Genomic DNA, 57,671 nt, shown 5'->3' on the forward strand with positions numbered 1-57,671 from the left:
ACAAACAAATTACTTTGGATGCATTAGAAAAGTGGTTTAGAACCAGCTCCTATAAGCAGATTCTGGTGGGTCGGATCCACCATCTTATAAATAGTTACGTGAAGCTTTTGCTTCACTCACAGCACACATCGAGTAGAACACGGTGGAAATATTGATGGCTTCTCAACAAGTGTCGCCTTTTTTCCAAGTGATCAATTAGGAATTGTAGTGTTGGCAAATCAAAATGGCTCTTCAGTACCAAGCTTAGTGAGAAACACGATAGCAGATCGACTATTGGGTGGAAAGACCACAGATTGGACCAAACGATTTGTAGAAGATCAAGAAAAAGCAAAAAAAATGGAAGCAGAGCTGAAACTTGAAGACAGCGAAACAACACAAGTCAAAAACACAAAACCTTCTCACGTCATGCAAGATATTACCGGAAAATATGAAAATGCGGGTTACGGCAGTTTTAATATTACCGTTGAAAACGACTCTCTATTTGCAAACCTTAAACGTAAAAAACTGTATTTAAAACATTATCATTATGATGTGTTTGAACCCTTTGAAGTGACCAAAACTGGCATCGATACTACCGATTCAGGGACCATGCGATTCAACTTTGCAACTGGCGATGGTGGTGAGATTATAAATGTAACTATGAAAGCAGAAGCAGCCCTCGAACCTATCGCCTTTAAACGTACGCCAAACACCATTGAAGTAAGTAGTGCAGATTTGGAAATGTATGTAGGTGATTACAATATGATGGGCACCACCTTAAAAATCTATATTAAAAACCAGACGGTACTTTATCTCTTTGTACCTGGCCAACCAGAATATGAACTGATACCTACCGAAAAACATAAGTTTTCACTTAAAGTAGCCGATGGGTATAAAATTGAGTTTTTGGAGACTGACAACGTCATTACAGATATGAACCTTATTCAACCGAACGGAACCTTTAAGGCGAAGAAGAAATAAAAGGATTACACATTGTGAAAATCAAAATGAACAATTTTATTCTATACAATGTCGGTAAAAAACAACGAAAGCAGCAAAATTGTCAAGAAATAAAAATCCTATGAAAAAAATAATAACTTTCAGCTTCATCCTTATCACTCTATTCATTTCATCCTGTTCTTCTACAAAAGATCTAACAGTTTCTGAACGTGACGGGAGCTCTTATGAAAAAGCAGTAATCGTTAAAAGTGTTGCTGAAGAATACGAATATGCAAAAAAAGCTTGTCAAGGATGTCAACTATTAGGGCAGTCTTTATCTCAATATAAAAACAAACCTTATGATATATTAAGATTTAAAAACTCAGATGGAGACGAGGTGATTTACTATTTCGATATCTCCAAATTCTATGGAAAAGGATTTTAGATCTATAGGAAAATGTATCTTTTTACTTGTGCCTTTCAGCCTTTTTAGATGCTATAATCAAATCGAACAGACAGAAAACACTCCATACATTAATGGTTTTTTCCACCACAACTTAGAATGCTGACAATTACCTTAACTTCATAAAAATAAAGACGAACACTTTCTTATTTTAAAAAACCATTAGGAACAAGTATTTGATTAGTCTACTACGATTTATTGAAATACTCATTTAACTTCTCCATTGGGCTCGTGGCTCTATTGATAAACCCGTGCGTCAAACTGCTTAGAATCAACACGAGGGCCGCACCGCCAGCCACATAAGAAATGATGACTTCATAATTATAATTGGCAACCGCAATGGCAATGAGTGCCCATGCACCAACCAACGCGAATTCGCGCATGTTGCGCGTCCAAGTAACAATTAAATTAATGATTAAGGCTATAATGATCATAAATATTGTCCATGCCTCATCAGACATGCCAAAACCGCTCCACTCTATTTTTTTTAAATAGGAAGATACATTGGCAATACTTGCTACCGTTACCCAACCGCTATAAAATACAAAAGGCCACCATAAAAACACGATTACTGAAATTGGGGCATCCCACAATTCCATCGCATTGTTCATCACAATTTTCAGTAAAGAGAACAATAACAAAAAGATGAAGACACAGGACAAACCAGTATAGCCATAAAGCCAGAAAAACACCCAAGAAGCAACAAGTATATAAATCCCCAAATGGCAAAAGCGTATCCCGCCGGTGTAAAAAGTGAGTTTAAATTACGTGAAACCTCACCAATGGTTGTATTATTGATAGTACCCGTATTGGAAAGATAATTGATGATAATGGTGATAACGAACACAATACCATTGCTAATTTGTAATATTCTTTTCATAGGAATGCTCTGAGATGTTGCGAATGGTTAAATTGATATCAATTCTTGAGGAAAGATTCAATTTACAAAACAACACGCATTTTATTAACACAATTAAGAATGGTGTTGACTCAAATAAACTCGCGATACTGAAGCACTCTGAAGTCGAAGGTATTAAAATCAGGGTTTTTCGCTTTTAAATGTTGGTATAACGGCATCCTGCTGATAGAAATATTCGCCGCCCCTGATCCTGAAGTAAGGGAGACTGTTTTGATCGTACGGAGTTGTGTTGGATTTTTTGGAGATGAGATACCTGGCTCTTCAACTGTAGTCAGTTTGGCCGGAAGTTCAAATTCGTGGATGCGCGGTACCACATCAGACACCACTTTCAATTTCAATCCGTAAGTTTTCAAATGTCTTCTGAAAAAATATTCAGGGCCGTTTTTGCTATTGCCACCTGTAAACAACAAGGTGTCGATATTGGGATAATCTTGTAGATACCCAATTAAATTTCGCAAATGAATGTTTGTCAAGCCCAAATCTGAGGCGTCCATCTTTTCACGTTCAGCACTCTCAACAATATCGCAGATTCCAATTTTATGTGCAATCAGAAAATCTTTACGCTGTACCACAGCCTCTTCCGAATTATCATATCTTAAATTAAGATCATAAATTTTATCTATAAACAGCCAAAGTGAATTGAAATAACTGCCATAACAAAAATCGACATCCTTTTCAAGCAGTTCACCAACTGAAAAACGCGGTGGTGGCAAAGTTCCAACAATCAGTTTTGTGGTATCTTCTTTTATAAAAGGTGGGTATGGATGCTGATGAAAAAACATTTACAGGCCACTATTCAATTTTTCAACTTCTAGTATGGTGTCCCTGTAAATACTTTGGTTCATTTTTGTCATGTTTTGCATTTCTTCTTGGAGGTCCTTCAGCAGCGCTTTGGCATCATTCAACTTATTGCTTTTTAATAACAATTTTGAAAACGCTACACGCTCATTGTAGTTGGAATAAGGCCTATCAATGAGTTTTAGGAGTTTTTCTGCTTCCTCTGTCCTCCCCTTTTCGGCTAATGCCATTCCGTACAGAAATGGAACTTCCGATTTTTCAAACTCTCTATGATTTTCCAATCCTTCACTAAGAGAAATGACCTGGTCATAATCTTTGATATGGTAATAGGATTTGACCAAATGCTCTATAACAAAGAAGTCGTTTTGGGTCTTGTCGGCCAAGGCCACATTATAATGCTCAATAGCCTTATTATAATCGTTTGATTCGAAGTAGGCATCAGCAAGATTGACCCTATTGAGATAGGTGTCAGCAAAGTCGAGTTTTTCTTCCAAAGCCTTTATTTTATTGGAAGGATTGATTCTTTTCTTTATATTGTCCTGTATTTTATCGGGATTGCCTTTTGTGGAAACCTGGGTAACCAAATACGCCAGACAACCTACCAAAGGCAAGAAAATAATTGCCAAGATCCAATAGAATGATTTTCTATTTTTGAAGAGATGATAAATACAAAAGGCTTGAAAAGCAATAATAAAATAAAAATACATCTGTTAAATTATGTTTAAAGTCTGAAGGTATCGGTTTGTAGATATAAAAATTGAGTACCTTCAGGATTACTTCATTTTAACTACAATAAATTCTTACAACAATGGGAAAAGGCGATAAAAAAACGAGACGAGGAAAAATTCAACGTGGCTCTTACGGCGTGAAACGTCTTAGGATAAAGAAAAGACCAACCACACTTGAAAAAATCAATTTAGAGAAAAAATCTAAACCTTAAGTAGGGGTTGAATTTTATTCTATCACACGTTGGTCATCTTGTAAAAACCAATTTATTTTCTACAGATAATTTTTCATGAAATCTGTAGTTTTCCCTGTCAAAGCCCTTGACATCATCAAGAGTCTCTGCATTATTATCTATAATATAGCGGGTCATTAGGCCGCGTGCTAATTTAGCATAAATCCCAATAGTTTTATATTCTCCATTTTTCAATTCTTTGAAATCTACATCCACGACTGGAACTTTTAAGGTTTTCTTGTCTATGGCTTTAAAATATTCAACACTTGCTAAGTTAAGGAATATCTCATCATCTTTCAACTCGGCATTTAAAGCTTTTGTAATGTTTTCTTTCCAAAATTCGTATAAATTCTTATTTTTTCCGATGCTTAATTTGGTGCCCATTTCCAAACGGTAAGGCTGTATCAAATCCAATGGTTTCAAAATGCCATACAAACCAGAAAGGATGCGGACGGTATCCTGGACCTTATCTATTTTATTTTTAGGAATGGTGTAGGCTTCCAAACCTCTGTAAACATCACCGCTAAAGGCATAAATAGCAGGTCTTGCGTTAGCTGCTGTAAATGGAGTTTGCCAGTCTTGATTACGCTCAAAATTAAGCTGGCTCAGGTCTTTAGAAATTCCCATGAGCTCTGCTAAAGCCTTGACTGATTTTTTTTTGAGGACTTTATTAAGACGCTCTGATTGCTTTAAAAATTCAGGATGCGTGGCTTTATCTGTAGGTAATTCTGTTTCAAAGTCTAGGCTTTTTGCGGGCGATAATACAAGTTTCATAGTTGCTCCAACCAAATGGATGTTGTTTTTAGAATTAATAAGCTCTTAATCTGCAAAGTTACGAATCAAATCGCAATTAATTAAGCGATAGAGATCGACAACAATAATTCCTTCACAAAAACAGTATTTAAAAACTTATTAAGCAAATGACACCTATAAACTTTTTATATTTTTAATGTGGAGTCCAATAAAACAATCATCCTTACAGCCGTTAATGACATAACCACAAGTAGAAATCAATCCGTTATTTCCAGTTTCGAAGTAGGTCTTGGCATTTTTTCTTTTTATCAACCAATCATTTTTAGCTTTAGCATAGATTTCATCCATAGTTAAAGGCTCTGCAGCTTGATTTTGGTGACTTCCAACTTCTTGTCCACTCTCAATCCACTCTATCTCCTCCTCAGGAATTTCGCCTAAATCATCAGGAGCAACATACTTAAAATGTCTCTCAACAACTTCTCCATTAGATATCGTTATCTTGATTTCCCATGAAAAACCTATCCAAGAACTACCAAGAACCGTGTATTGATAAGAGTCTGCAGAAAGATCCTTAAAATGCAGCCAAGCTCTATAGCTTTTTTCGAAGTCATACTGATAATTAAAATCATCATCAGATGAGCAAGAAATCACTAAACTTCCAATCAGCAAGAATACAGTGAGGTAAATTTTACTTTTCATAACTTTTGATACCATAATCTATTCGTTAGATGTAAACTTACTGAATTGGTTGCGTCAAATATCTGTAAGATCCCAATCTACAAAGATACAAAATAAAATAGCAACTACCTGATTCACTGCGCAAAAGGAGTGTTGAACCATTGGTATTATGAAATTACGATCTCGGAAGAGTTTTGTAATTGAAAGGATCTGATTGATTTCCCCATCTGGATCGTTTTGGGAGAAAACGAATGGTGAAAACCCGAGCTTTTCAAATTCATTGGAATGTCATTCGCTGATAAGATAAATCAGTAAAGAATTTGATTATTCTATGTCCATATCCTTATGCTTCGCGTAATGCTGCCATTTGGCAATGCAGTCTTGCATGTCCTGTGGGATATCTGAGTCGAAACTCATAAACTTACCTGTGGTAGGATGTTCAAAGCCCAAAGTTTTGGCGTGAAGTGCCTGGCGCGGTAATATTTTAAAGCAATTGTCAACAAACTGTTTGTACTTTGAAAAGGTCGTCCCTTTTAAGATTTTATCGCCACCATAACGCGCATCATTAAAAAGTGTATGCCCAATATGTTTCATGTGCACACGGATTTGGTGCGTACGGCCAGTTTCCAACTTACAGGACACTAATGTGACGTAGCCCAAACGTTCAATCACCTTATAATGAGTAACAGCAGGTTTGCCCTTGCCTTCATCATCATTTAAATAAACGGTGTTTTGCAACCTGTTTTTAGGATGCCTGCCAATATTGCCTTCAATAGTCCCCTCATCTTGCTCCACATTGCCCCATACCAGAGCAATATATTCGCGCTCACTGGTTTTATTGAAGAATTGTTTTGACAAATTGGCCATGGCCGCTTCGGTCTTGGCAATGACCAACAGTCCACTGGTATCCTTGTCAATACGATGCACCAAACCAGGCCTGTTACTGGAATTGTTGGGCAGATTATCAAAATGAAAAGTCAGGGCGTTGATCAACGTACCCGAATAATTCCCATGGCCAGGATGCACGACCATACCTGCTTCCTTATTGATCACAAGGAGATCATCATCTTCAAATACAATATTCAGTGGGATGTCCTCTGGAGTGAGCAAATATTCATAAGGTGGATGCTCAAAAAGCACACGTATCTTATCAAAAGGCTTGACCTTATAATTGGATTTTACAGGAACGTCATTAACATAAATACTACCGTTTTTTGCAGCTGCCTGAATTTTATTACGGGTGGCGTTCTCGATGAAATTCATCAGGTATTTATCAATACGAAGTGGGGTCTGCCCCTTTTCTGCCGTAAAAGCGTAATGCTCATAAAGCTCATCATCATTTTGATCGTCTAAATCTGGGGTGTTTTCTATCATTCTTCGTCTATACCTCTATTACCATTCCCCAAAACAACATCTATCTTTGAGGTCATCGGCAGTAAATCACCCGCATTGACCGGTTTGCCTTCAAAGGAGATGGATTGTACTTCATCTTTACCAATATCGTCAATGTACGATATTTTGCCCACTTCAAAACCAATGGCCTCTAATGTTGGTTTGGCCTGACGGAAAGTACGTCCAACCACAATAGGCACTTCCACTTTACGGTAGCCTGACGGATTTAGAATCAAATAAATTTTTCGGTCTTCTTTGACCTGACTGCCAGCTTTTGGATACTGTTCAATTACTGAATATTTAGGATAATTAGGATTGTAGTTGGCAGAGTCTTGAATTTCCATTGTCAACTGATTATCTTTCAATAAAATGCCTGCAGTTTCAATAGATTTTCCCGCCAAATCCGGAACCGTCACAAAACTGCCATGGTTGGTACGGTAATCTAACCACTTCAACATTAAAAAAGACAGAACTATTATTGCAACAATGGCAAGAATAATCTGTTTTAAAAACGCTTTACTCGTTAAAAATTTTATTAGACTCATGAAAATTGTTATAAGTGGCAAAGATATATAAAACCAACCGTTTTTTCTTTTCCTTTTATTGTGATATTTTTGTTTTGGAATATCATCCATTAATTCACGAATGTATAACTTTTATAACTTCTAAATATTGCTGTTTCACTACATAATTTAAAATAGTTGTCTTTAAAGTTTTGTGAACCACAAGAAAAGAATATATGCATTCGTGGCAGAAAGAGTAACTTAAAATAAGAATCCCTAATAATAATCCCTCCCGATGGCTTTCACCATCGCGGGAAATAAATATGAAAAAGAACGTTGCCATCATCATGGGAGGATTTTCGAGCGAATTCGAGATTTCCCTTAAAAGCGGACAGGTAGTCTATGAAACCCTTGATCCAAACAAATACAATCCATTTCGGATTCATATCTTTAAAGAAAAATGGGTCTATGTAGATACCAATGACAACGAATATCCCGTTGACAGGAATGATTTTTCGATTTCAGTTGATGGACATAAGATCAATTTTGACTGTGTATTCAACGCCATACACGGCACTCCAGGAGAAGATGGATTTATGCAAGGGTATTTGGCATTACTGGACATCCCACAGACCAGTTGCAATATGTACCAAGCGGCACTTACTTTTAACAAGAGGGATTGTTTGAGTACTCTAAAACCTTATGGCATTAGAACAGCAGAATCTTATTATGTGAATTTAGGTGATAGCATTGATGAAGATGCCATTATTGCCAAGGTAGGTTTGCCTTGTTTTGTGAAAGCCAATAAAGCTGGAAGCAGTTTTGGGATAAGTAAAGTCTATAAAAAAGAGGAGTTTAACAAAGCCTTGGAAGTTGCATTTAAAGAAGATGATGAAGTAATCATCGAGTCTTTTTTGGATGGCACAGAAGTATCTGTTGGGGTCATTACATATAAAGGTGAAGTTACCGTACTTCCCATTACCGAAATTGTGAGCAATAATGACTTTTTTGACTATCAGGCCAAGTATTTGGGACAGTCGCAAGAAATTACGCCTGCAAGATTGACAGATATACAAGAGGAAAAAGTAAGGACTGTTGCCAAGAAAGTGTATGAGGTCTTAAAAATGAAAGGCTTTAGTCGCAGCGAATTTATCTTTAAGGATGGTGAACCACATTTATTGGAGGTCAACACTGTTCCGGGAATGACCAAGGCAAGCATTTTGCCCCAACAAGCTGCTGCAGCCGGTATTGGTTTAGCGGATTTGTTTGAAAATGCGATTGAAGAATGTTTGAAGAATGTTTGAAGAAGTAATGTTCACATAGATGGAATGGCAACTCTGTTAAATCTTTCTAAAAAAGAATTGTATATTTAGGTCTAATTAAAAATGAGATTCCCTCGTTCGAGGGAACGATAAAGGTTTATCGATGAAACGCGCACTATTCCCAGGGTCTTTTGATCCGCTTACTTTAGGTCATTTTGACATCATCAATCGCGGATTAAAAGTCTTTGATGAAGTGGTGATTGCCATTGGTATTAACGCTGACAAAAAGTACATGTTCTCTTTAGAAGATCGCTTAAAATTCATTAAAGAGGCTTTTAAAGATCAACCCAAGGTGAAGGTGATGACCTATAAAGGTTTGACCATCGATTTTTGCAAAGAGATAGATGCACAGTTCATTTTGAGAGGCTTACGCAATCCTGCCGATTTCGAATTTGAAAAGGCCATTGCACATACCAACCGAAAGCTCTCAAAAATTGAAACCGTCTTTTTACTGACTGCTGCGAGTACATCCTATATTTCCTCTTCAATTGTCAGGGATGTCATCAGAAATAATGGAGATTATACGGTATTGGTGCCGGATAGTGTTCGGGTTTTATAAAATTACAAACCCCATCAAAAATAAGTTTTTTTCTATTTAAAGATTTTTGAAAGGCTCAACAGACGAAATTGAAATTGAAGTTGCCCGCCGGATGGGCAGGACATTGTTCTTAACTTAAAAAGTGGAATTCTGAATCATCTCCCGTAGATTCCATTCTACCCCTACCATCCATCAAATTAAATTATTTCTCTTAGCTTTTTGAACCGCTTCAATTTTGTTGTGCACTTGCAGTTTTTTGTAAATATTTTCTATGTGTTTGCGTACCGTTCCAGTGGAAAGGATTAGGTTTTCGGCGATTTTATTATAGTTCAATCCCTTGCTTAATTGTTCCAGGACTTCAGTTTCTCGCGACGTTAGCTGGATATCTTCTTGATCTTTTCTATTTTCTATATTGATAGGGTTTCTGAGCAATTTCAAAGTTTTTAAAGCTATGGATGGATTCATCGCCGCACCGCCGTTTAAGGTTTCCAAAATACCACTGTGTAGGTCTTTAGCATTGATTTCTTTCAACAAATAGCCGTCTGCTCCCGCTTTAATGGCGTTAAAAATATTTTCGTCATTGTCAAAAACGGTCAGCATGATTATTTTAATGTGAGGGTATTTGTTTTTGACCAACTCTGTGGTTTCGATTCCGTTTAATACCGGCATCTCAATGTCCATCAAAATCAGATCGAGGTTGGAATTATCTTCCAACTTAGTCAACAATTCGGACCCATTTAATGCTGAAAACTTAAAATTCAAATCCTCAAAAAAAGAGAGTTTCTCCTTAACTGCAGAAATTAAAAATGAATTATCATCTGCTATAGCTATTTTGATGTTCATATATAGTTATTTTGATTGGCCAAAGTCTAAATTTCGATAATTATTAACGGTTTTACTATACGTCAAACGTCGTATTTGTGATCTGCAATGGCAACACTATATTGACTTTGGTTCCTTTGTTATTAATTGATTCAATCGAGATTTCTGCTCCAATATCATTTGCTCTTTTATTCATATTGTTTATGCCGTTACCCATCCGTACAGTTTCCGAGTCAAATCCTTTGCCATCATCTGATATTGAAATTTTTAATAGTTGACTGTCCGACTGAATTTTAATGGCAATGTGTTGTGCGTTGGCATATTTAAGGGCATTGTTCATGGCCTCCTGAATAATGCGATAGATATTCATCCCGTCAACGGAAGAAAATATGATTCCAGTATTCAGTCCATCATCCGATTCAAAACTAAAGCTCACATTCTCTGAGGTAGTATTCGCTTTATCAACAAAATTGGAAATACGGATCCGCAAATCCTCCAATGAGACTTCATTTTTATTCATGGCCCAAATAGTATCCCGCAACTCATAGATGGTGGTGGTCGTGAATTCGCTGATAAACCTCAGTTTGGCACTCAACTTATCAGGTAATTGAAAGCCATATTTAAGATTGTCCAAAGACGAAATAATAAAGGTCAATTGTGCGCCAATATTGTCATGCAAATCCCTGCTGATTCGTAAGCGTTGTTCTTGCAATCTGTTTTGGGTTTCAATTTTAATCAAGGCATCCTTGAGTTGATTTTCCTTCTGAAGTTGATGATTTTTAAGCTTCTGTTGATTGTAAAGCAACAGCCCTATTAGGGTCAATACTACTGCTAAGCCAAGAAGCCCAACAATATAGCTGTTCTTTTTACTCAAATCGAGTTCCTTTTCAGCTAAATCAGCACGTTGGGAAAGAATCTCCTTTTCCTTTTTCTCGGTTTGATATTCAATTTCCAATTTTGCTACTTTACTATTGGTTTCAATATTGAGAAGGCTATCTTTTAAATTGGCATAATTTTTAAAATAGTAAAGGGCAGTTTTTGTATCATTTTTGGCTTCGTAATATTGGGAGTACATATTTAAAGCAGTTTCAATATCCACCGCGGCTTTGGATATATTGGCATAATGATAAGCACTGTCAATATAGATTTTCGCATCATCAACACGATCATTTTCCAATAAAATTTGAGCCATATTATTATAGCTCGCACCAACACCTGCCAGATTTCCAATTGTCTTTTCTATACTCGCAGATTGATTAAAATATGCCATTGCCGAATCAATCTCCTGCATATAGTAGAAAACGGCCCCAACATTGTTGACAGACTCGGCTATTCCCTTTTGGCTTTTGAGGGAAATTTCAATCGCTAATGAATTTTTAAAGTAGTTAAGGGCTTTATCCAATTTGCCATCATTAGCATACAGAATGGCAATGTTGTTATAAGCATCTGACATTCCTTTTTGGTCGTTTTTCTTTTCAAATATAGTTATGGCTTTCAAATGATTTTCGATTGCTTTAGAATTCATTCCCAAATAACTATATACCATTCCAATATTATTGGTTACAGTGGCCTGCTCAATCACGGCATTTTCTTTTTCATATATATCTAAGGCCTTTAAGTACGCAATAAGGGCTTCTTCATAATTGCCCAAACTACGGTTGCTTGCGCCAATATTATTATAGGCCGAGGCCAAAGCAAGCTCGTCTCTTGCATCTGCCAACCCCTCTTCCGATAAGGCTTTCGCCTTTTGAAATTGGCCTAAATCCCGGTAAACGATTCCTAAATTATTTTTTGAGAGGGCTACTATTGATTTCTGCTTGTTTTTTTGAGCGACATCAAGAGCAATTTGCAAAATGAGCAGCGCTTTTTGAGGATCTTGTTTGTATAATGCCATAGCCGAATCGTTTAGCTTTTCGGCATTTTCCTGAGAAAAACCTTGAGTGATAAAACCAAACAACAAGAAGCAAACAAATATTTTCAAGGCCTTTATACGTATTGTCATTGTTAAAGTACTGATTTTGATTTTATTTTCGTTTTGAATACCATTAAGTTCTAAATGACAAAACTCACCTTAGTCCCCCTATTTATATAGGATTCAACTTCAAACTTACCACCAATTTCATGAATCCTTTTTTGCATATTCAACAGACCGTTTCCCTTTTCCACATTAGTGCTGTCAAACCCTTGGCCATCGTCTGAGATTGTAAATTTCAAATGCTCTAAGAAATTTTCTACCTTAACTTTAATCGTTTTTGAGTTGGAGTGTTTAATACTGTTGTGAATGGCTTCCTGAATGACTCGATGGATATTAACCCCTTCCATCGAATTGAATTTCCTTTTAATATCTACATCTTTGTCAACCTGAAATGTAAAATTGATTTTTCCTTCAAAGACATGTGCTTTATCAATATAATTTGAAAGTCGAGATTGCAAGTCTTCAAAAGTAATTTCAGTTTTATTCATTGCCCAAATGGTATCGCGCAATTCATAAATGGTTTCAGTAGTGAAATCGCTGATACTCGTTAGTTTGTCGTTAAGTTTTTGGTCCGTAATTTTAAAACCATATTTCAAATTATCGATTGATGATATAATAAAAGCTAATTGTGCACCAATATTGTCATGTAGATCCCTACTGATTCTGAGACGTTGCTCTTGGAGTCGGTTTTGAGTCTCAATTTTCAATAAAGCGTCTTTCAACTCACTTTCCTTCTCCAATTGTTGATTCCTCAATTTCTGCTGATTGTAAAACAAATAACCAATAAAGATCAAGATCACAGCGAAACCTATAATACCAAAAAGTTGGGCGTTTCGTTTTTGGATAATCAAATCACGTTCTGCCAAATCTGCACGGTGAATTAGAATTTGCCGCTCTTTATCAGCCGTTTTGTAACGCTCGCCCATTTCAGCAATCTGACGAGTCTTAGTTTCATTTAGGAGGGAGTCTTCTATCGATTTATATTCTATATAATTATTCAATGCGCTTTTATAATCGCCTTTTTTCACATCTAACTCATGAAACCTATAATACGCCTCCAATTGGTATTTTCGTGTTCCGTATTTTAAAGTGTTCTGCATGGCGCTATCTAAAATCTTTTTCGCCTCAATGAAGCGTTTGGTCTCTAAATAGATTTTACCCAAATTGACCAAAGTCACCCCTTTTCTTGATTCAAATCCGGGTACTGCGAGAGATTTCAAAGTATATTCTTCCGCTCTTTTATAGTCTTTTAGCTTGGAGTAGGTGTTGCCAATATTAGAATAAGTCGTCCTTGAAAATGCAAGGTCATTAATACTCTCGCTTAATCTTGCTGCTTTTTTATTATAATACAAAGCACTGTCAAACAGTCGCTTATTAAAATTATCTTTTTCCGCCAATTCATCATAAGCTATTCCAATACGCCCATAACAGTGTGCTTCTCCTTTTTCGTTTCCAATCCGTTTGGCAATTTTTAAAGCTTGTCTATTCCAGTTTATCGATTCCTCAAATTCGTACATGCGATCATAGATGTACCCAATGAAGGACATGTCTCTTAAAATATTTTCCTCAATGTCGTTTATTTTGTTAAACTCCAAGGATTTGAAACCATAATCCAATGCTTCTGGAAACTCCGAAAACAAATTATGAATTTGAGATTGCTCGAAATAAACGTCTTTTAAAGACCGATCTTCAGAGTCTTCTAAAATCGCCGTCGCCTCTTGGAAGTAATCCAAAGCTCTTAGAGATGATGATGGTGAAATAATCTTTCCTTTTAAAAACAGGGCTCTTCCTTTAGATTGAGCATGGTTAATGGCTGTTGCATTTTGGAGGAGTAATTCAGTATATATCGTTGCTACAGAATCATTTTTAGAAAGATAAAGAGAAGCCAAATTATAATAGAGTTCAAGTTTTTCTTTATCATTCGCAGATTTTAGACGGTTTTGAAATTTTATTATTTGAAGGGAATCTGCTTTGGTTAAAGCTATTGTAGAATTTTGACCATTATTTTGGCCATGGGAGGATACGGTACAAAAGAATATCAGAATCAAAAGTACCTGTCTCATGTTAAGCATTTGAAATAAAAAAAGCATCAGTAACAAACCACATTTTTCAACGATGGAAATAACTGACGCCTTTTTAAGAAAACTGATTAATAGCATGACCAATATAACTCTAAATGTTAGTGTAGTTGGATTTTTTCGACAAAAAGCAATTAAAAAAGATTAAGCGTAATTGGTTAATAATCACGCTTAATCCTCAAATTAAATCCCCAATTTAATTATTAAGATCGTAGGCGTAGATCGTCTTATCATTTGCCTTATAATAAAGTACTCCAGCAACATCATCTACTTGATATTCGGGCTTTTTATCCTTTAAAACAATCTCCTTATCAACCTTTCCAGTATCTTTATTTACTTTTACCAGACCAACGCCATCATCCAATTTTGTAAGGATGAATTGCGCATTTTCGGTAGCTGCAGTTGCTTTAAAACGTTTGGACATCATTGTAAATGATGCATCGCCAATGGATGCAAACATGTCTGCAGCGCGTTGGTTTTCTTTACCGTAATCATTATAGTTTCTTAAATCGTTGCTGCTTCCAAATCCTGTTTTATTCATCCCAGCCTGTGCCGCATGTGCCATGGACAACCCAGTTGCCGCTACAGCTACCACCCCGCCTAGTGCTTTCATGAATCCACTTTGACCTGGCGATTTAAAATACCCATGATATTTTTGATCGCCATTATCTTCCAACAGCATCATGTTTTGAGATGAAGCCATAAATATATTCCCATTGCGCATTTCCATTGCATTTGCTGCTTCTTTTTCATCAAACTTCACTTTGGCCAGTTCAGAAACATCACCTGAATCAGCATCAATGGCATACACTGTATCATCAGCAGCAATAAGGTATCTGTTTTTGGCGCTATCATAAGTTGAAGCCACCGCAACCGAATTTTTATATTTTAAAGGTTTATTCCATACTTGGTCACCTGTTTTCAAATCAACAATATTGGCATCTTCACTGGTGATATAAATCAACCCTTGAGGCGATTCGGCCATGACCAAAATATTTTCACCTGTTTTTAAAGGTTTTTTAAACAATGTGTTTCCGTCAAAGGAGATCTTGTTGATTCCTCCCTGTTGGATGCCAAATAAGATCCCATCATCCTGAACATAAAAATGCTGGACATAACCTTTGGTTTTTGGCGCTTTGTCCCACAAATCCTCTCCTGATGCTGCACTTAAAAAAGCTATTTCAGATTCATTTTTTGCCGCAAATACACTCGAACTTCCACCATCACTCTTGTCGCTGACCACCGCCAATCCCTGAGGAAGAATCTGGAAATTGGAGATATTGCCTTGTACTTTACGATCATCTTTCCAGAGTTCAGCGCCATTATCGCCTATTTTATGGATGCGGGTGTTTTTACCATTGGAAGTTGTTTCAAATCCGTAGATTTCCTTTTCAGTAGCATCAGCAACCATCCAATTAATCCCTTTTATTTTATTTGTCCATATATCTTCGCCAGTATGGGATTTTGCAATTAAGCCCTGCGCAGTAGGAAGAATTAACATGTTTTTTAAAAGTAATGGTGTTCCGGTAATACTTAAATCTTTAGCAATACCAACCCGACCTGGCTTATCCAAGAAAAAGCTATAGTCTATTTTTGACGTTGCCAAATCATAAACTGCGACTTTTGGTGTAGATTTTTCAAACTTATCTCCTTCCTTTTGAATGCCACTTATAATCAATTTATTCTGTGGCAACACCACATTAATAGTGAATACTTGGTTCCAATTATCAGTATCTGAATTGAAAATTACTTTCCCGGTCATATAATCGATGACGGCTCGTTTAGTTTTGGCGATACCGGCAAATTTAGAACCCACTCCTTGTGAAACGATGATATATGGGGAGTTGGGAACAAAGTCAGTTTCTTCCGGTTTAAGTTTACCAAAATTGTTGAACTTAAAAACTGGTTGACTTTCAGTTGGTCTAATCCCGACCAAACCTTCATTTGTGGCCACAACTAAAACTCCTCCAACGGTAAGTGACATCTCATTTATACTTGATCCAAGATCATAATTTTGATTTGGAGTTTCAGCTTTTTGGGCAATTACGGAAGTCGTTCCGATAAATAGTGCAAGTAGTGTTAATGCTTTAAATTTTAATACTTTCATGATTATTGTTTTTTAAGATTAAATGAACCGTCTGTGATATTTTTCATACTGTTATTGGTAGTGCTTTTTGCTTTAAATTTGAAAGTACCAATGACATGGGTACTTGTTTCTTCTGAAATTTTAATTTCACCAACAACGCCAGAGTCCTGGTATGGTGCAGACCAAGTTGGAGAATTGGTTGGATCGGAAATTTTGGGTTCAATATAAGAGGCAATAATAAACACATTGGAATCTTTCAATTCGTAAGTTCCCACGCCTTCATAACCAAAAATCGTTATGTTAATTCCTTGAGATGCCGTATTTCCTTGGAGCACCAAAGTATTCTGTCCGCCCCCAGAAGTCTTCGATGCAAACGAGGTGATCTCCATAGACGAAAATTGCGCACCTTCCACTTTGGCTTTTATAATGCCTGACGCAGCATCGCTTCCATCGCCTCCATTATCGTCTTTTGAACAGGACATTAAACTTGCGAAGACAACTGTTATTAGCAGTAGTTTTTTTAATTTTTTCATAGTTGAAATGTTAAGGGGTTTATAATATTCCAAAATTGCAATTAAAGAGAAGGGGAATCAATACGACATATGCCGTATATTTTGGGGAAACGAAACGTGCCTGAATGTAGCTTTTGGGTATGGGCGAGCTATGATTAGGAAATTAGGCGATTAGAAATTAGTATATTTGACTATCGAATACTGAATGTTGAATATTGAATACTGAAGTTTAATCGGGCATGAAATCTCGAACTTGAAACTTGAAACTTGGAATTTGGAATTTTCAGGTCTATTCCGAAAACAATAAAATCTGTTTTCTTAATTCATCCTTAGATGTTTTGCCATCATAAAGTTTCTCAACCAGGTACTCGAGAACTTTTGTGTCTTCCCGAACGGCAGAAAGACCAATATCGATAAGCGATTTAAAAAGTATAAGTAAAAGCGTTGCCGTGAGTGTTGCATCAACAAATAGTATAAAGAAAAATAAAGCAATTATGACTGTAAATTGCTGAATCACAATTCGAACATAGGGTTTATACATAATTTCATAAGCGGCAAACTCAAGATGTTTTTGAGGCAGCATAAAATCAAAAATGAATTTCACCAGTTGCGTTCCTATTAATATAGGAAGGACGTAAGCCATACCTTCCAGAGTCAGTATCCCACGATAATTTTCAATGATGTGAAACGGTTCTTTGACAAAAGTTTGACCATCTATTCCGACGATGACAAAAACAAAAAGAGATTGTATCGCTACGAACATGCCGTAATGGAACATAAAGAAAAGAACCAAAAAACCAATAGATTTGCCTGAGCCATCGTATCGCGAAGCTGCCACCATCTTAAACACATTAAAAACGCCGATAATCAGTGTCTCTAAAAAATAACCAAATAAAATGGCATAGGGGGCGATTTTTCCCATCAGAAGGAAGCTTACTAAAAATACAATACTCATCCACGCATACGAATTGTTGCGATTGGGCACAAAAACAGAAAACAGCATAGGCTTGCTTTTTTTACAAATAAAAACTTTTGACGCCTACAAACCTATACGATGAAATACGTATTTCGAAAAATATCCTTTTTTATGCTCGTAGAGGCGCGAAGACGAAAAGTTAAAGCTGTTTGAGATGGTTGTTCTTTTACTTTTATGATGTGAGGTTGTTAACTAATCAAGTACTAAGAATGTACTTCTGTTCGCAGCGACGTGGAGACGCAAAGTTTAAGTGTTCAAAATTTGTTAACTATTCTCGTTATTCCGGTTTTGATTAATGGCCTATTACAGTTAATCAACAATCCCAATTTCAAGCCGGTGAGCTTTAAATAAGTCAGTACCTGTTTTGGATGAACGGGATGATTTCTTCAACAGATTTTATTTCAACAATGACTTTTTGTTCGACGATCAAGTCCGTTCTATAACCAATATCGAGTTTAACATCTTTCCATAAAACAGGAAGTGGTTTTCTCTTTCAACATTCGATCCTTGAGTTCATAACTCATAATATAGGATTTCTTCTTAAACAGATTCTAACAAACCAGGTACCCAATGAACATGAATGTGATAACGAGCATCTATGTTAATACCAGAAATCTCATTCTCAGGCATAGTTTCTTTTTCTCGCAGAGGCGTGAAGGCGCTAAGCCTTTAATATTTCATACTTATGTATTTTTAGCTCCAATAAATATTATTATCCATTCAAGCTCTGTGTCACTGCGACTCCGTGAAAAATTAAATTGACGCCTCTTCAAGAGATGGCACTTGAACCCATTCTAAGATAAACTATTTCAAATACCCCTCAGCAGCCTCCAAGGCCTCTTCAATCCCATCTGGATTCTTTCCTCCGGCTGTTGCAAAAAATGGCTGTCCACCACCACCGCCTTGGATATGTTTACCCAATTCGCGGACAATAGCTCCTGCATTTAAACCTCTACTTTCTACTAGCTCTTTAGAGATATAACAGGATAACAATGCCTTTCCTTCATTTTCGGCTGCAAACAACAAGAATAAATTGTCGTATTGCTGCCCCATTTCAAAAGAAAGATCTTTGATCCCTGAGGCATCCAAATCCACTTTCCTAGCTAAATACAGGATACCGTTAATCTCTGTCAGTTCGTTTTTAAGATCGCCCTTCAAGTTTTTGGCCTTCTCTTTTAATAGATTCTCGATTTGTTTTTTTAATTCAGCATTCTCACTTTGTAAGTTCTGGATTGCCTTTACTGGCTCCTGTGCATTATTTAGCAGTCCTTTGATTTCGTAGAACGCACGGTCATGGTCTTGGTAATAATCTTTTACCGCATCGTTGGTAATGGCCTCAATGCGACGTATGCCTGAAGCTACAGCACCTTCGGATACAATCTTGAAATACCATATGTCTCCAGTATTTTTGACATGGGTTCCACCACATAATTCAAATGACTTCCCAAAGCGAACGGTACGAACGGTATCGCCATATTTTTCACCAAAAAGTGCAATGGCACCTTCCTCAATAGCTAATTCCATGGGGATGTTGCGCTGTTCCTGAAGCTGTAACTTACCATCAATACGTGCATTGACAAAATCTTCCACATCGTTTAATTCTTCCGGAGTCAGTTTTGAAAAATGTGAAAAATCGAAACGAAGGTATTTTGAGTGCACGGCACTTCCCTTTTGCTCCACATGTTCACCCAATACTTCACGTAAAGCTTGATGTAACAAGTGGGTTGCCGTATGATTGGACTCCGTTCTTCTTCGCTGTTTTTGGTCTACTGAGGCTTTAAATGTTCCTTTAAGATCTTTAGGCAGGTTTTTGGTGAAATGAATGGCCACATTGTTTTCTTTCTTAGTATCCAAAATATAAACAATATCGCCGTTACTATCTGTCAAATACCCCTTATCACCTACTTGTCCTCCACCTTCCGCATAAAATGGTGTCAGATTGAATACCAATTGGTACATTTCGCCGTCTTTTTTAGAAACGACTTTTCTGTAGCGGGTGATTTTTACATTGGTTTCAAGAAAATCATAACCGATAAACTCCTGCACGTCATCTTCCAGCAAAATCGTCCAATCTTCTGTGGACATTTCACTGGCAGCACGCGAACGGTCTTTTTGCTTTTTCATTTCAAGATGAAATCCCTCTTCATTCAATTCCAATCCTTTTTCTCTCAGAATTAAAGCCGTTAGGTCTATTGGAAATCCGAAGGTATCATAGAGTTCAAATACTTTTTCTCCCGAGATGATTTTTGAATTTGACTCTTCAACAACTTTATTTAAAAGTACTAAACCTTGATCCAAAGTCCGTAAAAACGATTGTTCCTCTTCTTTGATAACGTTTTCAATCAACTGTTTTTGTGATTTTAACTCTGGAAAAGCATCCCCCATTTTCTTGGTCAATACATCCACCAATCTATAAATAAAAGGGTCTTTCTGATCTAAAAAAGTAAAACTGTAACGAATGGCTCTTCTCAATATTCGACGGATGACATACCCCGCTCCTGTATTGCTTGGCAACTGTCCGTCAGCAATAGAAAATGCCACGGCACGCACGTGATCGGAAATAACCCGTATGGCAATGTCAACATCCTCATTTTCTCCATAAGGTTTTTCGGCAATGGTTTCTATCTCACGGATAATAGGTGTAAACACATCCGTATCATAATTTGACTGTACGCCCTGCAATACCATACAGAGACGTTCAAACCCCATGCCTGTATCAATATGTTTTTGAGGTAATGGCTCCAAAGAACCGTTGGCTTTTCTATTGTATTGCATAAATACAAGATTCCATATCTCAACCACTTGAGGGTGATCCATATTCACTAAGGTCTTGCCATCAACGGCAGATTTTTCTTCCGCTGAACGAATATCCACATGAATTTCACTACATGGCCCACACGGGCCCTGTTCGCCCATTTCCCAAAAATTATCCTTTTTGTTGCCCATCAAAATGCGATCTTCAGAGATAAAAGTCTTCCACAAATCATAGGCCTCCTGATCCATTGGCAGATTATCTTCATCACTGCCTTCAAAGACGGTGACATAAAGGATGTCCTTATCTATTCCATACACGTCAACCAACAATTCCCAAGCCCAAGCAATAGCCTCTTTCTTAAAATAGTCTCCAAAACTCCAGTTGCCCAGCATTTCAAACAACGTATGGTGGTAGGTATCATAACCAACCTCTTCCAGATCATTGTGTTTTCCCGAAACGCGAAGACATTTTTGTGTATCAGCAATCCTCTTGTGTTTTGGCTGTGCATTGCCTAAAAAATATTCCTTAAAAGGGGCCATTCCAGAATTGACAAACATTAAGGTAGGATCATCCTTCAAAACCATTGGTGCAGAAGGCACAATACTATGTTGTTTGTCCTTAAAAAAGTTTAAAAATGTGGAACGTATATCTTGAGATTTCATTTTGATAAATTGATGTCTTATTTTATATTACAATTGTGAATATGACCGATTATTTCACAAATTTATTTTAAAGTTTGCATATCGCTGGTCCAGTTTAATCGAGAATCATTTAGTTTTACTAAATTTACAAATAAAATATTTTGTAGGTTTGTTCGTTTGGTTCATGTATAAAGACTTTTTACTGTCTTTTTAACTGTGCAAAAATAGTATAAATTAGGAAATGAGTAAGGTAAAATATTATTACGATTCAGACACCCTCTCTTATAAGAAAATAGAGCGTAGAAAAAGAAACACTTTTAAGTATGCTTCAATTTTTATTTTAGGCTCAGCGCTGTTCGGTTTCTTATTTGTGTTTTTGGCAAGTCAGTTCATACAGTCCCCAAAAGAGCGCGCTTTGGCAAGAGAGCTCCAGCATATGGAATTGCAGTACCAATTGCTTAACAAAAAAATGGATGAGGCACAAGCAGTATTGGCCAACGTTGAACAACGTGACAACGCCATTTACCGTCTCTATTTTGCCGCCAATCCTATTCCTGAAGAACAGCGTAAAGCGGGTTTTGGAGGAATCAATCGTTATAAGGCTCTGGAGGGTTTTGATAATTCAAAAATTATCATTGATGCCAACAAACGTATGGACATTTTACTTAAACAGATTGTGGTCCAATCAAAATCACTGGACGAAATCGCGATTTTAGCTGAGGATAAAGAAAAATTTTTGGCCTCCATTCCCGCCATTCAGCCAATAAACACTGAAGACCTCACAAGAATGGCATCAGGTTACGGCTACAGAACCGATCCCTTTACAAAAGTTAGAAAGTTTCATTACGGCATGGATTTTACTGCTCCACAAGGGACACCCATTTATGCTGCAGGCGATGGCGTCGTGACCCGTGCAGACAATTCTGCAACAGGTTATGGAAACCATATCCGAATTGATCACGGCTACGGCTACGTCACCCTATACGCCCACTTATATAAATACAATGTACGTCCTAATCAAAAAGTAAAGCGTGGTGATTTAATCGGTTTTGTGGGTAGTACAGGACGTTCTGAAGCTCCACATCTACATTATGAAGTATTCAAGGATGATGAACGTATCAACCCTATCAATTTCTATTACGGCAATTTGTCTGCTGAGGAGTATAGCAAATTATTGGAGCATGCCTCATTAGAAAATCAATCCCTGGATTAATATGCAGATCGATCTTCCAGAAAAAAGATATTATGGTATTGGCGAAGTTGCTAAAGCATTCAAGGTCAACACATCTTTGATCCGGTTTTGGGAAAAAGAATTTGATATCCTGAGGCCAAAAAAGAATGCCAAAGGCAACCGAAAGTTTACGCAGGAAGATATTAAAAACCTTAAATTTATATATCATTTGGTAAAAGTGAGAGGATTTACTTTGGATGGCGCAAAGACTCATTTAAAAGAGCAAAAACAGGAAGCGCTCAGCACCTTTGAAATCATCAATAAATTAAAAGGAATTAAAGCTCAACTCATAAAAATAAAAAATCAACTCTAAAACTGACATCACATGAAAAAATGGCTCGTTCCAGTAATTATTATTGCACTGATTGCAATCGCACTTTACTCTTGGGGAAAAAACTTTAATAACACAGCGGTAGAACTCAAAGAAACTGCCACTAGAAGTTGGGGCGATGTAGAAAGCAGCTATCAACGTCGAAACGATCTTATTGGCAATCTGGTAAAAACAGTACAAGGTGCAGCCGATTTTGAGCGTACCACCTTAACTGAAGTTATTGAAGCCAGAGCAAAAGCGACATCTACAACCATTGACGCCAATAATCTTTCTGAAGAAAATATGGCTCAGTTCCAACAGGCACAAAGTGGACTAAGCGGCGCATTATCAAAACTTTTGGTGTCGGTTGAGCGCTATCCAGAATTAAAAGCGAATCAAAATTTCTTGGAATTGCAGTCACAACTGGAAGGTACTGAAAACAGAATCAATGTAGCGAGAGACCGTTTTAACGCCAACGTAGAACCTTATAATAAACACATCAAAACCTTCCCTAACAGTATCTTGGCTGGTCTTTTTAATTTTGATGATATGAGTTATTATAAAGCAGATGCAGGTTCAGAGAATGCTCCAGATGTAGATTTTGATTTTTAATGAATCTATGTATCAGCTAAACTTCTGAGTGCTTTTGTAAAAGCGCTAATGTCAAAAAATAGAAAAATGTCAAAAATAGAAAATTTCCTAACTGCTGCTGAGGAGCAGCAAGTCATTGAGGCAATTAGAGTAGCAGAAAAGAACACCTCAGGGGAAATACGTGTTCATTTGGAAAAGACCTCCAAAAAAGATCCTTATGAGCGTGCGTTGGAAGTGTTCCATTTACTCAAAATGGATAACACAAAACTTCAAAACGGCGTATTGATCTATGTTGCTGTAGAAGATAGAACCTTTGTGATATTTGGTGATGAAGGCATTAACAATGTTGTTGATGAGGATTTTTGGGAAACCACAAAAAACGTGATGCAAGGTCATTTTAAAAGAGGACATTTCAAACAAGGGTTAGTTGATGGCATTTTAAAAGCTGGAAAACAACTGGAAATTTATTTTCCTTGGGAAGCTGGCGATAAGAATGAAATTCCTGACGATATTTCTATAGGATAATAAATTAAGTAAGCAGTATGCAGTCAGAAGCACTCAAAGGTCCTTATTTATACACAAACATAAAAAGCGTTTTTAAACGCTTTCTTTTTACTGTACTGTTTATCTTAGGTGGTTTACAATTCGGATTTTCTCAGTTTAATATTCCTGATAAACCAACAAAAACTACCGATCAGACCAGTGTTTACCAATACACACCTTTACTTTCAGAAAGCCAAAAAAATAGTTTAGAGCAAAAGCTAATTAAATATTCGGACACCACTTCAACACAAATTGTAATTGCGATTATCAGCTCCACACAAGGAGAAAACATCAATTACTTAGGTGCGCAATGGGGTCAAAAATGGGGTATTGGACAAGAAAAAGAAGACAATGGTATCCTAATTTTGTTAGCTAAAGACGACAGGAAAATAGCCATCAACACGGGTTATGGAACCGAACATTTACTAACGGACGCCATGTCGAAACGTATCATTGAGCGCGACATTATCCCCTATTTTAAGCAAAACGATTATTACGGCGGACTAAACCGAGGAGTTGATGCCATATTTGAGGTGATGACTGGAGAATATCAAGGTACACGTCAAAATAACACGGAAGAAGGATTTCCAGTTGGATTTATTTTCCTCCTTTTCATCATTTTCATCATCATTATGATTTCCATTTCCAAGAACAATAAGGGCGGTGGTGGTCCCGGCAACAACAGAGGCGATGATTTCAGCATCTGGGATGCCATAATTCTAAGCAATCTCGGACGTGGAGGTTTTGGCGGCGGTGGTCGTTCGTCTGGAGGTGGCTTTGGTGGTGGCTTCGGAGGAGGTGGTGGAGGATTTGGCGGAGGTTTCGGTGGCGGCGGCTTCGGTGGTGGCGGTGCTTCTGGAGGATGGTAGAATTTAGTTGGCAATGGTCAGCAGGAAGTAATCAGTGGGTAGTGGGTAGCGGTCTAATGTAAAAACAATTTCAATTTCAATTTTATCATATCATCATACAAACCAATTCATCACAATTGCTTATCGCTATATCTCATTGTGAATGATACTGAAAAGCTTGTAAGTCTCTTATAAATTAATTTTGATGGCAAGAAGTTGAAAGCCATGATCAAGAAAGTAGACCTATAGTGCATCAAAACCTTCTATTGTACGACTCTGTAATCATGATCAGCAATAATATTGAAGATCATTCGGAAAGTAACACAACGATGCAGGTCTATATTCCCAATGTTTATAAATTCTTCCATTTGGCCAATTAAATTGGTAGTCTTGCTTTAAAACGACCAGTTGGTAAAGATTACAAATTGGATATCAGAGGTTCTTTTCTGGATTATACAGAAAATTGAAGGTCGGTCAATACCCAGCAAAAGTCGCAACAATTCAATCGATAGGTTCATCCAATAGCTAAATTGGAATTTGATATTTTGCTTTTTAAAATTCGAGGTGGCCGTTCATCGATTAAAGCCTTCAAAGTTTGCGTTTTATCGGATAATTAATACCTTTAATAGAAGATTTAAATTAATTGCCTACAAATTATTTAAATTTAGAGTGAGTCAAACCCCAAATTGATCTACTTATGGAAACAAATGCTAATCATTTTAGTAATAGCGATATTACTATTACTTACGAACCATCTGTTTGTATCAACGCAGGACGTTGTGCGAAAGAACTTTCCGATGTATTTAGAAATTCAGTAATCCCATGGATTGACATAGATGGCGCGCCATCTGAAAGAATCATTGATCAAGTCAAAAGATGTCCATCGGGTGCCCTGAAAGCTTATCGCAATCAGAAAGTAGCCTAAACATTAACGAACAAAAAAAATCCCTTTGAAATTGAGTTCAAAGGGATTTTTTTGTTATTGATAAAATTCACCAAGCACATTTTTAATTAAGCCTGCCCGGTCGGTCCAAAATTTAATGGAATAGGCGGTTGTTCATAATCTTTAATCTCACCGTGGGCATTTTCAAAGCGTTTGACGTTTTCACCTAAAGCCTTAAGCAAACGCTTTGCATGTTGAGGAGTCAAAATAATTCGTGACTTCACTTTGCTTTTTGGTGTACCAGGCATAATACTGACAAAATCTACTACAAATTCTGATACTGAATGATTAATGATGGCTAAGTTGGAATAAATCCCTTCTGCTACCTTTTCGTCCAATTCAATATTGATTTGTCCTGGTCTTGGTGTTTCTTTGTTATCGCTCATAATTCTTACATTCCTGCGAAGGCAGGAATCTCGTCTTTAAAAGTTAATATCTTGAATAATTCAACGCGTTCATCTTACAACTTATAAAATTAAAACACATCGTTTTATTAAAAACGTCCCTGCGCCTGCCGGCAGGCAAGCGCAGGGATTTGTTAATTATAATTCAATTCTTCTTTAGCTTTCATCATTTCATTGAACTCTTCTTTAGAACCAACGATGATATTCTCATATCGTCTCACACCGGTTCCAGCAGGAATTCTATGCCCCACAATAACATTTTCCTTCAAGCCTTCTAAGTCATCAACTTTAGCGCTTACTGCAGCCTCGTTAAGTACTTTGGTCGTTTCCTGGAACGACGCCGCCGAAATAAATGATTTTGTCTGTAATGAAGCTCTTGTAATACCCTGAAGAATAGGAGTTGCCGTGGCTGGCTGTGCATCTCTTGCAACTGCCAACTGACCATCCTCTCTTCTTATAACAGAGTTCTCATCTCTTAATTGACGCATCGTTACGATCTGTCCTGGTTTAAGCGTTTTAGAATCACCTGCATCTTCAATCACTTTCATTCCAAAGATCTTATCGTTTTCTTCGATAAAATCGGATTTGTGGACCAATTGATCTTCTAAGAAAATAGTATCGCCAGAATCAATGATTCTTACTTTACGCATCATTTGTCTTACAACAACTTCAAAATGCTTATCGTTGATTTTCACACCTTGCAAACGGTATACTTCCTGTACCTCATTTACCAAGTACTGTTGAACCGCTGAAGGGCCTTTGATATTCAAGATGTCGTCTGGAGTAATGGAACCATCAGACAATGGCATACCTGCTTTAACATAATCATTTTCTTGAACAAGAATCTGACTAGAAAGTTTCACCAAGTATTTCTTAACCTCACCTAACCTTGATTCGATGATAATCTCGCGGTTACCTCTTTTGATTTTTCCGAAAGACACTACCCCATCAATTTCACTTACTACAGCAGGGTTAGAAGGATTACGAGCTTCAAACAACTCAGTTACACGAGGTAAACCTCCGGTAATGTCACCAGACTTAGCTGATCTTCGAGGAATCTTAACCAATACCTTACCAACATTAATCTTCTCACCATCATTAATCATCAAGTGAGCTCCAACCGGTAAGTTGTACGATCTAATCGCATTACCTTTAGCATCTTCGATATGTAGGGTTGGAATCAATTTCTTATTTCTCGATTCAGAAATAACCTTTTCTTGGAATCCAGTTTGTTCATCAATTTCAACCTGGTATGTCACACCTTGTTCGATATTTTCGTAGGAAATCTTTCCAGCAAATTCTGAAATGATTACACCGTTGTAAGGATCCCAAGAACAAATGACATCTCCCTTTTTCACTTTATCACCTGGTTTGCAGAAGATAAATGAACCATAAGGAATGTTATGTGTACTCAGTGTAATCCCTGTTTTGGCATCTACCAATTTAAATTCAGAGGTTCTAGAAATAACGACATCAACTGCATCACCATTGTTATCTGTTCCTTTAACCACTTTTAAATCTTCAATTTCAGCAATACCATCAAACTTAACCGTCAATTTATTTTCTTCTGAAATGTTACCTGCAATACCACCCACGTGGAAAGTACGAAGCGTTAACTGTGTTCCAGGCTCTCCAATAGATTGCGCTGCAACCACACCAACTGCTTCACCTTTTTGAACCATTTTACCGGTTGCAAGGTTACGTCCGTAACACTTAGCACAAATACCTTTGGTAGCTTCACAAGTCAATGCTGAACGAACTTCAACCGAGTCTAAAGCAGAATTCTGAATGCGTTTTGCTACGGCATCATCAATATGCTCACCTGCTGCAACAATTAACTCTTCAGTCAATGGATCATAAACATCATTTAAAGATGTTCTACCAACAACTCTATCCTCAAGTTTTTCAATAATCTCCTCATTCTTCTTTAAAGCAGATACTTCAATACCTCTCAATGTTCCACAATCTTCACTGTAGACAATCACATCTTGGGAAACATCCACTAAACGACGCGTTAAATAACCAGCATCGGCTGTTTTAAGAGCCGTATCTGCAAGACCTTTACGAGCACCGTGAGTAGAAATAAAGTATTCCAAAATTGAAAGACCTTCCTTAAAGTTGGAAAGAATTGGGTTTTCAATGATCTCTCCACCACCTGCACTAGATTTTTTAGGCTTCGCCATCAATCCACGCATTCCGGTCAACTGACGGATCTGTTCTTTAGACCCACGTGCTCCAGAATCAAGCATCATATATACAGAGTTAAACCCTTGCTGATCTTCGCGGATACGCTTCATAGACAATTCAGTCAATTCAGCATTCGTAGAAGTCCAGATATCAATTACTTGGTTATAACGTTCATTATTGGTAATCAATCCCATGTTATAGTTGGCCATAATACCATCAACTTGGTTGTTGGCACTATCAATCATACTTTGTTTTTCAGCCGGAATTATAATATCACCTAAACTGAACGACAGACCACCTTGGAACGCAAACTTATATCCGAGATCTTTGATCTCATCCAAAAATTCAGCTGTTTCAGGAACAGAAGTCACTTTAAGAATGTTACCAATAGCATCTCTCAATGATTTTTTGGTCAATACCTGATTGATGAAACCAGCTGCCTTTGGCACGGTTTCGTTGAACAGGACACGACCAACTGTCGTTTGAATAATTTTAGTGACCAATTCACCTTCTTCATTGAGGTCTTCTGTTCTAACTTTAATCCCAGCATTTAAGTCTACCTTCTTCTCATTATAGGCAATTGTCACTTCTTCTGGAGAATAGAACGTTATACCTTCGCCCTTTACTTTGACTTCATCCGTTGAAAAACGCTCCTTGGTCATATAGTAAAGACCAAGAACCATGTCTTGAGAAGGTACGGTAACTGGAGAACCATTGGCAGGGTTCAAAATATTATGAGAAGCCAACATTAATAATTGTGCTTCCAAAATAGCTTCTGGGCCTAATGGTAAATGTACCGCCATTTGGTCACCATCAAAATCCGCGTTGAACGCCGTACATACCAATGGGTGCAATTGGATGGCTTTACCTTCAATTAATTTAGGCTGGAAGGCCTGAATACCGAGTCTGTGTAATGTAGGTGCACGGTTTAAAAGAACTGGGTGTCCTTTTAAAACATTCTCTAATATATCCCAAACTACAGGCTCTTTTCTATCTATAATTTTCTTTGCAGATTTTACAGTTTTTACAATCCCACGCTCAATCAGTTTTCTGATAATGAATGGCTTGTAAAGTTCTGCTGCCATGTTTTTAGGCAATCCACATTCAAATAATTTTAATTCCGGTCCAACGACGATTACCGAACGTGCCGAATAATCCACACGTTTACCAAGTAAGTTTTGACGGAAACGTCCTTGTTTTCCTTTAAGGGAATCGGATAATGATTTTAACGGTCTGTTAGAATCTGTTTTAACTGCAGAAGCTTTTCGCGTGTTGTCAAATAAAGAATCTACAGATTCTTGCAACATACGCTTCTCATTTCGTAAAATAACTTCTGGAGCTTTGATTTCAACCAAACGCTTCAATCGGTTGTTACGAATAATCACACGACGGTACAGATCATTTAAATCTGAAGTTGCAAAACGACCACCATCCAATGGCACCAACGGACGTAACTCTGGTGGAATTACTGGTATGGCCTTCATGATCATCCATTCTGGAAGATTTTCACGGTTGGCATTAGAGTCGCGGAAAGCTTCAACAACTTGAAGACGCTTTAAGGCTTCTGTTTTACGTTGTTTTGAAGTTTCAGTGTTTGCTTTGTGACGCAATTCAAAAGACAACTCATTCAAATCAATTCTTGAAAGCAAATCAATCAAGCATTCCGCCCCCATTTTTGCTATGAACTTGTTCGGATCATTGTCATCTAAATACTGGTTATCCTGTGGAAGTGATTCAAGAATAGTCAAATACTCTTCTTCCGTCAAGAAATCCATTTTCTGTAGTGGTTCTCCATCAACATTTTTTGCATTACCAGGTTGGATCACTACATAACGCTCGTAATAAATGATCATATCCAATTTCTTGGAAGGTAATCCCAACAAGTAACCTATTTTGTTTGGTAAAGAACGGAAATACCAAATATGAGCCACAGGAACAACCAAATTGATATGTCCAACTCTGTCTCTACGTACTTTCTTCTCTGTTACCTCAACACCACAACGGTCACAAACAATTCCTTTGTAACGGATACGCTTATATTTACCACAAGCACATTCAAAATCCTTTACAGGACCGAAAATACGCTCACAGAACAAACCATCTCTTTCTGGTTTATGTGTTCGATAATTAATAGTTTCAGGTTTAAGAACCTCACCACGAGATGCTGCTAAAACAGACTCTGGAGACGCTAAACCAATGGAGATTTTATTAAATCTCTGTACTGTATTCTTATCTTGTCTTCTTGCCATTTTTTATGGTACTAACAAATTATAATTTAATTTTTATGATTGGGTAGAGACAGATCGGAATCTGTCTCTACATTGGAATAATTTCCAGGAAATTACTCCTCCAATCTAATATCCAATCCTAATCCTTTCAATTCATGCATTAACACGTTGAATGATTCAGGAAGTCCTGGTTCTGGCATTGGCTCTCCTTTTACGATTGCTTCGTAAGTTTTAGCTCTACCTATAACATCATCAGATTTTACTGTTAGGATCTCACGTAAGGTTGCAGATGCGCCATAAGCCTCAAGTGCCCATACCTCCATCTCACCAAATCGCTGGCCACCAAATTGAGCTTTACCACCCAATGGTTGTTGCGTAATCAATGAGTAAGGCCCAATTGAACGTGAGTGCATCTTATCGTCAACCATATGTCCTAATTTCAACATATAAATCACACCAACCGTTGCAGGTTGATCAAAACGATCTCCCGTACCACCATCATACAGATAAGTATGTCCAAAACGTGGAATTCCAGCCTCGTCGGTCAACTCATTAATCTGATCCAATGTTGCACCATCAAAGATTGGTGTAGCATAGGTACGACCTAATTTTTGACCTGCCCATCCAAGAACAGTCTCATAAATTTGTCCAATGTTCATACGAGAAGGTACACCAAGTGGATTCAACACGATATCTACTGGAGTTCCATCTTCCAAGAATGGCATATCTTCCTGACGGACGATACGTGCAACAATACCTTTATTACCGTGACGTCCTGCCATTTTATCACCTACTTTAAGTTTACGCTTTTTAGCAATATAAACTTTAGCCAATTTGATAATACCTGCTGGCAACTCATCTCCCACAGAGATTGTAAACTTTTCACGACGCAACGATCCTTGAAGATCATTTTCTTTAATTTTATAATTGTGGATCAAATCTAAAACTAAACTATTCGTATGCTCGTCAGTTGTCCAAGTTCCTGAAGTAAGATGCGTATAATCATCAACAGAGTTCAACATTTTTAGGGTGTACTTTTTACCCTTAGGAATGATTTCCTCTCCAAGATCATTAAAGATTCCTTGTGCAGTTTTTCCGTTTACGATAGCAAATAGTTTGTCGACCAATACGGCTTTTAACTCATCAAACTTTCTGTAATAGACGGCTTCTAATGCGTCAATATCTTCTTTATCCTTAGCTCTTTTTCGTTTGTCCTTAACCGCTCTTGAGAATAGTTTTTTCTCAATAACAACACCGTGCAATGAAGGAGAAGCTTTCAATGAAGCGTCTTTAACATCACCTGCTTTATCACCAAAGATTGCTCTTAATAATTTTTCTTCTGGCGTCGGATCAGATTCACCTTTTGGAGTAATCTTACCAATTAGGATATCTCCTGGCTTGATCTCAGCACCAATACGAATCATACCATTCTCGTCCAAGTCTTTCGTAGCCTCTTCAGAAACGTTTGGAATATCATTCGTCAACTCTTCATTACCTAATTTGGTATCACGAACCTCCAATGAATATTCATCAATATGGATGGAGGTAAAAATATCGTCACGAACAACTTTCTCAGAGATCACAATAGCATCCTCAAAATTGTAACCTTTCCATGGCATAAACGCCACTTTCATGTTTCGACCAAGGGCAAGCTCTCCATTTTGGGTTGCATAGCCTTCACAAAGTACTTGTCCTTTTTTAACTTTATCGCCCTTAGTTACTATAGGTTTTAAGTTAATTGAAGTACCTTGGTTGGTTTTTCTAAACTTGACCAGCGGATAGGTTTTGGTATCGCTATCAAAGCTTACCATGGCTTGTTCTTCGGTACGTTCGTACTTAATGACTATTTCATTCGCATCAACATACTCAACAACACCTTCGCCTTCTGCATTAATCAATACTCTTGAATCTGATGCTACTTGACGCTCCAAACCGGTTCCGACAATTGGTGCATCAACACGCAATAATGGTACTGCTTGACGCATCATGTTAGATCCCATCAAGGCTCTGTTGGCATCGTCATGCTCCAGGAATGGAATCAGTGATGCTGAAATAGAAGCTACTTGATTAGGTGCTACGTCAGTATAATTAGCAGTTGCACCGTCTATGACAGGGAAATCCCCTTCTTGACGGGCAATAATTTTGTCTTCAAGAATTTTTCCATCACCATCAACATGAATATTCGCTTGAGCAATCAACATGTCTTCTTCTTCTTCAGCACTCAAATAAATTGGATCATTCTTAATATCTACTACACCGTCAGTAATTTTACGATATGGTGTTTCGATGAAGCCCATTCCGTTAACTTTAGCGTAAACCGAAAGTGAAGAAATCAAACCAATGTTTGGTCCCTCAGGGGTTTCAATCGGACATAAACGGCCATAGTGTGTGTAGTGAACGTCACGTACCTCAAAACCTGCACGCTCTCTGGATAAACCTCCAGGTCCTAATGCTGATAAACGACGTTTGTGCGTAATCTCAGCCAATGGATTCGTTTGATCCATAAATTGAGATAACTGGTTCGTCCCAAAGAAAGAGTTGATTACGGAAGACAAAGTCTTGGCGTTAATCAAATCAATTGGTGTAAACACCTCATTGTCACGAACGTTCATACGCTCACGGATAGTACGTGCCATACGCGCCAAACCAACACCAAACTGCTGTGATAATTGCTCACCTACTGTACGTACACGACGGTTAGAAAGGTGGTCAATATCATCAATTTCAGCCTTAGAGTTGATCAACTCGATTAAATATTTGATAATGGTAATGATATCCAATTTAGTAAGCACTTGCTTATCCATACCGATATCAAGATTCAATTTTTTGTTCATTCTATAACGACCTACTTCACCTAAAGAGTAACGTTGGTCTGAGAAGAACAATTTGTCAATAATACCACGGGCAGTTTCCTCATCTGGCGGCTCCGCGTTTCTCAATTGACGGTAAATATGTTCAACAGCTTCTTTTTCGGAGTTTGTTGGATCCTTTTGAAGCGTGTTATGTATAATGGCGTAATCACCTTGCTGTGCACTTTCCTTGTGTAAAAGAACTGTTTTTGCATCAGCTTCAAGGATTTCCTCAATATTATCTTTATCTAAAACAGTATCACGATCAAGCACAATCTCGTTACGCTCAATGGATACTACCTCACCTGTATCTTCATCAACAAAATCCTCGTGCCAGGTGTTTAGTACACGTGCCGCAAGTTTCCTGCCTATAATTTTTTTAAGTCCAGACTTAGACACTTTAACCTCTTCTGCAAGGTCAAAAATCTCAAGAATATCTTTATCGCGTTCAAAGCCAATGGCTCTGAACAAGGTTGTAACAGGTAATTTTTTCTTTCTATCAATATAGGCGTACATAACGCTATTGATATCCGTAGCAAATTCAATCCAAGAACCCTTAAATGGAATTACTCTGGCAGAATATAATTTAGTTCCATTGGCATGGAAGGATTGACTGAAGAATACCCCAGGAGATCTGTGCAATTGTGAAACCACAACACGCTCAGCACCATTGATACAAAACGTACCGCTTGGAGTCATGTAAGGAATTGTTCCTAAATACACATCTTGAACAATGGTTTCAAAGTCTTCATGTTCAGGGTCTGTACAATACAATTTCAAACGCGCTTTTAAGGGCACACTGTATGTTAATCCTCTTTCAATACATTCTTCAATAGAATACCTTGGTGGATCAATGAAATAATCCAAAAACTCCAAAACAAATTGATTGCGAGTGTCGGTAATTGGGAAGTTTTCCATGAAGGTATTGTAGAGACCTTCATTCCCTCTTTCTTCAGATTTAGTCTCTAATTGGAAAAAATCCTGGAAGGATTTTATTTGGATATCCAAAAAATCCGGATACTCCGTTCTATTTACAATAGACGAGAAATTTAATCTTTCAGCTTTTTGTGCTAACATCGATGAACGGGATTTTGATTAAAATAATTGTGTTTTTTTTATGTACCTTTAATATACACAAAAGGGTTTAGGTCATTCCGAACTTCCGATAGTAATCGGGATCGGAAGACCTAAACCAAAATTTGTAGTTTGGGTTAAGCTTATTTAAGCTCAACTTCTGCTCCTGCGTCTTCTAATTGACCTTTTAAAGCTTCTGCTTCATCTTTAGAAACACCTTCTTTAATGTTGCTTGGTGCATTATCAACCAATTCTTTAGCTTCTTTCAAGCCTAAACCAGTTAATTCTTTTACCAATTTAACAACTGCCAATTTAGATGCACCTGCAGCTTTAAGAACTACGTCAAATTCTGACTGCTCTTCAGCCGCTTCAGCAGCACCGCCTCCACCTGCAGCAACTGCAACAGCAGCAGCAGCTGGCTCGATACCATACTCATCTTTTAATATTGTAGCTAATTCGTTAACTTCTTTTACTGTCAAATTAACTAATTTTTCTGCGAAATCTTTTAAATCTGCCATTTTCTATCGTTTTAATAATTTTAATAAAATATAATTTGTTTAAGTGCGTACTGTTTTGACTATCCTTCTTTTTCGGATAGAGTTTTAAGGATACCTGCTAATTTACCACCACTTGATTTAAGCGCTGAAATAACATTTTTAGCAGGAGATTGAAGCAATCCTACAATATCTCCAATTAATTCCTCTCTTGATTTGATGTCGACTAATACATCCAATTGCTCATCACCAATGTAGATCGCTTCTTCAATAAAAGCTCCTTTAAGCAAAGGCCTATCAGATTTTTTACGAAATGCTTTAATTACTTTAGCTGGAGCATTTCCAGTTTCCGAATACATTACTGAAGTGTTTCCGACTAAGGTTTTTGGAAGTTGACCAAAATCTTTATCAGAAGCTTCCATAGCTTTCTCCAACAAGGTATTCTTTACGACGGCCATTTTAATGCCTGCTTTAAAGCACGCGCGACGTAATTCTGAAGTGTTTTTCGCATTTAATCCAGAAATATCCGTTAAATAGATATGTGTATTTTCTGCTAATTGAGTAGTCAACTCTACAATAACTTGTGATTTTTCTTCTCTTGTCATAATATTAAAGTTTAACTACTAACCTATTTTAGTATCGATTGATATACTTGGACTCATGGTGCTTGACATAAAAATACTCTTCATGTACACACCTTTAGCTGCAACAGGTTTCATTTTGATTAAAGTTGTCAACAGTTCATTCGCATTGTCCGTTATCATATCGGGAGTAAATGATGCTTTCCCGATTGGAGCGTGAACGATTCCGGTTTTATCAACTTTAAAATCTATTTTACCAGCTTTTACTTCAGCAACCGCTTTGGCCACATCCATAGTTACTGTACCTGTTTTAGGGTTTGGCATTAAGCCTCTTGGACCTAATATTCTACCTAAAGGACCTAGTTTACCCATGATTGCAGGCATAGTGACAATAACGTCAACATCTGTCCAACCACTTTTGATTTTATCAAGGTACTCATCCAATCCTACATAATCAGCGCCCGCATCCTTAGCTTCCTGCTCTTTGTCAGGGGTTACCAATGCAAGAACCTTCATGTCCTTTCCTGTTCCGTGAGGTAAAGAAACAACACCTCTTACCATTTGATTTGCCTTACGAGGATCAACTCCAAGTCTTACAGCGATATCCACTGAAGCATCAAATTTTGTATAAGTGATTTCTTTTAATAAAGCCGCAGCCTCTTCAAGAGAATAAAGTTTATTCTTGTCAACTTTAGCCCTTGCCTCTTTTTGCTTTTTAGTTAATTTTGCCATTTCAAAAATTTTTAATTAGGTTTTTTACCTGTTACAGTAATACCCATTGATCTTGCCGTCCCAGCAACCATGTCCATTGCTTTTGCTTCGGTAAATGCATTTAAATCTTGCATTTTATCTTCTGCAATTGCTTTAACTTGATCCCAAGTTACTTTTGCTACCTTTTTTCTGTTCGGTTCTCCAGATCCTTTTTTTACTTTGGCCGCTTCCATTAATTGTACTGCAGCTGGTGGGGTCTTAATTACGAAATCAAACGATTTATCCTTGAACACAGAAATTACAACTGGTAATACTTTACCGGCCTTATCCTGAGTCCTAGCATTAAATTGCTTACAGAATTCCATGATATTAACTCCAGCAGCTCCTAAAGCGGGTCCTACCGGTGGCGATGGATTCGCTGCACCTCCCCGAACTTGTAGCTTAACTACTTTACTTAATTCTTTTGCCATTTTTAAAATTTTAGTTGCACGTCTTTCCAATGGAAGCCAAAAGACATACGATCTATTTGTAACAATTATTAAACTTTTTCAACTTGCATATAACTTAATTCCAATGGTGTCTTTCTTCCGAATATTTTCACCATTACTTCAAGCTTACGCTTTTCTTCATTTATTTTTTCAATAGTTCCGTCAAATCCATTAAATGGACCGTCTATAACTTTTACGGTCTCTCCAATAGTAAACGGAATAGCCGCGTTAGCATCTGCATCTACGGTTAGCTCATCCACTTTACCTAACATCCTATTGACTTCAGACTGTCTTAAAGGCACAGGATCTCCTCCTTTTACCTCTCCTAAAAACCCAATGACGTTAGTAATGGATTTAATGATATGAGGAATCTCGCCAGTTAAATTGGCTTGTATCATTATGTAGCCAGGAAAGTAAACTTTCTCTTTACTTATTTTTTTCCCGTTGCGAATTTGTATGACTTTTTCAGTAGGCACCAAAACTTGATCTACATAGTCGCCGAGACCCAAACGGGCAATTTCGTTTTCTATATAGGTTTTGATCTTGTTTTCTTGACCACTAACGGCCCTTACAACATACCACTTTTTATTTCCACTAGTTTCAGACATCCTTAATGTGTATTTTACTTGATCCAGTCGAAATACGTTTCGATAACCCCACTGAATACTGTATCAACTCCCCAAATTGCCAAAGCAAATATTATTGAGAAAACAGCTACTACTATGGTCAAACGCTGAGCTTCAGCCCATGTTGGCCATGTAACATTGTTCTTTAATTCACTAAATGATTCTGAAATATAATTTACAAATCCTGCCATTATAGTTGTGTTAATTTTAAAGTGGGAGCGTTCAATTCTATTCTCTGTTAAATTCTATTCGGACCATTTATATTTCGGTTCCAAAATGCTCTGCACGGGTTGCGAGACTCGAACTCACGACACCTGGTTTTGGAGACCAGTGCTCTACCAACTGAGCTAAACCCGTATTATAAAAAGAAATCCATGTTATCATCCCTTTCTTTTTATTTAATTTCAACAATTAATTCCTCAGTTGTTGAGCTCACGATTTAGGCGTGACAGATTAATATAAATCAAGGCATCCTGAAAAATCAAGACGCCTTAATATATATTTAAGCAATAATTAGTCTAAAATTTCAGTTACCTGACCTGCACCTACAGTACGTCCACCTTCACGGATAGCGAAACGTAAACCTACATTCATTGCAATTGGTTGGATTAACTCAACTGTAATTGTCAAGTTATCACCAGGCATAACCATCTCAACACCTTCTGGCAATGTGATGTTTCCTGTCACGTCAGTTGTACGTACATAGAACTGAGGACGGTAGTTGTTATGGAATGGTGTATGACGTCCACCTTCTTCTTTTTTCAAGATATAAACCTCAGCTTTAAATTTTGCATGTGGTTTTACAGAACCTGGCTTAACAATAACCATACCTCTTGAAATTTGAGTTTTCTCAATTCCTCTTAATAAGATACCAGCGTTATCACCAGCTTCTCCTCTGTCAAGGATTTGACGGAACATTTCAATACCAGTAATAGTAGAAGTTAATTTCTCAGCACCCATACCGATGATTTCAACTGGGTCTCCAGTTTTAGCAATACCAGTTTCGATACGCCCTGTAGCAACAGTTCCACGACCAGTAATAGAGAAAACATCTTCAATCGGCATCAAGAAAGGCTTATCCATATCACGAACTGGCTCTTCAATCCAAGTATCAACAGCTTCCATTAATTCCAACAACTTGTCAACCCATTGTTGCTCGCCGTTAAGCGCTCCTAAAGCAGAACCTTGTACAACTGGACCGTTATCACCATCATAATCGTAGAACGACAACAATTCACGGATTTCCATTTCAACTAGCTCTAATAATTCAGGATCGTCAACCAAGTCAACTTTGTTCATGAATACAACAATTCTAGGAATACCAACTTGGCGACCTAAAAGGATGTGTTCACGTGTTTGTGGCATTGGACCATCCGTCGCAGCTACAACAAGGATAGCACCGTCCATCTGAGCGGCACCAGTAACCATGTTTTTTACGTAATCCGCGTGACCTGGACAGTCTACGTGAGCGTAATGACGATTTGCTGTTGCATATTCTACGTGTGATGTATTAATTGTAATACCTCTTTCTTTTTCTTCTGGAGCGTTATCAATTTGATCAAATGATCTTGCTTCTGAAAAACCTGCATCAGCTAATACTTTAGTAATAGCTGCTGTCGTAGTTGTTTTACCGTGATCCACGTGTCCAATAGTACCTATATTAAGGTGTGGTTTTGAACGATCGAAAGTTGCCTTTGCCATGTTTAATTTATTTTAATCTTAATTTATATTAGTGTTCAAAAATTTAATTTTGCTTATTTAAAAGAGCCAATGACGAGAATTGAACTCGTGACCTCTTCCTTACCAAGGAAGCGCTCTACCCCTGAGCTACACCGGCGTTTGAGTTTGGTGGTTTCAGGTTCCTGATCTCAAGTTCAAAAAGTTGCAACAAGAAACTTGAAACGTATCCAGAATAGCCAATCATATATTTGATACGACAGATACTACTCTCCTAGAGGGCTGGTCACGCATTGCATCATGACAACATTTCACTCTTTTAAGCGAGAAATCACGATTTTAAACGCAATAAAACTCGCATTTTAAGCGGACAATCACACTCTCGGCGTGACGACATCCACTCTTTGAGCGGGAGACCGGGTTCGAACCGGCGACATTCAGCTTGGAAGGCTGACGCTCTACCAACTGAGCTACTCCCGCAATTATTCTCGGAAAATCCAAACAGAAAATTCCAAATTCCAATACTCAATGAACGACTCCCAACCTTTAGCTACGATTCATAACCAAACTTGAGACCCCTGCCTTCGCAGGAATGTTTTGTGGATTACCTCCCTTCGGTCGGTGATCCGCAAGGGCGACCCCTTACTAAAACTTTTAAAACGCAGTTTTACAAAAGCGAGCTTAAAAACTTTATCACATTATTGTGGATTACCTCCCTTCGGTCGGTGATCCGTAAGGGTGACCCCTTACTAAAACTTTTAAAACGCAGTTTTACAAAAGCGAGCTTAAAAACTTTATCACATTATTGTGGATTACCTCCCTTCGGTCGGTGATCCGTAAGGGTGACCCCTTACTAAAACTTTTAAAACGCAGTTTTACAAAAGCGAGCTTTTGACAACTGCTTATTTAAAAGTTTTGTGGGGAGAGCAGGATTCGAACCTGCGAAGACGTAGTCAGCAGATTTACAGTCTGCCCTCGTTGGCCGCTTGAGTATCTCCCCAAACCGATTCGAAATTTCATTTATCAAAAATTAAATTTCAAATCTTAATTTCAATATTTTTATGAACGCTTCCCAAAATCCTAAAACTTTGAGATTCCTGCCTTCGCAGGAATTTGGAGCCGATAGAGGGACTCGAACCCACGACCTGCTGATTACAAATCAGCTGCTCTAGCCAGCTGAGCTACATCGGCTTTTTATGAACTTTTCCTTCAATAAAAAAGCCCGCTATTTCTAACGGACTGCAAATGTAGAGATTTATTTTTTTATTCAAAACATTTTATGAGAAATTTTTATCAAATATGTGATCTTAATTTCTCTTTTCGTCTTTTTAACTGTCTTTCGAGAGATGAAACTGCCATGTCTACCCCTTCCTCAAATGTTTTACATTGTTTTTTAACCACAAAACTATCTCCAGGAACACTGACTCTGGCTTCAAATATTTTGTTTTCTTTATCACTTGTGTTTTCGACTTTGAGATAAACATCTGATTGGATGACTTTATCATAAAACAAATCTAATTTATCCATTCGTTTTTGAATAAAGTCGATCAACTTCTTGTCTGCTGTAAAATTAACTGATTGTGTGTTTACTTTCATCTGTTCGATTTTTTAAAAAATTAAGAACATGGAGCCAAAAATATCCCATGCTTTCATTTGGTTAGACATTAGTTATGGTTTTTACTTCTTGGATGCGCATTGGCATACACCTTCTTTAATTCAGCTATACTATTATGAGTATATACTTGGGTTGCCGCTAAGCTTGAATGCCCCAACAACTCCTTAACGGCATTTAAATCAGCTCCCTGATTAAGTAAGTGTGTCGCAAATGAATGCCTCAATATATGCGGACTCTTTTTTACTTTACTAGAAGCTAAACTAAAATACTCATTTATAATTCTGTAAACAAGCGTTTCATATATTTTTAACCCTTTTTTAGTTAAAAACACAAAATCCGTGTCTTCAATAGTTTTTAGTTGATTTCTTATCTGCAAATAATGTTTCGCAGTCATCACCACACTATCAATTAACGGTACAAAACGCTCTTTATTTCTCTTGCCGATAACCTTTAAAGTTTTATTGGCTAAATCCAAATCCTTTATCTTAATCTGAATGAGTTCTATGCGTCTAATCCCCGTTGCATAAAAAAGTTCTACGATAAGGCGGTTTCTCAACCCCTCAAAGTCTGTTTCCATTTTCAAAATTCCAATGACTTCTTCCATTTCATTTCTCGAAAATGGAATTTGGATCTTCTTCGTCGTTTTTAACGCTTTGTGCTTGGATAATGGATTGGCCTTAATTGTTTCTGTTTTAATCAGAAATTTAAAATAAGAGTTCAGAGATGAGATTTTACGATTGATACTTCTGTTGGAAATTTTTTGTTCTACCAAAAAAACAATCCAGTGTCTTATTTGAGAATAATTGACGTCCTGAATAGTGGTAGAGTCATATTCATCCCCAATAAACATTGAAAAACTTTCAAGATCACCGAGATAAGCCTTTACGGTCAATATTGAATATTTTTTTTCGCGTAGAAGATATTCCGAAAATGCTAAGAATTGTGAGTCTACTTCAGACATAAAGAGCATATTTAGATTTGGCCCATTAAATATAGAACAAAAAAAATTCCTGCGGTTGCAGGAATCTCTTTTATTTAATTTCAAAAAACAGTTAAATGCTTTCTTGATCTCTTAAATGTTGAATGTATTGCGCTTTTTGAAACGACGCTCTTTTCAAAACTGAAGGCTTGTCAAACTGTTTGCGCGCCTGTAATTGACGCTTCGTTCCCGTTCTGTCAAATTTTCGTTTGTAACGCTTTAACGCTCTATCTATATTTTCTCCTTCTTTAACTGGTATTATTAACATAGTGTCTTAACCTCCTCTCTTTTAGAATTTTCAGGCTGCAAATATAAAAAGTAAAATATAATTCGCAATTAAAATTTTAAAAAATATTTATCACGAAGTTCAAAACACTTTTCTCGCTTAAGAAACTTTCAACAATAACAGCCTTAAGTCTTCCCATTTATAAGACCAGCAGCAAAATACCCACCAATATGGGGTAGTTATAAATTGATATAATATGGATAAAGAAATAATCTCTGATGAAAAACAACATGTCATAGATGCCAAAGTTCTTGATTCGTCTTTCTTTTTGTAGAGAGTTCGTACTGACAAAAAGATCAAAAGGAAAATAAAATATCAGAATAGCTACTATAATATAATTTGTATGATACCATTGCCATTTTATTTAGTGAATCCTAAATCTCAACAGCAGCACCTGTCCGCCAATAGTTTAATCCTTAAATAAAGAAGACCGCTTGGTTAAATCCTGAATCAACTTTTCATCTTCCTCACTCTCCAGAAGCGTGTTATAATTTCGCCAGAAGTCCCTATCATAAGGCTTTACCGCGAAAATATCGGGATCCCAAGGTCGACTAAGTGCCATTTCAATTTGCTCTGGATCAAGAATTATTTCCGTGAACAACAATTCTTGTACGGTATAATAAAAACGTTCATCGGTATTGGCATCCGGCTCAATCACTTCTCCCGGCTTGGTAGGTTTATAGCCGACATTCACCAGTTTCGGGGTTTCATAGTACAGATAATTAGGATACATTCTGTCTTGATATTCCCTAAAGGTCATTATTATCTTATGGTTGATCTTCGTATCGAAAAGCGTTTTACTTCTGCTCTTTTGAGCATCTGAAGCAGCAACTAATTCGTACTCCAATTTTTTAATGGCATAATTATCATAATAAATATATAGCCACCCTTTAGCATGATAGCCATCATTATAGATACCCTTTGTTTCCAGGTTTATGAACTTATGGCTTTCTGAAATCTCAATCTTATAAATCTTTCTATCATCATCCACCAAAATGGTATCTAATCTGAATTGGTGTCTATCCAAAATATCTTCACCAAACAAAGCACGATTGTTATTGACATTTCTTAAGACATTCAATTTGCTTTCAAAAAGATTTTGAAGGCCATTGATTCTGGTATCATTCCATTTAATGGCTTTGACCAAAGTAGATGTTTTGATTGTATCTCTTCTTAAATTTCTTGCAAGAAGATTGCCTCTATTTGATTTTTCCTTAAGATAGGCCGTATAAGTGAGTAGACTATCCACATCACGTAGATCATAACTTTTTCTAACTTGATCAACATTAATTTTTAGATTGGATGCCGAAGATGAGCTATAACTAGAATCATAAAGCGTTATTGCACTTTCGATAAGCCATTTAAATTCCCGTCGGTTTCGTTCCTTATGGCGTAAAAAACCTTTTTGCAGATAAGGCATATCGGGCATATTTACAGACAATCTTTCAAGAGACCTCAGTACGATATCATTGGCCGTTGTCGGCCTATTTTCCGCAATAAGCACAATTTCATCCAATGCCGCGATATCCTCTTCCAAATATATTTCCTGAGAATTATCAAACGCGTTCACTGGGGTTTTGAAACTCTTATAACCTATAGATGAGATCACTAAAGTATCGTTTTCAAATTGAATCGGTACCAACAAAACGAATTTTCCATCGGCATTACTTACGGTTCCGATGGTCGTGTTCTGTACGTAAATACTGGCACTTTCAATAGGCATCAAGGTGCCAAAATCAGAAATTTTATTTTTGACTTCCTTTTGAGAAAAGACAGTAAAGGAATAAAAGCAAATGGATAAGGTCAGTAGGTATTTGAAATGATTGTTTTTCATGATCAGGATGTAGATTAAGTTATAGATCAGACTTACACTATTTTTATAAATTATTGTTAGAGCCAATTTGGGTATGACAACTAAAATAACCAACAGTTTTATGATGTTACTGGTTCGCAATCTTTTTATAAAGCATCAATTTAGCACAATTGGGGTGAATTTTCGCCAAAATGATGACCAAAATATTTATGTTGCCGGTTTATAATCCTTCTTGTCAATCACCATTTTGGCGCAATTAGGGTGAATTTTCGCCAAAATGATGATCAAGATATTTATGTTGCCGGTTTATAGTCCTTCTTGTCAATCACCATTTTGGCGCAATTGGGGTGAATTTTCGCCAAAATGATGATCAAGATATTTATGTTGCCGGTTTATAGTCCTTCTTATCAATCACCATTTTGGCGCAATTGGGGTGAATTTTCGCCAAAATGATGATCAAGATATTTATGTTGCCGGTTTATAGTCCTTCTTATCAATCACCATTTTGGCGATGATTTCTCTCAAAATCTCAGAAGTGCCTCCTCCTATAGGGCCCAATCTACTATCCCGTAGCAAACGGGCCATTGGATAATCTTCCATATATCCATACCCACCCAAGAATTGTAGACATCCATAAATGACCTCATCAGCCATTTTAGTGGAATGCAATTTTGACATGGTGGCCTCCTTAACCACATAATCTCCCCTATTTAACCGATAGGCTACAGAATAATTGAACTCCTTGCATATTTCCATATCCGTGTAAAAATCTGCTACCTTATGACGCAAGGCCTGAAATTTATCAATGGTTTTTCCAAATGCGGTGCGTTCTGACATATATTGAACCGCATATTCAAGCGCAAACTCTGCCCTTGCATGGGAATTGATGCCCATAATCAATCTTTCCAAAGCGAAATGTTGCATAATGTATGGAAATCCTTTGCCTTCTTCTCCCATAAGTTGATTGGCAGGAATAACGACATTGTCAAATGCGATTTCTCCGGTGTCCGATGCCCTCCAACCCAATTTATCAAGTTTGGTTGCTGAGATCCCAGGTGTATCCCTGTCCATAACAAAAATACTCATCCCTTTATGCCCAGCTTCGGGATCGGTTTTAGCAGCGACCACTAGATAGTCGCTATAAATCCCATTTGTAATAAATGTTTTAGAACCATTAATCACGTAGGAATCTCCTTTTTTTTCAGCAGTGGTGCGCATTCCCGCAACATCACTTCCCCCAAAAGGCTCGGTAATACACAAACAGCCAATTTTATCACCTGTGATACTTGGAGCTAAATACCTTTCCTTTATCTCATGACTACCTTCCTTATTGAGGTGTGTCATGGCAAGATAGGCATGGGCCCACATGGCAGCAGCAAAGCCCCCAGAATTTATTTTTTGCAATTCTTCAAGAAAAATTACGGTATAAAATAAGTCAAGATTCAATCCGCCATAAGTTTCAGGATAGTTTAGACCAAAAAAGCCCATATCACCAAACTTCTTCCATATAAAGCGTTCAATGGTCCCTGTCTTTTCCCATTTATCAATATGCGGAACGACTTCTTTTTTCAAAAATTCCTTAAAACTTTGCCTAAAAAGGTGATGTTCTTCTGTGAAGTACATGCTGTTCATATTATCTTTTTCATTTAATTGAGGGTCAAATATAACTTAATTATCTCGAATTTTCGGATTGGAAACTTTTTAACTTTCAATAGCTCATCAAACGATTTAAACCCCTCTCTCAAGGTTCTTTCCTCAATAATATAGTGTGCAATTTCATAATCAATATGCTGAATCGTGACCAGTTGGTCCTTTGTTGCAGTATTTAGATTTATCTTCTCTATATGCCGTGGTGTTTTTACCGCAAAATCATTAGTGATACGCTCAATCACCTCTGGCGTCAAACCATAAATATCCTGAAGTTGAACTTCTGAAATAAAACCACCTTTAAACCTATTTCGATATCTGATAATATTATCCGACAATTTCTCACCAACACCATTCACCTTCTGCAGTTCTTGGGCCGTGGCCTTATTGAGATCAATTTTTTGGTCGTAGGTTTTTGAACCGCTGATTCTATGGTTTGGATTTTTAGAGTAATCTGTCCGGCTCACTTGGGGCTTTGGATCGGTAACCCAGTCAGGAAAATTAAATAAAGGCGAAAGCTGATCCAATAATGAATCTGAAATTTTGGTTACCTCTTGGAATTGTTGAGCTGAATGGATCCATTGATTCTCCTCCCTGAACTTTAATAGCCGGTCAATCTCTTCCGTGGACATTCCAAGGGTATAGCCTTTGAAATCTGTGATATAATTTGGATTGAATGGATAGACTATCGGCTTGGACTTTTGTAATTCCACCTTTTTTATTGAATCAACTTGCTGTCTAAACTTTTCCAATACTTTTTTGTCTGGCTGTACACTTTCTGAAGAAAAATCAACGAAAGCATAAATACACTGAAAAATAATAATGAGTACAGCCAACAAAAAAATCCCATTTCGTTGACTGTTAGAAAACTTAAAATGGGATTTATATGCCATGTTTTTTATTTATTTATGTGGCTCCTGCCTTTTATAGAGCAAGTTTGCTTTTAATTTTTTAACATAAGAATCCAGGTCGATTTTGACCTCTTTTGACATAATGTACAATCCGATGATATTAGGGAATGACATAGCGAGAATCATCATATCGGAGAAATCCAGTACGGCTCCTAAACTAACTGAAGCTCCGATCACCACAAAGACCAAGAACAGCATTTTATAGATAAATTCGATTTTTTTACTTTTTCCGAATAAATAAGTCCAAGCTCTCATTCCATAATACGACCAAGAAATCATTGTTGAAAAGGCAAATAAGAAGACGGCCAATGCCAATATATACGGGAACCAAGAGATCTGACTTCCAAAAGCATCAGAGGTTAACTGGGCTCCGGCCATTCCTTCTACTTCATGCATTCCTGTAAAGATCAATACCAGTGCCGTTAATGTACAAACCACAACGGTATCAATAAATGGTTCCAATAAAGCCACAAAGCCTTCTGACGGTGGGTTGTTGGTTTTTGCGGTACTATGAGCTATCGCTGCAGACCCAACTCCAGCCTCATTTGAGAATGCGGCACGTTGGAAACCAATCACCAAAACACCTATGACACCTCCTTTTAAAGCCGATGCATTGAAGGCGCCATCATAAATAGCAGCGAATGCCGGGCCTACATTTTGGATGTTCATGATGATGACAGCCAATGCTGCTACAATATATATGGAAGCCATAATTGGCACGACTTTTCCTGTAACTCGAGCAATACTGCTGATACCACCTATAATAACTATCCCAACCAACACAGCCGTAATGATTCCAAACCAAAATCCATGACCTGCCAACATTGGAAATTGACCAGCTAACTGTTCAAAGGATTGGTTAGCCTGGAACATATTTCCACCTCCAAAAGAAGCACCAACTGCGAGTACCGCAAACAGACCTGCCAAGACTTTACCAAGACCTTTCATCTGGCGCTTTTCGAGTCCATAGCGTAAATAATTCATAGGCCCTCCAAATACACGTCCATCAGGTAGGATATCTCTATATTTTACTCCTAAGGTACATTCCACAAACTTCGTGGACATTCCCAATAGACCGCAAACAATCATCCAAAATGTTGCCCCTGCTCCACCTAATGAAACCGCCACTGCAACTCCAGCTATATTGCCCAGACCAACTGTACCAGAAACCGCGGTAGCCAATGCTTGAAAATGGGTTACTTGACCTGGTGCATCAGGATCATCATATTTACCTCTTGCTAAATCAATCGCATGCCTAAATCCCCTGAAATTTATAAAACCCATTCTCAAAGTAAAAAACAGGGCCCCTAACACCAGCCATATCACAATAAATGGAATAGGCTTAGTCAATGGATCTCCATTGGGATGTGTTAGTACTAAGGGCTTATCATATACAATTTGCCCGAAATAATGGGCACCCTGTTCAATGACATGCTTTTGATTTTTAGAATTGTAAATAGTTTGCCCTTCAGCAGTGAGATGTTTCAGTTCACCTCTTGCTGAAGCGTTGACGGTAATATCATTTCCTGCCTTGTCCGTTATAATGGCAATGGGATCGTCTTTGGATACTCGGGCACCTTCGGGCTGGAGCCATTTCTTAAGAACAAATTTATCATCTACCTCATTTGTCCAATCTGGGACACCTATTTGCTTGACATCAGCATATACCACAGGATCATAAATACCTATGGTGGCGAATGGATCCCAAAATAAAACGGCCCCTAAAGTAGCTACTGCAGGGGTCATTGTGCCATTAAACACCTCAGTGATGGCCTGGGTCTTTACAGTATATACAACCGTTTTTGTATCTCCAACGGCATCTGTTATGACGACAGAGTATGGCACTCCCTCAGTTAAACCGACAGCTTCATTGGAGCTTAAAGGCGTGCTTTGATTACTCCATCTATACGTATAAGGTGGGACCCCACCTGATGCAGTGACCCTGATGATGCCGTCATTTATATTGTCTGAAGGATTAAATGCTTCTCCTTTGATATCAAAGTCTTGAGCGAAAATTAAAATTGGTAATAATGTACTAAATAGGGCAAGAAGGTACTTCTTCATAGGTGGGTTTTAGTTAGTAGTTAATAATTGTTTAAAAAACACCACAAGATGCTAAAAAAAAATGATTTTATAAAGATTTGGCTGTTAAAATGAAAAATAGAACGATCTATTCTAAATTCTGAGAAGATTTAAATTTTAGATATTTACTTAGTGCCCAGCTCCTATCACAAAATCGTAGATCATTTTGGGTATTGAATGACCACAATCAACAACCCCATCAATTTTCAAATGTCTAGGCCCATATAACAACTCTAACTATAGATCAAAGACAGAGGAGCGCTTTGTGTAGATTAAATCCTTGATTCGCATCCAGAAAGCTATGAACAGATACAACGCAAATCCAAAACCAAGGGTCACAAAGGTGAGATACATAAATGAAGTCCTTACTACCTTGGCTCTAATCCCCAACCGGTCTGCAATACGCTGACATACGTAGTATCCACGTTTCTGAAAATACAATAAGGATCTATAAAAAATATTCATGTAACAAAATTACTAATTTTTAATGTTTAAAACCCAGTTGCTATCGAGTTAAAAGTGAATTGCCAATGGCGCAACTCATGCAACGATTCTTATCACAATATTCTGTTTTAAGTTGAATCAATGCTTGAGAGGACAAGGCGGAATCTGAAACAGGTTTCAGATTATTAAAAGCTTTGATGATGGCATTCTGTTCAGAAGCAATTTTTTGGGCCATCAAAAGACACCATTCTGAGGCATGTTTTCCATGATGTTTCAAATAACAAAATCTCAATGGAATGACAGTATTGATCAACAACAGATCAATAAAACTTTTAGTTAAAGACTTCCTTGAATCTCGGGATGCTTTTTCAAATGTGAAATGTCTTTGCCAAAATTCAGAAGTGCTGACTTGGAACAATTCATATATCTCCTCAATGCTTTGTACAGTCATTAATTTTGCGAACAAATTAGCATGTTGATGGTATAGCATTGCCAATTGTGACAATCTTATGGTAGGGAAATTTGGAGGACGCAATCTAAAGAATTGAAGTGGAATGACTTCATCATTTGACAAATTGAATTTCTGCTTAATAAAATGGTATTCTTTTGAAAGATTTTGAAAATATCCATTTTCGACATTGGAGTCCAATAATCCCGATTGCCCAAAAAATAAAGCCTCCAATTGAAGTGGTTGTGTTTGCACTTTTCTAACAATTGTATAGTCAAAAGAATTGGCCATACTGAAAAATGCATCACCGTTTACTTTCAACCCGAAGTTTTTAGCTAAAAGTTTAAACAAAACACTTTCCCAGTCATTTTTTGATGTATTTAAAAGATTTTCAATAGCTCCTGATTTTCGTTCAAGCCGTTCAATATACAACCGCTCTAACCAATTGGAAATCACAAAGTCATCAACTTCATCAAAATCCAATTCGCAATTAATCCATTTATGCGACGACATCACAAGTTTTTGATAGTTCTTTAATACATTATGATGTATTAAGTTTCTTAATTCCAAGGTGGGTATTATGGAATTATCTTTTCTGAAAATATCCGTATCGTGTTCAAACACGACATGCAGGATGACATTGTCATACGCCACATCCATTTCATGGTTATGGACATACCAATCACTGGACTTGATATGAATTTCGACGTTACCAGCCCACATTTGTCCATCTATTTCAAGTTGCGCATTGAAAAAATCTGGACCACCGTTTGCATTGGGCTGTCCATTATCAAGCAAAGTAATAGCTTCCCCAGTTTTTGTTTTCAATTTGGAGGTTTCAAACTTGTTAAACTGCCACACATAATGTAGAAAAGCTTCTTGCATATCTCTAAAAATAAGACAATTACAAATTACTTTCACATAGATAGCAAATATTTTAAACAGTAAAAAAGTTTAGATCATAAAATACACTACTGCTCAATACTTTCAGCATGGAAGCTCTCAACTTGTCCATCGGATATGGACACGGAAATTTGAATAGGGTTGCAACATACCTCACAGTCCTCTACGTAGCTTTGAAATGGGACGGAACAATCAATGAGCATTGATATATTTTCCCAGCAATAAGGACATTGGAAAAAATGTTCTTTCATTTTGCTTAACTCAAAAGTTCAAGTTCTTCATGAACAGATTCCCACTCTGCCATTAATTTGGTCAGTTTTTTCTTTTTAGTTTCGTATTGTTCAAAAAACTTCGGATCAGCAACCGTTTCATCATAATTGGTAGCAAGGGCGAGGTCCATAATTTTGATGTCTTTTTCGTGCTGGGTGATCTTCGCTTCGACATTGCTCAATCTATTATTCAAAGATTTTAACTTTTTTTGATCTTCATAGGTTTGCTTATTGGTTTCTTTAGGTTCAATCTTGACCACATCCCGTTTTTCAACTTCTCTTAAGTTTTCAACATTGCGCTGGTCTAAATAGAAATCAATGTCTCCTAAGTACTCCTTGATTTTCTGATCTTTAAATTCGTATACACTATTTGTCAAGCCTTGAAGAAAATCCCTGTCATGCGATACTAAGATCAAAGTACCTTCAAATCGTTTTAAGGCTTCCTTCAACACATTCTTTGATTTAATATCCAAATGATTGGTAGGCTCATCCATTACCAAAACGTTAAATGGTTGCAACAATAGTTTCGCCAATGCCAATCTATTCCGTTCACCACCCGACAGTACCCGTACATATTTTTCGGCTTCATCTCCTCTAAAAAGAAAGGATCCTAAAATATCACGCACCTTACTCCTGTTTTTTTCATTGGCGGCATCAATCATGGTGTCCAAAACTGATTTGCTGCCGTCTAAATATTCCGCTTGATTTTGGGCAAAATAACCGATCTGCACATTATGACCGAGTTTTAATTGGCCCTCGTGTTTCAATTCTCCAACAATAATTTTGGCTAGTGTCGATTTTCCCTGACCGTTTTGCCCTACAAAAGCAATCTTGCTTCCACGCTCAACATTTAGGTCGATATTTTTTAAAACTTGTAAATCGCCGTATTTTTTAGAAATTTGATGTGCTTCAACGACCACCTTCCCAGGAATTACAGAAACAGGAAAGTTAAGTGTCATCACACTATTATCGTCTTCATCAACTTCAATCCGATCCATACGATCCAATTTCTTGATGAGTGATTGCGCCATAGTCGCTTTAGAAGCCTTCGCCCGAAACTTTTCGATCAGCTTTTCAGTCTGCTCGATCTGTTTTTGCTGATTTTTCTGCGATGCCAATTGTTGCGTCTTCAGTTCGTTTCGAAGCACTAAATATTGAGAATACGGCTTTTTATAATCGTAAATCCTTCCTATTGAAATTTCAATGGTACGATTGGTCACATTATCCAAAAACATCTTATCGTGCGATACAATGACGACTGCACCTCCATAATTCTTTAAGAAACTTTCGAGCCAAATGATGGATTCAATATCCAAATGGTTGGTAGGCTCATCCAATAAAAGAATGTCGTTGTTTTGGAGTAATAACTTGGCAAGCTCAATCCGCATGCGCCATCCTCCTGAGAAAGTATCTGTTAGTTTATTAAAATCCTCACGTTTAAAACCTAAACCTTGAAGGATTTTCTCTGTTTCTCCCTGATAATTATACCCTCCAATGATTTCGTATTGGTGCTGAATGTCATTTACATCTATCATCAGCTGATGATAAATATCGCTTTCATAATCTGTTCGTTCTACCAATTGATGATTGATATCGTCGATCTTGGCCTCCAACTCTTTAATCTCCTTGAATGCTTCGTATGCCTCTTCAAGTACCGTCCTGCCTAAAACAAAATCAATATCCTGTTTCAAAAAACCAATACTCAAATTTTTATCTGCGGCAATTTGTCCAGAATCAGGTTCCATCTCCTTAGAAAGGATTTTGAGCATGGTTGACTTACCTGCTCCGTTTTTTCCGATCAGCCCAATCCTATCGCCAGCACCAAGCATGAATGTGATATCTTCAAAAAGATATTCGCCTTGAAAAGAAATAGAAAGATTATGTATATTGAGCATTTTTTGTAAGTATTGTTACTAAACAATGGTTTTAAAAACCTTAATTTTGTTTTTTATTAGGAAATGCAAAAGTAATCAATTACCATGATAAAAAAAGGAAGTAAGTTGTATAGTATTTTAACCGGTAAATGTCCAAAATGCCATGAGGAATCTATGTACGTTAATCCAAACCCTTTTGTTTTGATGGACATCTTAAAAATTCGTGAAAGATGTAGCAACTGCAACACGAAGTACCGTATGGAGCCGTCATTCTTCTTTGGGGCTATGTACGTCAGTTATGGGGTTGGCGTGGCTTTTTCAGTTGCTGCTTTTGTAATTAGCTACCTTATTTTAGGTCTAAGCTTAACCACATCATTCATTGCAATTATTGTAACACTCGTCGTTTTTATGCCGTTTATCATGCGGGTATCACGGAATATATGGATCAATCTTTTTATGAACTACGATGAGACTTTGGCTGATCGGACCAAAAAACAACTCTAATACTTCCACAATCAAAATACAGTTTTGAGATCTTTATATCTGAAAACGCTTGATATCTATTTCAGCATCTAGGGGCTGTCCATTCAGCAAATGTAAAAACAACTGTTTCGCCACATAAGGCCCTATCATCACACCACGTGTTCCCAAACCATTTAAGATGGCCATGTTTTTGTGCTTGGAGTGCGTCCCAACTAGGGGTCTTCTGTCTTTAACTGTAGGTCGAATTCCCGCCATCTGATTGACTAATTCATAATCGCAATGGATGATGTTTTCGAATTTTTCGAGCAATTCGTTTTTTGCTTCTTCCGTAATCTCATGGGTTTTGTCCTCCCAATTATAGGTTGCGCCTACAGAATAGCAATCGTCATTTTCTGGAACCACAAATACTGAGGATTTCAAAATAAAATCCATTTTTAAGTCTGGCGCTTTGATGGTCAACACCTCTCCTTTCACAACATTCAATGGGAGATACTCAAAAAACGGATTTTTAACCATCCCATATCCTTCAGCAAAAACAATAAACTTGGCATTAAGGTTTTTATAACTAAGGCTTTTCTCTTGCATAGACAGCAATGAATAATCAAAAGTTTCATTGCTATAGCTATTGATTGTTCTTAAAAAGAGCTTATAATGATTTAATAATGTTGATGTATCGATACGACCCGTATCATGGACTTCACCAAAACCAAAAGGGGCATCTATTGCAGGATTTTCGTTTTTGATGACCTTTGGGGAGAGGAAAGCTTCCAATGCAGGATTATCAGAAGCGTTGAACCAATCATTTTGTTCTTCAACGGATGTAAATCTTCTATAAACAGGTAGTTTATAATCTAATTTCACACCCAATAGATTTTCCAAATCTTCATAAAAATCCCAGGCCATCTCCAATTGCTCCTTGGCTTTCCATACCTCTGTGAAACGCTTCAAAATAACCGGGTTATACAAACCTGCAGCAACTATTGAAGATTGTTGGGATTGATCGTCAAAAACAACAAATGATTTATCATGTGCCCGCAGTTCTTCACAAAAAGACACGCCAGCCAATCCACAACCTACAATGAGATAATCGACTTCTTTCATAGTAACAAAAATATAGAAGTTTACTGAGTATTAAGGACTATTTCTCAGAAGAATTGGCTCTTCAGCCTGCTTATCGCCAAACCGATCATAAATCACCTGTTCCTATTACAGATTTCAATAACTAAAAAAACATCGAACTTAAAATGCCTTCAAAAATGCACAACCCTTATGTTCAGAACAGGTGAAGAAACAAAAAACGCCCACTTGAAATAGTGAGCGTTTTAGTTCTTTCAGAGCGCATAGTTTAATACGCCCACATATCTTGTTCGAAATCTCTAATCTTATCTTTGATACGATCAGATTCCAAGAGCTGCATTAATGCATTGTCAGCAACGTATGTGTTGACTTCTCTGTCGCCATAAACGTTTTCTTCTTTATACATATAGCCATTGAATCGTCTTGAATTCAACAAATGGTCAAACGAAAACGGCATAGCACTATTTTTGTTGTTGAAGGCTTTAGCTTCATGCAAGATATTTCTTGCCTCTGGATAAAACACCCAAAACAACGCAATTGGTTCTTTATTGGCCTCATCATCTGAGTCAATAAAGTTGACATCAGGTGCAGCTGGGGCAATACCTAGAAGCCTATATTTCAATTCACCTTGTCGTTTATCAAAATACCATAAGCCTTTTATTAGATAAGCTGTGATATCATATGATTGAATATCTCGCTTGACAATATATTCAGGAGACACAAACCCTTCTGAATTGTATTGTTGGTATCCTATATCCAAAGTATCTGTCTTAGACATTATAGCTTGAATATCTGCTGGCTTACGTTTTGTGGTAAAATATGAATCGTCATAAACGTTTTCAATATTTCCCTCTCTTACGTTTTTCCATAGTACGTCAAATAATGAGCGTCTGTTGGCACCAATATTATTGGTGTCAATTGGATAATATAATGGAAAGTTGACACGCTCATCAAGAACAACTTTTTCCCAAGTCATTTTTGAAAACATGATATCCCTATCATCAACATAACCGTATTCAAGCGGTCTGTCATTATCCAATATCTTTTGAGCTTCAGACTTTATACCAATTTCTTGTGGCGTCTTTGCGTTGAGCAAGTTGGTTTGACCCACTGAACTCACTGCAAACACCATACTTAAAACGGTTAATAAACAATATTTTAATTTCATCTTTTTAATTATTATTTGGGACATTAATATCTTGATAGTATAACGGGATAACTGTTCCTAAATTATATTTAGTTTGATATTTCAATAAATACTGGCGATGCAGGAAGCAACTTAATACTGCTGTTTCCTTTAATCTCAGATTTAATTTCAAAGATCTGTACGCCGTCACCTCTTGAAGCTTTACGCAACGCACTTCGTGCTTGATCATTCATTTTATTCCCATTAACCGTAACTGTTGGTTGGCCTGGGACCTTGATTTTAAATGAGGTCACATTGATATCCAAATCGAAATCAAAGTCGAATAGTTTAGCGTTGACGGTAGCAATTTCCACATTGGATTTCGGCAAGCTAATATTATCAGCTTGTCCCGCAATGGTACCTGATGGTTTTGGAATATCCTTGATTCTGAAGGTCGATCTATCGCTGACCTTAGAGCCATCAGGAAGTGTTCCCGTAACATTAATGGTTACGTCTTTTCCTGCACTTGGTCTCATAACATATTTCCCACCACCTTTGGAAACTAAACCTGGAGCGGTTGCTGTGACATTGTTATCAGAAACACCGGCAAATGAAATAGTCATTGGATTATCAACACCTCTATACACCACATTCATCTTATCGGCTGAAATAGTCGCAGAATTTGGTTTAGGAACAACTGCGTATTTACTAATAATAGGGATCTCAACGATTTCATCACCCTCTTTAAACTGCATGGTTCCTTTAATATCGCGCTCACCTACAGCACCTGCAGGGAAATCGAGCATGACTTGACCTTGTTCAACATTATCCAATTCTCTACCATTGATAACGATCTTTTCAAAGTTAAGCGTATTGTCAAAACGACCTAGTACCACTTTTCCTTTGAAATTCTCACCACTAAAGAATGCGGTTTTATCAGGGATTACGATTGCTGAATAATTTTTCATGGATAATTGTTTCACCTGCTCACCGGCCAACATATTAGATAATACTTCAGATTCTATAGTTTTAACATCGGCTTGCATTTGTGTAAGCTTAGTTAAAGATGCCACCATTGGGAAGCCTTCAAAGTGATAGGTTAACCATCCCTTTTTGATGCCCTCTTTGGTCGTTTCATCATTGGTTGAGAATTTCTTAATGATATCGTCCTGGATCTCCTTATTGTCCTCGCCCAATATCTGAATCACACCTTCTCTATAGGTTTTGATATTATCAATAAACTCTTGCCCAGCTTTTGTCATTTTATCACCGTTGAACCATTTCTCGTCAAGAAAATCGGTTCTATCCATTTCCTCGTAGTTCTTTGGATCTTTAACGGATTTTAACAATCCACCTTTAACAGATTCTATATAAGCATAAAAATCAGTTGAAAGTTTGTCAATGGCATCTGCCTTCGCTTTTATTGGTTGATATTTAGCCGGTTGCTCTTCAGCCTTTGCAGCTAAACCTTCCATAAATGCAGCGTTGCGAATCGCAGCCGATGCATTAGAATCAGTGATTCTTTCGTTCATTAACCCAAATGCCGACAGCACTTCTTTAGACATATTAAGTGCCATCATTGCGATAAACACCAAATACATAAGGTTAATCATTTTTTGTCTTGGGGATAATTTTCCTCCTGCCATTTCTAAATAGTTTTTAGTTGTTGATTTGGTTAAACTCTACTAATTACTAATTAGATCTGTTCATTGCAGAAAGCATTCCACCATAAACACCATTTAATGATGAAAGGTTAGAGGCTAACGATTGCATTTGATCTTTTAGCTTAGTGGCATTTTCAACAGCTTCTTCGTTGATAGCTGCTTGACGACTTGCAGAATCCATCTGAAGTTTATAAAGACTGTTCAATGATTCCATTTGAGCAGCAGCCAATGACATTTCCTCACTATACTTTCTTGTAGCAGCCATAGAATCAACAGTTGGACTGATTCCTTTTGCGGCACCTTCAAAACTTTTGATACTGTTGCCTAAACTGGCCATTAACTCGCCATCAATTTTTGCATCTTTAAGCAATTCATCCAATTTTTTAGATAAAAGACCTTCAGCATCTTTTGGTTGTTCTTTCTTTAAGTTTAAGGATTGACCTCCAGCCAATTCAGGATATACTAACGACCAGTCCAGATCGTCATCAATCGGTTCAAAGGCGGAAACAGCGAATACAATGGACTCTGTTATCAGACCGATGATCAGCATCGTGTTACCATAAGGCCAGTGCATGATTTTAAAAAGTGCACCAAGGATTACAATTGCGGCTCCTAAGCCGTAAGTCATAACCATAATTCTTTTTCGTGTTCTTGATTGTGCCATAATGTTTGTTTTTAGTTAAGTTAAAATAAGTAGATTAATATTTAGTTTTGGTTGTTAAACTGTTTAATTTTTATTTGTTGCTGCATTTGCAGTGATATCGGTACCCATATAATCCTGTACCGTTCTAAAACCGATATAGCTACGTGCCGAGTCGGCATACTCATAATCTCTAGAACTTACCTGTAAGAAATATGCGACATCTTTCCATGAACCGCCCCTTACCACTTTACGTTGGTTGTTTGGATCATTTACGTTAGGGTTAATGGTGGACATGTATTCATAGGATGCTGGGTCATAAGATCCCTGAACCCATTCTGAAACGTTCCCAGCCATATTGTATAAGTTATAATCATTCGGCTCGTAAGACTTTGCCTCTACGGTATACAATGCCATATCTGCAGCATAGTCACCACGCAACGGTTTAAAGTTTGCCAAGAAACAGCCTCTATCATTCAATGCATAAGGACCACCCCAAGGATATGTTGCTCCTTGCAAACCGCCTCTTGCTGCATAT

At 37.3% G+C, this 57,671-nt stretch carries 51 protein-coding genes, 5 tRNA genes and 2 pseudogenes (1 of these 58 running past the window's edge); 12 read left to right on the forward strand and 46 right to left on the reverse strand.

The genetic code is table 11. The features are described 5' to 3' along the window. Positions 1-210 precede the first annotated feature (210 nt). Together G6N06_RS16400 and G6N06_RS16405 are read left to right on the forward strand one after the other, a co-directional pair. Entirely contained in the window at positions 211-960 is a 750-nt protein-coding gene (locus G6N06_RS16400) for a DUF3471 domain-containing protein (RefSeq protein WP_163517869.1), read from the forward strand. A 100-nt stretch (positions 961-1,060) separates the two neighbouring features. Further along, the gene (locus G6N06_RS16405) at positions 1,061-1,363 is read left to right on the forward strand and encodes a hypothetical protein (protein WP_163517870.1); all 303 of its coding nucleotides are present in this window, start codon (positions 1,061-1,063) and stop codon (positions 1,361-1,363) included. A gap of 206 nt (positions 1,364-1,569) precedes the next feature. Here the strand turns inward: G6N06_RS16405 and G6N06_RS20220 are convergent. The 3 genes and pseudogenes from G6N06_RS20220 to G6N06_RS16420 form a co-directional block, all read right to left on the reverse strand. After that, positions 1,570-2,261: pseudogene (locus tag G6N06_RS20220) on the reverse strand (TspO-related membrane protein). A gap of 110 nt (positions 2,262-2,371) precedes the next feature. Next, entirely contained in the window at positions 2,372-3,082 is a 711-nt protein-coding gene (locus G6N06_RS16415) for a uracil-DNA glycosylase family protein (protein WP_163517871.1), read from the reverse strand. Beyond that, positions 3,083-3,805, reverse strand: coding sequence for a TRAFs-binding domain-containing protein (locus tag G6N06_RS16420; RefSeq protein ID WP_163517872.1), 723 nt, complete (start codon positions 3,803-3,805; stop codon positions 3,083-3,085). Positions 3,806-3,906: 101 nt separating this feature from the next. Here G6N06_RS16420 and G6N06_RS16425 point away from each other — a divergent pair, with 101 nt between their 5' ends. Beyond that, on the forward strand, positions 3,907-4,038 hold the full coding sequence (locus G6N06_RS16425) for a 30S ribosomal protein THX (protein WP_163517873.1): 132 nt from the start codon (positions 3,907-3,909) through the stop codon (positions 4,036-4,038). A gap of 33 nt (positions 4,039-4,071) precedes the next feature. On the opposite strand, the gene yaaA is transcribed toward G6N06_RS16425, so the two are convergent. The 4 genes from yaaA to G6N06_RS16445 form a co-directional block, all read right to left on the reverse strand. Beyond that, positions 4,072-4,830, reverse strand: a complete 759-nt coding sequence (gene yaaA, locus G6N06_RS16430) for a peroxide stress protein YaaA (RefSeq protein ID WP_163517874.1) — start codon at positions 4,828-4,830, stop codon at positions 4,072-4,074. 153 nt (positions 4,831-4,983) lie between these two features. Beyond that, positions 4,984-5,508: a hypothetical protein gene (locus G6N06_RS16435; protein WP_163517875.1), complete on the reverse strand. Its 525-nt coding sequence runs from the start codon at positions 5,506-5,508 to the stop codon at positions 4,984-4,986. Between the two features lie 303 nt (positions 5,509-5,811). Then, positions 5,812-6,861 carry an RluA family pseudouridine synthase gene (locus G6N06_RS16440; RefSeq protein ID WP_163517876.1) on the reverse strand — a complete coding sequence of 350 codons (1,050 nt, stop codon included), beginning with the start codon at positions 6,859-6,861 and terminating at the stop codon, positions 5,812-5,814. After that, positions 6,858-7,424, reverse strand: a complete 567-nt coding sequence (locus G6N06_RS16445) for a PASTA domain-containing protein (protein ID WP_163517877.1) — start codon at positions 7,422-7,424, stop codon at positions 6,858-6,860. Before G6N06_RS16445 ends, G6N06_RS16440 begins: the two co-directional genes overlap by 4 nt. Positions 7,425-7,705: 281 nt before the next feature. Between G6N06_RS16445 and G6N06_RS16450 the strand changes: the two genes are divergently transcribed. Further along, on the forward strand, positions 7,706-8,686 hold the full coding sequence (locus G6N06_RS16450; RefSeq protein WP_163517878.1) for a D-alanine--D-alanine ligase: 981 nt from the start codon (positions 7,706-7,708) through the stop codon (positions 8,684-8,686). 121 nt (positions 8,687-8,807) lie between these two features. After that, positions 8,808-9,263, forward strand: coding sequence for a pantetheine-phosphate adenylyltransferase (gene coaD / locus G6N06_RS16455; RefSeq protein WP_163517879.1), 456 nt, complete (start codon positions 8,808-8,810; stop codon positions 9,261-9,263). Between the two features lie 171 nt (positions 9,264-9,434). On the opposite strand, the gene G6N06_RS16460 is transcribed toward coaD, so the two are convergent. From G6N06_RS16460 to alaS, 8 genes and pseudogenes are all read right to left on the reverse strand, one after another. Continuing rightward, the gene (locus G6N06_RS16460) at positions 9,435-10,085 is read right to left on the reverse strand and encodes a response regulator (protein ID WP_163517880.1); all 651 of its coding nucleotides are present in this window, start codon (positions 10,083-10,085) and stop codon (positions 9,435-9,437) included. 55 nt (positions 10,086-10,140) lie between these two features. After that, a complete protein-coding gene (locus G6N06_RS16465; protein WP_163517881.1) occupies positions 10,141-12,066 on the reverse strand; it encodes a tetratricopeptide repeat-containing sensor histidine kinase in 1,926 nt (641 codons plus the stop codon). A gap of 50 nt (positions 12,067-12,116) precedes the next feature. Next, on the reverse strand, positions 12,117-14,102 hold the full coding sequence (locus G6N06_RS16470; protein ID WP_163517882.1) for an ATP-binding protein: 1,986 nt from the start codon (positions 14,100-14,102) through the stop codon (positions 12,117-12,119). Between the two features lie 211 nt (positions 14,103-14,313). Next, positions 14,314-16,224: an outer membrane protein assembly factor BamB family protein gene (locus tag G6N06_RS16475; RefSeq protein WP_163517883.1), complete on the reverse strand. Its 1,911-nt coding sequence runs from the start codon at positions 16,222-16,224 to the stop codon at positions 14,314-14,316. A gap of 2 nt (positions 16,225-16,226) precedes the next feature. Beyond that, a complete protein-coding gene (locus tag G6N06_RS16480; RefSeq protein ID WP_163517884.1) occupies positions 16,227-16,736 on the reverse strand; it encodes a DUF6252 domain-containing protein in 510 nt (169 codons plus the stop codon). A gap of 268 nt (positions 16,737-17,004) precedes the next feature. Then, positions 17,005-17,718: a DUF6498-containing protein gene (locus G6N06_RS16485; RefSeq protein WP_262890120.1), complete on the reverse strand. Its 714-nt coding sequence runs from the start codon at positions 17,716-17,718 to the stop codon at positions 17,005-17,007. A 227-nt stretch (positions 17,719-17,945) separates the two neighbouring features. After that, positions 17,946-18,121, reverse strand: a pseudogene (locus G6N06_RS20160) (GxxExxY protein). A 374-nt stretch (positions 18,122-18,495) separates the two neighbouring features. Further along, a complete protein-coding gene (alaS, locus tag G6N06_RS16495) occupies positions 18,496-21,108 on the reverse strand; it encodes an alanine--tRNA ligase (RefSeq protein ID WP_163517886.1) in 2,613 nt (870 codons plus the stop codon). 220 nt (positions 21,109-21,328) lie between these two features. On the opposite strand from alaS, the gene G6N06_RS16500 reads away from it, so the two are divergent. From G6N06_RS16500 to G6N06_RS16525, 6 genes are all read left to right on the forward strand, one after another. Continuing rightward, on the forward strand, positions 21,329-22,300 hold the full coding sequence (locus G6N06_RS16500; RefSeq protein WP_163517887.1) for a M23 family metallopeptidase: 972 nt from the start codon (positions 21,329-21,331) through the stop codon (positions 22,298-22,300). Position 22,301: 1 nt separating this feature from the next. Beyond that, complete coding sequence (locus G6N06_RS16505) at positions 22,302-22,631, forward strand: MerR family transcriptional regulator (RefSeq protein ID WP_163517888.1); 330 nt, start codon at positions 22,302-22,304, stop codon at positions 22,629-22,631. 12 nt (positions 22,632-22,643) lie between these two features. Next, a complete protein-coding gene (locus tag G6N06_RS16510) occupies positions 22,644-23,240 on the forward strand; it encodes a LemA family protein (RefSeq protein WP_163517889.1) in 597 nt (198 codons plus the stop codon). A 66-nt stretch (positions 23,241-23,306) separates the two neighbouring features. Continuing rightward, positions 23,307-23,744, forward strand: a complete 438-nt coding sequence (locus tag G6N06_RS16515; RefSeq protein ID WP_163517890.1) for a TPM domain-containing protein — start codon at positions 23,307-23,309, stop codon at positions 23,742-23,744. Positions 23,745-23,761: 17 nt separating this feature from the next. Beyond that, positions 23,762-24,631 (forward strand): TPM domain-containing protein, encoded by an 870-nt coding sequence (locus G6N06_RS16520; protein ID WP_163517891.1) that lies wholly within the window; start codon positions 23,762-23,764, stop codon positions 24,629-24,631. A gap of 676 nt (positions 24,632-25,307) precedes the next feature. Beyond that, positions 25,308-25,535, forward strand: a complete 228-nt coding sequence (locus tag G6N06_RS16525) for a (4Fe-4S)-binding protein (protein WP_163517892.1) — start codon at positions 25,308-25,310, stop codon at positions 25,533-25,535. A gap of 86 nt (positions 25,536-25,621) precedes the next feature. Here G6N06_RS16525 and G6N06_RS16530 read toward each other — a convergent pair whose 3' ends face one another. The 26 genes from G6N06_RS16530 to G6N06_RS16650 all read right to left on the reverse strand — a co-directional run bounded on the left by G6N06_RS16530 (position 25,622) and on the right by G6N06_RS16650 (position 52,164). Next, entirely contained in the window at positions 25,622-25,939 is a 318-nt protein-coding gene (locus tag G6N06_RS16530) for a DUF3467 domain-containing protein (RefSeq protein WP_163517893.1), read from the reverse strand. A gap of 152 nt (positions 25,940-26,091) precedes the next feature. Next, complete coding sequence (gene rpoC / locus G6N06_RS16535; protein ID WP_163517894.1) at positions 26,092-30,393, reverse strand: DNA-directed RNA polymerase subunit beta'; 4,302 nt, start codon at positions 30,391-30,393, stop codon at positions 26,092-26,094. Positions 30,394-30,485: 92 nt separating this feature from the next. Continuing rightward, positions 30,486-34,298 carry a DNA-directed RNA polymerase subunit beta gene (gene rpoB / locus G6N06_RS16540; RefSeq protein ID WP_163517895.1) on the reverse strand — a complete coding sequence of 1,271 codons (3,813 nt, stop codon included), beginning with the start codon at positions 34,296-34,298 and terminating at the stop codon, positions 30,486-30,488. A 140-nt stretch (positions 34,299-34,438) separates the two neighbouring features. Further along, entirely contained in the window at positions 34,439-34,813 is a 375-nt protein-coding gene (gene rplL, locus G6N06_RS16545; protein ID WP_163517896.1) for a 50S ribosomal protein L7/L12, read from the reverse strand. A 59-nt stretch (positions 34,814-34,872) separates the two neighbouring features. Continuing rightward, on the reverse strand, positions 34,873-35,394 hold the full coding sequence (rplJ, locus tag G6N06_RS16550; protein WP_163517897.1) for a 50S ribosomal protein L10: 522 nt from the start codon (positions 35,392-35,394) through the stop codon (positions 34,873-34,875). An 18-nt stretch (positions 35,395-35,412) separates the two neighbouring features. Next, positions 35,413-36,102: a 50S ribosomal protein L1 gene (gene rplA, locus G6N06_RS16555; RefSeq protein ID WP_163517898.1), complete on the reverse strand. Its 690-nt coding sequence runs from the start codon at positions 36,100-36,102 to the stop codon at positions 35,413-35,415. Positions 36,103-36,113: 11 nt separating this feature from the next. After that, positions 36,114-36,551 (reverse strand): 50S ribosomal protein L11, encoded by a 438-nt coding sequence (gene rplK, locus G6N06_RS16560; RefSeq protein WP_163517899.1) that lies wholly within the window; start codon positions 36,549-36,551, stop codon positions 36,114-36,116. A 68-nt stretch (positions 36,552-36,619) separates the two neighbouring features. Further along, positions 36,620-37,177 (reverse strand): transcription termination/antitermination protein NusG, encoded by a 558-nt coding sequence (nusG, locus tag G6N06_RS16565; RefSeq protein WP_163517900.1) that lies wholly within the window; start codon positions 37,175-37,177, stop codon positions 36,620-36,622. Positions 37,178-37,191: 14 nt separating this feature from the next. Further along, on the reverse strand, positions 37,192-37,386 hold the full coding sequence (gene secE, locus G6N06_RS16570; RefSeq protein WP_163517901.1) for a preprotein translocase subunit SecE: 195 nt from the start codon (positions 37,384-37,386) through the stop codon (positions 37,192-37,194). A 93-nt stretch (positions 37,387-37,479) separates the two neighbouring features. Further along, positions 37,480-37,552 (reverse strand) — tRNA-Trp (locus G6N06_RS16575). 156 nt (positions 37,553-37,708) lie between these two features. Beyond that, positions 37,709-38,896: an elongation factor Tu gene (gene tuf / locus G6N06_RS16580; RefSeq protein ID WP_163517902.1), complete on the reverse strand. Its 1,188-nt coding sequence runs from the start codon at positions 38,894-38,896 to the stop codon at positions 37,709-37,711. Between the two features lie 64 nt (positions 38,897-38,960). Next, a tRNA-Thr gene (locus tag G6N06_RS16585) sits at positions 38,961-39,032 on the reverse strand. Between the two features lie 247 nt (positions 39,033-39,279). Next, positions 39,280-39,352, reverse strand: a tRNA-Gly gene (locus G6N06_RS16590). 438 nt (positions 39,353-39,790) lie between these two features. Continuing rightward, a tRNA-Tyr gene (locus G6N06_RS16595) sits at positions 39,791-39,872 on the reverse strand. A gap of 114 nt (positions 39,873-39,986) precedes the next feature. Continuing rightward, a tRNA-Thr gene (locus tag G6N06_RS16600) sits at positions 39,987-40,063 on the reverse strand. Positions 40,064-40,165: 102 nt separating this feature from the next. Continuing rightward, positions 40,166-40,468 carry a ribosome hibernation-promoting factor, HPF/YfiA family gene (gene hpf, locus G6N06_RS16605; protein WP_129016654.1) on the reverse strand — a complete coding sequence of 101 codons (303 nt, stop codon included), beginning with the start codon at positions 40,466-40,468 and terminating at the stop codon, positions 40,166-40,168. Between the two features lie 68 nt (positions 40,469-40,536). Then, positions 40,537-41,448 (reverse strand): tyrosine-type recombinase/integrase, encoded by a 912-nt coding sequence (locus tag G6N06_RS16610; protein ID WP_163517903.1) that lies wholly within the window; start codon positions 41,446-41,448, stop codon positions 40,537-40,539. A 91-nt stretch (positions 41,449-41,539) separates the two neighbouring features. Next, positions 41,540-41,734: a 30S ribosomal protein S21 gene (gene rpsU / locus G6N06_RS16615; RefSeq protein WP_163517904.1), complete on the reverse strand. Its 195-nt coding sequence runs from the start codon at positions 41,732-41,734 to the stop codon at positions 41,540-41,542. A gap of 427 nt (positions 41,735-42,161) precedes the next feature. Next, positions 42,162-43,586 carry a carboxypeptidase-like regulatory domain-containing protein gene (locus tag G6N06_RS16620; protein WP_163517905.1) on the reverse strand — a complete coding sequence of 475 codons (1,425 nt, stop codon included), beginning with the start codon at positions 43,584-43,586 and terminating at the stop codon, positions 42,162-42,164. A 444-nt stretch (positions 43,587-44,030) separates the two neighbouring features. After that, positions 44,031-45,197, reverse strand: coding sequence for an acyl-CoA dehydrogenase family protein (locus G6N06_RS16625; protein WP_163517906.1), 1,167 nt, complete (start codon positions 45,195-45,197; stop codon positions 44,031-44,033). 14 nt (positions 45,198-45,211) lie between these two features. Further along, entirely contained in the window at positions 45,212-46,105 is an 894-nt protein-coding gene (locus G6N06_RS16630) for a ComEA family DNA-binding protein (RefSeq protein WP_163517907.1), read from the reverse strand. Between the two features lie 9 nt (positions 46,106-46,114). Then, the gene (locus G6N06_RS16635) at positions 46,115-48,187 is read right to left on the reverse strand and encodes an amino acid carrier protein (RefSeq protein WP_163517908.1); all 2,073 of its coding nucleotides are present in this window, start codon (positions 48,185-48,187) and stop codon (positions 46,115-46,117) included. Positions 48,188-48,442: 255 nt separating this feature from the next. After that, positions 48,443-48,670 carry a PspC domain-containing protein gene (locus G6N06_RS19935; RefSeq protein WP_129016647.1) on the reverse strand — a complete coding sequence of 76 codons (228 nt, stop codon included), beginning with the start codon at positions 48,668-48,670 and terminating at the stop codon, positions 48,443-48,445. 40 nt (positions 48,671-48,710) lie between these two features. After that, on the reverse strand, positions 48,711-49,982 hold the full coding sequence (locus G6N06_RS16640; protein ID WP_163517909.1) for a DUF2851 family protein: 1,272 nt from the start codon (positions 49,980-49,982) through the stop codon (positions 48,711-48,713). Between the two features lie 86 nt (positions 49,983-50,068). Next, the gene (locus tag G6N06_RS16645; RefSeq protein WP_163517910.1) at positions 50,069-50,251 is read right to left on the reverse strand and encodes a CPXCG motif-containing cysteine-rich protein; all 183 of its coding nucleotides are present in this window, start codon (positions 50,249-50,251) and stop codon (positions 50,069-50,071) included. Positions 50,252-50,256: 5 nt separating this feature from the next. Beyond that, the gene (locus tag G6N06_RS16650) at positions 50,257-52,164 is read right to left on the reverse strand and encodes an ABC-F family ATP-binding cassette domain-containing protein (protein ID WP_163517911.1); all 1,908 of its coding nucleotides are present in this window, start codon (positions 52,162-52,164) and stop codon (positions 50,257-50,259) included. A gap of 84 nt (positions 52,165-52,248) precedes the next feature. On the opposite strand from G6N06_RS16650, the gene G6N06_RS16655 reads away from it, so the two are divergent. Further along, positions 52,249-52,647 carry a DUF983 domain-containing protein gene (locus tag G6N06_RS16655; protein WP_163517912.1) on the forward strand — a complete coding sequence of 133 codons (399 nt, stop codon included), beginning with the start codon at positions 52,249-52,251 and terminating at the stop codon, positions 52,645-52,647. Between the two features lie 33 nt (positions 52,648-52,680). Here the strand turns inward: G6N06_RS16655 and G6N06_RS16660 are convergent, their stop codons facing one another. The 5 genes from G6N06_RS16660 to porK form a co-directional block, all read right to left on the reverse strand. Then, positions 52,681-53,727, reverse strand: a complete 1,047-nt coding sequence (locus G6N06_RS16660) for an NAD(P)/FAD-dependent oxidoreductase (RefSeq protein ID WP_163517913.1) — start codon at positions 53,725-53,727, stop codon at positions 52,681-52,683. A gap of 244 nt (positions 53,728-53,971) precedes the next feature. After that, the gene (porN, locus tag G6N06_RS16665; protein ID WP_163517914.1) at positions 53,972-54,871 is read right to left on the reverse strand and encodes a type IX secretion system ring subunit PorN/GldN; all 900 of its coding nucleotides are present in this window, start codon (positions 54,869-54,871) and stop codon (positions 53,972-53,974) included. 68 nt (positions 54,872-54,939) lie between these two features. Beyond that, positions 54,940-56,475: a type IX secretion system motor protein PorM/GldM gene (gene porM / locus G6N06_RS16670; protein WP_163517915.1), complete on the reverse strand. Its 1,536-nt coding sequence runs from the start codon at positions 56,473-56,475 to the stop codon at positions 54,940-54,942. Between the two features lie 46 nt (positions 56,476-56,521). Continuing rightward, a complete protein-coding gene (gene porL / locus G6N06_RS16675) occupies positions 56,522-57,157 on the reverse strand; it encodes a type IX secretion system motor protein PorL/GldL (protein WP_163517916.1) in 636 nt (211 codons plus the stop codon). Positions 57,158-57,220: 63 nt separating this feature from the next. Then, positions 57,221-57,671: the 3' portion of a T9SS ring complex lipoprotein PorK/GldK gene (porK, locus tag G6N06_RS16680; RefSeq protein WP_163517939.1), read on the reverse strand. It continues 920 nt past the right edge of the window; 451 of the gene's 1,371 nt are visible here — the last part of the coding sequence; its start codon lies off the right edge, out of view; the stop codon is at positions 57,221-57,223.

This window comes from Gelidibacter japonicus (genome assembly GCF_010725055.1).
Lineage (GTDB): Bacteria > Bacteroidota > Bacteroidia > Flavobacteriales > Flavobacteriaceae > Gelidibacter > Gelidibacter japonicus.

What these genes read in the sequence shown, in the direction of transcription:
- G6N06_RS16405 (WP_163517870.1), top strand. Translation starts at nt 1,061, where the DNA reads ATGAAAAAAATAATAACTTTCAGCTTCATCCTTATCACTCTATTCATT.
- G6N06_RS16415 (WP_163517871.1), bottom strand. Translation starts at nt 3,082, where the DNA reads ATGTTTTTTCATCAGCATCCATACCCACCTTTTATAAAAGAAGATACC.
- G6N06_RS16420 (WP_163517872.1), bottom strand. Translation starts at nt 3,805, where the DNA reads ATGTATTTTTATTTTATTATTGCTTTTCAAGCCTTTTGTATTTATCAT.
- G6N06_RS16425 (WP_163517873.1), top strand. Translation starts at nt 3,907, where the DNA reads ATGGGAAAAGGCGATAAAAAAACGAGACGAGGAAAAATTCAACGTGGC.
- yaaA (WP_163517874.1), bottom strand. Translation starts at nt 4,830, where the DNA reads ATGAAACTTGTATTATCGCCCGCAAAAAGCCTAGACTTTGAAACAGAA.
- G6N06_RS16435 (WP_163517875.1), bottom strand. Translation starts at nt 5,508, where the DNA reads ATGAAAAGTAAAATTTACCTCACTGTATTCTTGCTGATTGGAAGTTTA.
- G6N06_RS16440 (WP_163517876.1), bottom strand. Translation starts at nt 6,861, where the DNA reads ATGATAGAAAACACCCCAGATTTAGACGATCAAAATGATGATGAGCTT.
- G6N06_RS16445 (WP_163517877.1), bottom strand. Translation starts at nt 7,424, where the DNA reads ATGAGTCTAATAAAATTTTTAACGAGTAAAGCGTTTTTAAAACAGATT.
- G6N06_RS16450 (WP_163517878.1), top strand. Translation starts at nt 7,706, where the DNA reads ATGAAAAAGAACGTTGCCATCATCATGGGAGGATTTTCGAGCGAATTC.
- coaD (WP_163517879.1), top strand. Translation starts at nt 8,808, where the DNA reads ATGAAACGCGCACTATTCCCAGGGTCTTTTGATCCGCTTACTTTAGGT.
- G6N06_RS16460 (WP_163517880.1), bottom strand. Translation starts at nt 10,085, where the DNA reads ATGAACATCAAAATAGCTATAGCAGATGATAATTCATTTTTAATTTCT.
- G6N06_RS16465 (WP_163517881.1), bottom strand. Translation starts at nt 12,066, where the DNA reads ATGACAATACGTATAAAGGCCTTGAAAATATTTGTTTGCTTCTTGTTG.
- G6N06_RS16470 (WP_163517882.1), bottom strand. Translation starts at nt 14,102, where the DNA reads ATGAGACAGGTACTTTTGATTCTGATATTCTTTTGTACCGTATCCTCC.
- G6N06_RS16475 (WP_163517883.1), bottom strand. Translation starts at nt 16,224, where the DNA reads ATGAAAGTATTAAAATTTAAAGCATTAACACTACTTGCACTATTTATC.
- G6N06_RS16480 (WP_163517884.1), bottom strand. Translation starts at nt 16,736, where the DNA reads ATGAAAAAATTAAAAAAACTACTGCTAATAACAGTTGTCTTCGCAAGT.
- G6N06_RS16485 (WP_262890120.1), bottom strand. Translation starts at nt 17,718, where the DNA reads ATGCTGTTTTCTGTTTTTGTGCCCAATCGCAACAATTCGTATGCGTGG.
- alaS (WP_163517886.1), bottom strand. Translation starts at nt 21,108, where the DNA reads ATGAAATCTCAAGATATACGTTCCACATTTTTAAACTTTTTTAAGGAC.
- G6N06_RS16500 (WP_163517887.1), top strand. Translation starts at nt 21,329, where the DNA reads ATGAGTAAGGTAAAATATTATTACGATTCAGACACCCTCTCTTATAAG.
- G6N06_RS16505 (WP_163517888.1), top strand. Translation starts at nt 22,302, where the DNA reads ATGCAGATCGATCTTCCAGAAAAAAGATATTATGGTATTGGCGAAGTT.
- G6N06_RS16510 (WP_163517889.1), top strand. Translation starts at nt 22,644, where the DNA reads ATGAAAAAATGGCTCGTTCCAGTAATTATTATTGCACTGATTGCAATC.
- G6N06_RS16515 (WP_163517890.1), top strand. Translation starts at nt 23,307, where the DNA reads ATGTCAAAAATAGAAAATTTCCTAACTGCTGCTGAGGAGCAGCAAGTC.
- G6N06_RS16520 (WP_163517891.1), top strand. Translation starts at nt 23,762, where the DNA reads ATGCAGTCAGAAGCACTCAAAGGTCCTTATTTATACACAAACATAAAA.
- G6N06_RS16525 (WP_163517892.1), top strand. Translation starts at nt 25,308, where the DNA reads ATGGAAACAAATGCTAATCATTTTAGTAATAGCGATATTACTATTACT.
- G6N06_RS16530 (WP_163517893.1), bottom strand. Translation starts at nt 25,939, where the DNA reads ATGAGCGATAACAAAGAAACACCAAGACCAGGACAAATCAATATTGAA.
- rpoC (WP_163517894.1), bottom strand. Translation starts at nt 30,393, where the DNA reads ATGGCAAGAAGACAAGATAAGAATACAGTACAGAGATTTAATAAAATC.
- rpoB (WP_163517895.1), bottom strand. Translation starts at nt 34,298, where the DNA reads ATGTTAGCACAAAAAGCTGAAAGATTAAATTTCTCGTCTATTGTAAAT.
- rplL (WP_163517896.1), bottom strand. Translation starts at nt 34,813, where the DNA reads ATGGCAGATTTAAAAGATTTCGCAGAAAAATTAGTTAATTTGACAGTA.
- rplJ (WP_163517897.1), bottom strand. Translation starts at nt 35,394, where the DNA reads ATGACAAGAGAAGAAAAATCACAAGTTATTGTAGAGTTGACTACTCAA.
- rplA (WP_163517898.1), bottom strand. Translation starts at nt 36,102, where the DNA reads ATGGCAAAATTAACTAAAAAGCAAAAAGAGGCAAGGGCTAAAGTTGAC.
- rplK (WP_163517899.1), bottom strand. Translation starts at nt 36,551, where the DNA reads ATGGCAAAAGAATTAAGTAAAGTAGTTAAGCTACAAGTTCGGGGAGGT.
- nusG (WP_163517900.1), bottom strand. Translation starts at nt 37,177, where the DNA reads ATGTCTGAAACTAGTGGAAATAAAAAGTGGTATGTTGTAAGGGCCGTT.
- secE (WP_163517901.1), bottom strand. Translation starts at nt 37,386, where the DNA reads ATGGCAGGATTTGTAAATTATATTTCAGAATCATTTAGTGAATTAAAG.
- tuf (WP_163517902.1), bottom strand. Translation starts at nt 38,896, where the DNA reads ATGGCAAAGGCAACTTTCGATCGTTCAAAACCACACCTTAATATAGGT.
- hpf (WP_129016654.1), bottom strand. Translation starts at nt 40,468, where the DNA reads ATGAAAGTAAACACACAATCAGTTAATTTTACAGCAGACAAGAAGTTG.
- G6N06_RS16610 (WP_163517903.1), bottom strand. Translation starts at nt 41,448, where the DNA reads ATGTCTGAAGTAGACTCACAATTCTTAGCATTTTCGGAATATCTTCTA.
- rpsU (WP_163517904.1), bottom strand. Translation starts at nt 41,734, where the DNA reads ATGTTAATAATACCAGTTAAAGAAGGAGAAAATATAGATAGAGCGTTA.
- G6N06_RS16620 (WP_163517905.1), bottom strand. Translation starts at nt 43,586, where the DNA reads ATGAAAAACAATCATTTCAAATACCTACTGACCTTATCCATTTGCTTT.
- G6N06_RS16625 (WP_163517906.1), bottom strand. Translation starts at nt 45,197, where the DNA reads ATGAACAGCATGTACTTCACAGAAGAACATCACCTTTTTAGGCAAAGT.
- G6N06_RS16630 (WP_163517907.1), bottom strand. Translation starts at nt 46,105, where the DNA reads ATGGCATATAAATCCCATTTTAAGTTTTCTAACAGTCAACGAAATGGG.
- G6N06_RS16635 (WP_163517908.1), bottom strand. Translation starts at nt 48,187, where the DNA reads ATGAAGAAGTACCTTCTTGCCCTATTTAGTACATTATTACCAATTTTA.
- G6N06_RS19935 (WP_129016647.1), bottom strand. Translation starts at nt 48,670, where the DNA reads ATGAATATTTTTTATAGATCCTTATTGTATTTTCAGAAACGTGGATAC.
- G6N06_RS16640 (WP_163517909.1), bottom strand. Translation starts at nt 49,982, where the DNA reads ATGCAAGAAGCTTTTCTACATTATGTGTGGCAGTTTAACAAGTTTGAA.
- G6N06_RS16645 (WP_163517910.1), bottom strand. Translation starts at nt 50,251, where the DNA reads ATGAAAGAACATTTTTTCCAATGTCCTTATTGCTGGGAAAATATATCA.
- G6N06_RS16650 (WP_163517911.1), bottom strand. Translation starts at nt 52,164, where the DNA reads ATGCTCAATATACATAATCTTTCTATTTCTTTTCAAGGCGAATATCTT.
- G6N06_RS16655 (WP_163517912.1), top strand. Translation starts at nt 52,249, where the DNA reads ATGATAAAAAAAGGAAGTAAGTTGTATAGTATTTTAACCGGTAAATGT.
- G6N06_RS16660 (WP_163517913.1), bottom strand. Translation starts at nt 53,727, where the DNA reads ATGAAAGAAGTCGATTATCTCATTGTAGGTTGTGGATTGGCTGGCGTG.
- porN (WP_163517914.1), bottom strand. Translation starts at nt 54,871, where the DNA reads ATGAAATTAAAATATTGTTTATTAACCGTTTTAAGTATGGTGTTTGCA.
- porM (WP_163517915.1), bottom strand. Translation starts at nt 56,475, where the DNA reads ATGGCAGGAGGAAAATTATCCCCAAGACAAAAAATGATTAACCTTATG.
- porL (WP_163517916.1), bottom strand. Translation starts at nt 57,157, where the DNA reads ATGGCACAATCAAGAACACGAAAAAGAATTATGGTTATGACTTACGGC.